The 47,537-nt window shown below is 71.9% G+C and carries 32 protein-coding genes (1 of these 32 only partly in view); 14 read left to right on the top strand and 18 right to left on the bottom strand.

The features are described from left to right. Window positions 1–287: 287 nt before the first annotated feature. The 4 genes from AB0D29_RS30010 to AB0D29_RS29995 all read right to left on the bottom strand — a co-directional run bounded on the left by AB0D29_RS30010 (window position 288) and on the right by AB0D29_RS29995 (window position 6,249). Window positions 288–1,589: a site-2 protease family protein gene (locus AB0D29_RS30010; protein WP_362858507.1), complete on the bottom strand. Its 1,302-nt coding sequence runs from the start codon at window positions 1,587–1,589 to the stop codon at window positions 288–290. Beyond that, window positions 1,586–2,839, bottom strand: a complete 1,254-nt coding sequence (gene dxr, locus AB0D29_RS30005; RefSeq protein WP_362858506.1) for a 1-deoxy-D-xylulose-5-phosphate reductoisomerase — start codon at window positions 2,837–2,839, stop codon at window positions 1,586–1,588. Before dxr ends, AB0D29_RS30010 begins: the two co-directional genes overlap by 4 nt. Before the next feature lie 21 nt (window positions 2,840–2,860). After that, window positions 2,861–4,183 (bottom strand): hypothetical protein, encoded by a 1,323-nt coding sequence (locus tag AB0D29_RS30000; protein ID WP_362858504.1) that lies wholly within the window; start codon window positions 4,181–4,183, stop codon window positions 2,861–2,863. 89 nt (window positions 4,184–4,272) lie between these two features. Further along, on the bottom strand, window positions 4,273–6,249 hold the full coding sequence (locus AB0D29_RS29995; RefSeq protein WP_362858503.1) for an acyl-CoA dehydrogenase family protein: 1,977 nt from the start codon (window positions 6,247–6,249) through the stop codon (window positions 4,273–4,275). A 336-nt stretch (window positions 6,250–6,585) separates the two neighbouring features. On the opposite strand from AB0D29_RS29995, the gene AB0D29_RS29990 reads away from it, so the two are divergent. The 3 genes from AB0D29_RS29990 to AB0D29_RS29980 all read left to right on the top strand — a co-directional run bounded on the left by AB0D29_RS29990 (window position 6,586) and on the right by AB0D29_RS29980 (window position 16,306). Further along, window positions 6,586–9,957, top strand: coding sequence for a helicase-related protein (locus AB0D29_RS29990; RefSeq protein ID WP_362858502.1), 3,372 nt, complete (start codon window positions 6,586–6,588; stop codon window positions 9,955–9,957). Window positions 9,958–10,034: 77 nt separating this feature from the next. After that, window positions 10,035–12,896: a DUF1156 domain-containing protein gene (locus AB0D29_RS29985; protein WP_362858501.1), complete on the top strand. Its 2,862-nt coding sequence runs from the start codon at window positions 10,035–10,037 to the stop codon at window positions 12,894–12,896. Further along, the gene (locus tag AB0D29_RS29980) at window positions 12,896–16,306 is read left to right on the top strand and encodes a Swt1 family HEPN domain-containing protein (protein WP_362858499.1); all 3,411 of its coding nucleotides are present in this window, start codon (window positions 12,896–12,898) and stop codon (window positions 16,304–16,306) included. The genes AB0D29_RS29985 and AB0D29_RS29980 overlap by 1 nt, the downstream gene beginning before the upstream one ends. A 73-nt stretch (window positions 16,307–16,379) precedes the next feature. On the opposite strand, the gene AB0D29_RS29975 is transcribed toward AB0D29_RS29980, so the two are convergent. From AB0D29_RS29975 to AB0D29_RS29965, 3 genes are all read right to left on the bottom strand, one after another. Beyond that, window positions 16,380–17,825 carry an aldehyde dehydrogenase family protein gene (locus tag AB0D29_RS29975; RefSeq protein ID WP_362858498.1) on the bottom strand — a complete coding sequence of 482 codons (1,446 nt, stop codon included), beginning with the start codon at window positions 17,823–17,825 and terminating at the stop codon, window positions 16,380–16,382. 197 nt (window positions 17,826–18,022) lie between these two features. Then, on the bottom strand, window positions 18,023–19,603 hold the full coding sequence (locus AB0D29_RS29970) for a PucR family transcriptional regulator (protein WP_362858497.1): 1,581 nt from the start codon (window positions 19,601–19,603) through the stop codon (window positions 18,023–18,025). A gap of 196 nt (window positions 19,604–19,799) precedes the next feature. Continuing rightward, the gene (locus tag AB0D29_RS29965; protein ID WP_362858495.1) at window positions 19,800–22,166 is read right to left on the bottom strand and encodes an ATP/GTP-binding protein; all 2,367 of its coding nucleotides are present in this window, start codon (window positions 22,164–22,166) and stop codon (window positions 19,800–19,802) included. Between the two features lie 237 nt (window positions 22,167–22,403). Between AB0D29_RS29965 and gabT the strand changes: the two genes are divergently transcribed. The 4 genes from gabT (at window position 22,404) to AB0D29_RS29945 (ending at window position 28,392) form a co-directional block, all read left to right on the top strand. Next, window positions 22,404–23,750: a 4-aminobutyrate--2-oxoglutarate transaminase gene (gene gabT / locus AB0D29_RS29960; RefSeq protein WP_362858494.1), complete on the top strand. Its 1,347-nt coding sequence runs from the start codon at window positions 22,404–22,406 to the stop codon at window positions 23,748–23,750. A 166-nt stretch (window positions 23,751–23,916) separates the two neighbouring features. Beyond that, the gene (locus AB0D29_RS29955) at window positions 23,917–24,771 is read left to right on the top strand and encodes a phosphatase PAP2 family protein (protein WP_362858493.1); all 855 of its coding nucleotides are present in this window, start codon (window positions 23,917–23,919) and stop codon (window positions 24,769–24,771) included. After that, the gene (locus AB0D29_RS29950; RefSeq protein WP_362858491.1) at window positions 24,705–27,131 is read left to right on the top strand and encodes an AAA family ATPase; all 2,427 of its coding nucleotides are present in this window, start codon (window positions 24,705–24,707) and stop codon (window positions 27,129–27,131) included. Before AB0D29_RS29955 ends, AB0D29_RS29950 begins: the two co-directional genes overlap by 67 nt. Then, window positions 27,112–28,392, top strand: coding sequence for a hypothetical protein (locus tag AB0D29_RS29945; RefSeq protein ID WP_362858490.1), 1,281 nt, complete (start codon window positions 27,112–27,114; stop codon window positions 28,390–28,392). Before AB0D29_RS29950 ends, AB0D29_RS29945 begins: the two co-directional genes overlap by 20 nt. On the opposite strand, the gene AB0D29_RS29940 is transcribed toward AB0D29_RS29945, so the two are convergent. From AB0D29_RS29940 to AB0D29_RS29905, 8 genes are all read right to left on the bottom strand, one after another. Continuing rightward, entirely contained in the window at window positions 28,377–30,179 is a 1,803-nt protein-coding gene (locus tag AB0D29_RS29940) for a glycosyl hydrolase family 18 protein (RefSeq protein ID WP_362858489.1), read from the bottom strand. The genes AB0D29_RS29945 and AB0D29_RS29940 overlap by 16 nt on opposite strands. 85 nt (window positions 30,180–30,264) lie before the next feature. Beyond that, window positions 30,265–30,753, bottom strand: a complete 489-nt coding sequence (locus AB0D29_RS29935) for a hypothetical protein (RefSeq protein WP_362858487.1) — start codon at window positions 30,751–30,753, stop codon at window positions 30,265–30,267. Between the two features lie 173 nt (window positions 30,754–30,926). Continuing rightward, a complete protein-coding gene (locus tag AB0D29_RS29930; protein WP_362858486.1) occupies window positions 30,927–32,345 on the bottom strand; it encodes an FAD-dependent oxidoreductase in 1,419 nt (472 codons plus the stop codon). 23 nt (window positions 32,346–32,368) lie between these two features. Beyond that, complete coding sequence (locus AB0D29_RS29925; protein ID WP_351288836.1) at window positions 32,369–33,175, bottom strand: ABC transporter permease; 807 nt, start codon at window positions 33,173–33,175, stop codon at window positions 32,369–32,371. After that, window positions 33,175–34,104 carry an ABC transporter permease gene (locus AB0D29_RS29920; protein WP_362858484.1) on the bottom strand — a complete coding sequence of 310 codons (930 nt, stop codon included), beginning with the start codon at window positions 34,102–34,104 and terminating at the stop codon, window positions 33,175–33,177. Before AB0D29_RS29920 ends, AB0D29_RS29925 begins: the two co-directional genes overlap by 1 nt. Then, the gene (locus AB0D29_RS29915; protein ID WP_362858482.1) at window positions 34,101–35,249 is read right to left on the bottom strand and encodes an ABC transporter ATP-binding protein; all 1,149 of its coding nucleotides are present in this window, start codon (window positions 35,247–35,249) and stop codon (window positions 34,101–34,103) included. Before AB0D29_RS29915 ends, AB0D29_RS29920 begins: the two co-directional genes overlap by 4 nt. A 64-nt stretch (window positions 35,250–35,313) precedes the next feature. Continuing rightward, window positions 35,314–36,564, bottom strand: coding sequence for a spermidine/putrescine ABC transporter substrate-binding protein (locus AB0D29_RS29910; protein ID WP_362858481.1), 1,251 nt, complete (start codon window positions 36,562–36,564; stop codon window positions 35,314–35,316). A gap of 47 nt (window positions 36,565–36,611) precedes the next feature. Next, window positions 36,612–38,126: a gamma-aminobutyraldehyde dehydrogenase gene (locus AB0D29_RS29905; RefSeq protein ID WP_362858513.1), complete on the bottom strand. Its 1,515-nt coding sequence runs from the start codon at window positions 38,124–38,126 to the stop codon at window positions 36,612–36,614. Between the two features lie 194 nt (window positions 38,127–38,320). On the opposite strand from AB0D29_RS29905, the gene AB0D29_RS29900 reads away from it, so the two are divergent. Together AB0D29_RS29900 and AB0D29_RS29895 are read left to right on the top strand one after the other, a co-directional pair. Then, window positions 38,321–38,875 (top strand): NADAR family protein, encoded by a 555-nt coding sequence (locus AB0D29_RS29900; RefSeq protein WP_362858479.1) that lies wholly within the window; start codon window positions 38,321–38,323, stop codon window positions 38,873–38,875. A gap of 476 nt (window positions 38,876–39,351) precedes the next feature. Next, window positions 39,352–40,959 (top strand): TROVE domain-containing protein, encoded by a 1,608-nt coding sequence (locus AB0D29_RS29895; RefSeq protein ID WP_362858477.1) that lies wholly within the window; start codon window positions 39,352–39,354, stop codon window positions 40,957–40,959. A gap of 85 nt (window positions 40,960–41,044) precedes the next feature. On the opposite strand, the gene AB0D29_RS29890 is transcribed toward AB0D29_RS29895, so the two are convergent. Next, window positions 41,045–41,749: a DUF4190 domain-containing protein gene (locus AB0D29_RS29890; RefSeq protein WP_362858476.1), complete on the bottom strand. Its 705-nt coding sequence runs from the start codon at window positions 41,747–41,749 to the stop codon at window positions 41,045–41,047. Window positions 41,750–41,859: 110 nt separating this feature from the next. Here AB0D29_RS29890 and AB0D29_RS29885 point away from each other — a divergent pair, with 110 nt between their 5' ends. The 5 genes from AB0D29_RS29885 (at window position 41,860) to AB0D29_RS29865 (ending at window position 46,782) form a co-directional block, all read left to right on the top strand. Further along, window positions 41,860–42,885, top strand: a complete 1,026-nt coding sequence (locus AB0D29_RS29885) for an adenosine deaminase (RefSeq protein ID WP_362858475.1) — start codon at window positions 41,860–41,862, stop codon at window positions 42,883–42,885. Between the two features lie 36 nt (window positions 42,886–42,921). After that, window positions 42,922–43,611 (top strand): glycerophosphodiester phosphodiesterase, encoded by a 690-nt coding sequence (locus AB0D29_RS29880; protein ID WP_362858474.1) that lies wholly within the window; start codon window positions 42,922–42,924, stop codon window positions 43,609–43,611. Next, window positions 43,611–44,774, top strand: a complete 1,164-nt coding sequence (locus AB0D29_RS29875; protein WP_362858472.1) for a histidine kinase — start codon at window positions 43,611–43,613, stop codon at window positions 44,772–44,774. The genes AB0D29_RS29880 and AB0D29_RS29875 overlap by 1 nt, the downstream gene beginning before the upstream one ends. Further along, the gene (locus tag AB0D29_RS29870; protein ID WP_362858471.1) at window positions 44,771–45,439 is read left to right on the top strand and encodes a response regulator transcription factor; all 669 of its coding nucleotides are present in this window, start codon (window positions 44,771–44,773) and stop codon (window positions 45,437–45,439) included. The genes AB0D29_RS29875 and AB0D29_RS29870 overlap by 4 nt, the downstream gene beginning before the upstream one ends. Window positions 45,440–45,588: 149 nt before the next feature. Further along, entirely contained in the window at window positions 45,589–46,782 is a 1,194-nt protein-coding gene (locus AB0D29_RS29865; RefSeq protein WP_362858469.1) for a serine hydrolase domain-containing protein, read from the top strand. Between the two features lie 18 nt (window positions 46,783–46,800). Here AB0D29_RS29865 and AB0D29_RS29860 read toward each other — a convergent pair whose 3' ends face one another. After that, a complete protein-coding gene (locus tag AB0D29_RS29860; protein ID WP_362858468.1) occupies window positions 46,801–47,265 on the bottom strand; it encodes a hypothetical protein in 465 nt (154 codons plus the stop codon). A 77-nt stretch (window positions 47,266–47,342) separates the two neighbouring features. Further along, window positions 47,343–47,537, bottom strand: the 3' end of a protein-coding gene (locus tag AB0D29_RS29855; RefSeq protein WP_362858467.1) for a spermidine/putrescine ABC transporter substrate-binding protein. Its footprint extends 984 nt past the window's final position; the window shows 195 of its 1,179 coding nt (coding positions 985–1,179); its start codon lies off the right edge, out of view; it ends in the stop codon at window positions 47,343–47,345.

Raw genomic sequence — 47,537 nt, 5'->3', positions numbered from 1 at the left:
ATCTGTGCGTCGCCACCGACGGCGACCTTGCCGACCTGGATCTTGCGGCTGACCCTGCGGTCGGCAAGCTTCGTCGGCACGGCCGGCATTCCGAGAGAGATGGCAGTCATCTGCGGTGCAACCCCAAGGTGTGGATCAAGGTCCCGAATTCGGCGGGCTCCAGGCTTCGAGATTACGCCAACCCCGGGGCGCTCCGTGCATCCGAGGGGGGTGCGCCACCCGAACGTAGGGAGCCGGGCACGATGTGTGCCCGGCTCCCGTGGATGCGGGGTAGGGCCCCGCGCCGACTAGGTGATCTTGATGGGGTTCACCACGTCCGCGACCATCACCAGCAGGGTGAAGCAGATGAACAGACCGGCGACCACGTACGCGACGGGCATCAGCTTCGCCACGTCGAAGGGGCCGGGGTCGGGGCGCCGGAAGACCCGAGCGACGTTCCGCCGCACCGACTCCCACAGGGCGCCGGCGATGTGCCCGCCGTCGAGCGGGAGCAGGGGCAGCATGTTGAAGAGGAACAGCGAGAGGTTGAAGCCGGCCAGCAGGTTGAGGAAGAACACCAGCTGGTGCTGGGCGGGGATGTCGAGGGTGAAGATCTCACCGCTGACCCGCGCCGCGCCGACGACGCCCATCGGACTGTCCTGCTTGCGCTCGGCCCCGTTGAAGGCCGCGTTCCACAGGTCCGGGACCTTGGACGGCAGCTGGACCAGCGACTGCACGCCGGCCTCCATCATCTCGCCCATGCGGTCGACGGACTGGCCGAAGGACTGCGGGACGTAGCCGGAGGCGGGGGCGAAGCCGAGGAAGCCGGCGGTGACGTACTCGTCCTTGACGTACCGGCCGCTGCCGTCGGTCTTGGCGACCTTGTTCTCGATCAGGTTCGCCGTGAGGTCCACGCGCTCCCCGGCCCGCTCCACCGTGATCGTGGCGGGGCCGACGGTGGCGCGGATGTCCTTCTGCAGGGCGGACCAGTCCCGGACCGCGCGGCCGTCGAAGGCGACGATCTTGTCGCCGGCCTTCAGGCCCGCGGCCTTGGCGGGGGCGGCCGGGTCTCCCGGGGCGCACTTGTCGCGCTTCTCGCTCTGCTGGATGACGCAGTCCGAGACGGTGGCGACCGAGGTGGTCTGGGTGTTCAGCCCGAAGGCCATCAGCGTGGTGAGGAAGATCGCCACGGCGAGGATCAGGTTCATGAAGGGGCCGGCGAACATCACGATCACGCGCTTCCACGGCTTGCGCGTGTAGAAGAGCCGGCTCTCGTCCCCGGGCTGGAGCTCCTCGTACGCGGCCGAGCGCGCGTCCTCGATCATCGACCGGAACGGCGAGGTGGAGCGGGCGGTGACCCTGCCGTCCTCGCCGGGCGGGAACATCCCGATCATGCGGATGTAGCCGCCCATGGGGATGGCCTTGATCCCGTACTCGGTCTCGCCCTTGCGCCGCGACCAGATGGTCGGGCCGAAGCCCACCATGTACTGCGGCACGCGGATGCCGAAGAGCTTGGCCGTGGACAGGTGCCCCAGCTCGTGCCACGCGATGGAGACCAGCAGGCCGACCGCGAAGACCACGACCCCGAGCACCGTCATCAGTAGTGTCATGCGCGCGCCTCCACGGCGGCCCGCGCCGCCATCTCCCGCGCCCGGGCCCTGGCCCAGGCCTCAGCTTCAAGGACGTCCTGGACGGTCAGGGAAGTTCCCGACTCCGGTGTCCCGTGCTCATCGACCACGGCAGAGACGGTATCCATGATTGCTGTGAACGGCAGCCGACCGGCCAGGAACGCCTCCACGCACTCCTCGTTGGCCGCGTTGAACACGGCCGGGGCGGTGCCGCCGAGGGTGCCCACGTGCCGGGCCAGGCCCACGGCGGGGAAGGCCTCGGTGTCCAGGGGGAAGAACTCCCAGGTGGAGGCCTTGGTCCAGTCGAAGGCCGGGGCCGCGTCCGGGATCCGCTGGGGCCAGCCGAGGCCGATCGCGATGGGGCCGTGCATGTCCGGCGGGGTCGCCTGGGCGAGCGTGGAGCCGTCCGTGAACTCCACCATCGAGTGCACGTAGGACTGCGGATGGACCACGACCTCGATGCGGTCGAAGGGGATGTCGTAGAGCAGGTGCGCCTCGATGACCTCCAGCCCCTTGTTGACCAGGGTCGCCGAGTTGATGGTGATCACCGGGCCCATGGCCCAGGTGGGGTGCGCGAGGGCGTCCTTGACGGTGACCGAGGCCAGCTCGGCGCGGGTGCGGCCGCGGAAGGGCCCGCCGGAGGCGGTGACCACGAGCTTGCGCACGTCGGCCCGGGTGCCGGCGGCGAGCGCCTGGAAGAGCGCCGCGTGCTCGGAGTCCACCGGGATGATCTGGCCGGGCTTCGCGAGGGCCTTGACCAGCGGGCCGCCGACGATCAGCGACTCCTTGTTGGCCAGGGCCAGGGTGCGGCCCGCGCGCAGGGCGGCGAGGGTCGGCGCGAGGCCGATGGAACCGGTGACGCCGTTGAGGACGGTGTGGCACTCGGAGGCGGCGAGCTCGGTCGCGGCGTCCGGTCCGGCCAGGATCTCGGGCAGCGGCTCGGACGGACCGTACTGGGCGCTCAGCGCCTCTTTCAGGGCCGGTACGACGTCCTCGCGGGCGACGGCCACCGTCTTGACCCGCAGCAGCCGGGCCTGCTCGGCCAGCAGCCCGACCCGTCCGCCGGCGGCGGACAGTGCGGTGACCCGGAACCGGTCCGGGTTGCGCAGGGCGAGGTCGATGGCCTGCGTGCCGATGGATCCGGTCGACCCGAGGATGACGATGTCCCGGAGGCCGGCCGCGGGGTCGAAGAGGAGGTGCGGATCGGCGAGGGGGGCTGGGCGGTCGCTCATGCCCCCCATTGTTGCCGGAAGTCAGGAGCGGCCGGACACGGAGCCCCCTTCCGTGACGCGGAGCAGCAGGTGCGGGAGGGTTCCGGCGAAGTCCGGGAGGGTGCGGGCCACGCGCCACCAGGCGTCCGGGTCCTCGCCGAGGGCCGCGGCGAACAGCCGGTCGGCCTCGGCGTGGGCGGCGAGGACGGCCTCGGGGTGGTCGTGGCGGTCGGGGTGGTCCACGTCGCCGAGCCAGTGGTCCTCGTCGAGGGCCCAGCAGGCCGGCAGCTTGTGCCGGATCACGTCGATGCCGGTGAGCAGGCCGCGGTCGAGGCAGTCGCGCACCCAGCGGATGTCCTCCTGGACGCTGTCCATCGGGACGGCGAGGCTCGCCAGGGCCAGCTCGCGCTCCACCTCGCCGGGCGGCTCGGCGGCCGCCGGGGCCAGGTGGCGCACCGCCCGGGTGAGTTCGGGGTCCGGCTCCCGCGCGTCGGCCGGCTCGGGCAGGGCCCGGTCGGTCACGGCGGCCACGAGCTCGGGCAGCGGACCCGGATGGCCGGGGGCGTGCCGGAGCAGCTCCGCCCACAGGCGCGGGTCGTCCCCCAGCGGGCGCAGGGCCCGCATCACGGCCGTCTGCATGCCGGCCTGTTCGGGCAGGGTCCAGCGCAGGGAGCGCAGGGCGGGGAGGTGGCCGAGGAGCAGGGTGTGGCGTGCGGGGGCGACGTGGGCGACGAGTTCCTCGTGCGTGACGCGGCCCATCCGCACGGCGCGTACGGCGGGCCGGTGCCAGGAGCGCTCGTCCGCCGCCCCGGTGGCGAGCAGCCCGTGCACGGTCTCCAGCGGCAGGTCCCCGACGAGCAGCAGGGCCTCGACGGAGCCGGCGGGCAGCGGCCGGCGGCGGTGTTCGGCGAGCAGGAGTTCCGGGTCGGGCCGGTGGCGGAGCGCCAGGATGTCCAGCGGGACCCCGGGCCCGCGCCGGCCGTGCCGGCGCAGCAGGCCGATCAGTTCGGCCGCGGTGAGCGGCTCCTCGCCGGGGTCCCGGCCGAGCTCGGCGCGGAGCACCGGCAGGAGTTCCGGTGGGGTCCGGCGGCGGGCGTAGCGGGCGGGTCCGGGCAGGCCGGGCAGCGGCCGGCCGACGACGCGGGGGTTGCGGGCGATGTAGGTCCGGTCGGTCGCGCGGCCGTGGCGCAGCAGCAGGGTGACGGTCGAGGCCGCCAGCCATTCGTCCCGGCACAGGTACTTGAGGGCGGGCTCGTCGAGCCGGCCGATCATGTCGGTGACGACGTGGTCCGGTGCGTGGCGCAGCAGGTGCGCCACGCACCAGGCCAGCCGTCGGCTGGTGCGGTCTTCCTCGGCCGTCGGCATCGTTCGTCCGCCTCGTGCTGTGCTCGTACGCGTACCAGTACTCGTACTCATCCTCGTACGTCTGTCCGACGTCCGGCGATGATCGCAGGTCAGCGGATGGGGCGGTGCACGTTTTTCTGAGTCGACGGTCCGGGTGCGGCGTCCGCGATCCAGGGGCCGTCGCCGGAGGGGTCGAGGACGCCCTCCTCCAGCCAGGCGTAGGTGCCGGACAGGACTCCCGCGACCACCTTGCGGTCGAGGTCGTCGGTGTTGGCCCAGAGCCGGCCGAAGAGTTCTTCTACGCGCAGCCGGGACTGCTCGCAGAAGGCGTCGGCCAGCTGGTACGCCTCGCGGCCGTGCTCGCCGGTGGCGCGCAGGTGCTCGGCGCGGACGCAGGCCGCGCTCATCGCGAAGAGCTCGGCGCCGATGTCGACGATCCGGCCGAGGAAGCCCTGCTTGGTCTCCATGCGGCCCTGCCAGCGGGACATGGCGTAGAAGGTGGACCGGGCGAGTTTGCGGGCGCTGCGTTCCACGTAGCGCAGGTGGGTGGCGAGGTCGGGGTGGCCGCCGGGGTGGAAGGCCCGGTAGGTGCCGGGGACCTGGCCGGGGCCGGTGGCGAGCTTGGGCAGCCAGCGGGCGTAGAACCCGGCGGCGCGGGCGCCCGCCTTCGCCTTGTCGCCGAGTGCCTTGTCGGGGTCGATGAGGTCGCCGGCCACCGAGAGGTGGGCGTCGACGGCCTCGCGGGCGATCAGCAGGTGCATGATCTCCGTCGAGCCCTCGAAGATCCGGTTGATGCGCAGGTCGCGGAGCATCTGCTCGGCGGGGACGGCGCGCTCGCCGCGGGCGGCCAGCGACTCGGCGGTCTCGAAGCCGCGCCCGCCGCGGATCTGGACCAGTTCGTCGGCCATCAGGCAGGCCATCTCGGAACCGTAGAGCTTGGCGAGGGCGGCTTCGATGCGGATGTCGTTGCGGTCCTCGTCGGCCATCTGGGAGGCGAGGTCCACGACCGCTTCGAGGGCGAAGGTGGTGGCGGCGATGAAGGAGATCTTGGCGCCGACCGCCTCGTGCTTCGCGACGGGCCGGCCCCACTGCTCGCGCACCCCGGACCATTCGCGGGCGATCTTCAGGCACCACTTGCCGGCGCCGACGCACATGGCGGGCAGGGACAGCCGGCCGGTGTTGAGGGTGGTCAGGGCGATCTTGAGGCCGGCGCCCTCGGCGCCGATGCGCTGGGCGGCCGGTACCCGTACGCCGTGGAAGCGGGTGACGCCGTTCTCCAGGCCTCGCAGGCCCATGAAGGCGTTGCGGTGCTCGACGGTGATGCCCGGGGAGTCGGCCTCCACCACGAAGGCGGTGATCCCGCCGCGGTGGTTCTCCGACTTCGGGACGCGGGCCATCACGACGAGGAGGTCCGCGACGACCCCGTTCGTGGTCCACAGCTTCACCCCGTCGAGGACGTACGCGTCCTCCCCGTCCGGGACCGCGGTGGTGGCCAGCCGCGCCGGGTCGGAGCCGACGTCCGGCTCGGTGAGCAGGAAGGCGCTGATGGCGGTGGTGGCGCAGCGCGGCAGGTAGGCGTCCTTCTGCTCCTGCGTGCCGAACATCTTCAGCGGCTGCGGTACGCCGATCGACTGGTGGGCGGAGAGCAGGGCGCCGATGGCCGGGCTGACCGAGCCGACGAGGGCGAGCGCCTTGTTGTAGTAGACCTGGGTGAGACCGAGCCCCCCGTACTTGGGGTCGATCTTCATGCCGAGGGCGCCGAGCTCCTTGAGCCCGCGCACGGTCTCGTCGGGGATCCTCGCCTCGCGCTCGATGCGGGCCCCGTCGATCTCGGTCTCGCAGAAGGCCCGCAGCCGGGCGAGGAAGGCCTCGCCGCGCCGGACGTCCTCGTCGGCGGGCAGCGGGTGGGGATGGATCAGGTCGAGCCGGAACCGTCCGAGGAAGAGTTCCTTGGCGAAACTGGGTTTGCGCCAGTCCTGTTCCCGGGCCGCTTCCGCGACCTGCCGCGCCTCGCGCTCGGTCACCTTGGGCTGCGTGCCGCCGGGCTGTACGGGCTGTGCTGGCTGTGCGGGCTGTGTTGCGGACATGAGGGGACTCACCTCGCCGCCGGAGTCGGGGTTCATCGGATTACCAGCCGGTGCTACCTGTGAGTCGTACCCAATGTCGGCGGGATGGAAAAGGGGAACGGCCGGAGCCCCCGCACACCGGCGTCCCGACCACCCCCCTGACCTGCGATTTCACGCCGATCTCCGCGGACACGGCGACGCCCGCGCCGGCATCTTCACTCATCTGTCCGAACCTCCCCGGACGGGGCGAGCGGCCGACCGGCGACTTTCATGATCGAACAGGGCGGACGATCACCTCCTCCTCGATACGATGAAAGCGCCGGGGCAGCTCGGCGCCCGGCCGAAGAGAAGGGCTCCATGCGCGCCGATGATGTCCAGCCCGACATCCGCCCGACCGGGCTGTCGTCGGGTACGGTCACCGCCTCGCTCCGGCCGGAGGCACCGCGATCGCGGTGGTCGTTCGACGCCGACCCCGCCCGGTTCCGGCTGGCCGCCGAGGCGCTGCGGATGCGGCACGCGGGCCTGTCGGAACCCATGCCGGCGGTGGAGAGCAGCGACATCGACCCCCTGCCCCACCAGATCCGTGCCGTCTACGGCTCCATGCTGAGCCGGCCCGGCTCCCTGCGCTTCCTGCTCGCGGACGACCCCGGAGCCGGAAAGACGATCATGGCCGGCCTGTACCTCAAGGAACTGCTGCTCCGCGGGGACGTGCAGCGCTGCCTGATCGTCGCGCCCGGCGGCCTGGTCGAGCAGTGGCAGACCGAACTGGCGGAGAAGTTCGGGATCGAGATGACCGTCCTGAGCCGCGACCTCGCCGAGGCCGACGGCGACGGCGACCCGTTCCGTCACCACCCGATGCTGATCGCGCGCATGGACCAGCTGGCCCGCAACGACGAGTGGCAGGCGCTGCTCGCCGGGTCGGAGTGGGACCTCATCGTCGTGGACGAGGCCCACCGCATGAGCGCCTCCTGGTTCGGCGGCGAACTCAAGCGCACCCGCCGCTACGAACTGGGCCGGCTGCTCGGCGGGATCACCCGGCACTTCCTGCTCATGACGGCGACCCCGCACTCCGGATCGGAGGCCGACTTCCAGACCTTCCTCGCCCTGCTGGACCCCGACCGCTACGACGGCCAGTACCGCCAGGGCGTGCACTCCACCGACACCACCGGACTGATGCGCCGGATGGTCAAGGAGGACCTCCTCACCTTCGAGGGCAAGCCGCTCTTCCCCGAGCGGGTGGCGCAGACCGTCGCGTACACCCTCTCCCCGCAGGAGATGCTCCTGTACGAAGAGGTCACCGCGTACGTGCGGACGGAGATGAACAGGGCCGAGCAGGCCGACGGCAGGCGGCGTACGGTCGGCTTCGCGCTCACCGTCCTGCAGCGGCGCCTGGCGTCCAGTCCCGAGGCGATCCACCAGTCGATCCGACGCCGCATCGCCCGCCTGCGCACCCACCGCGAGCAGACCCTGGCGGGCCCGTTCGTTCCCCCGCCCGGGGCACTGTCGTTCGACCCGGACGACTTCGACCCCGACGAGCTGGGCTCCGCCGAGCTGGAGCAGCTGGAGAACGAGGTCCTGGACTCCGCCACCGCCGCGCGCACCGCGGCCGAGCTGGACGCCGAGCTCGCGGTCCTGGCCCGCCTGGAGGAGATCGCCCTGCGGGTGCGGTCCTCGGGCGAGGACCGCAAGTGGCAGGAGCTGCGCTCCCTCGTGCTGAAGGCGCGTGAGGACGGTCTGAACGGGGCCGGGCGGGCCCCGCTCAAGCTCATCGTCTTCACCGAGCACCGCGACACCCTCGACTACCTCGCGGGCCGCATCACCACCCTGCTCGGCGACGACGACGCCGTGCGCACGATCCACGGCGGGACCGCGCGGCAGGCGCGCCGGGAGATCCGCACCGAGTTCACCCACGACCCGCACTGCCACGTCCTGATCGCCACCGATGCCGCCGGCGAGGGCCTGAACCTCCAGGCCGCCCACCTGATGGTCAACTACGACCTCCCCTGGAACCCCAACCGGATCGAGCAGCGCTTCGGACGCATCCACCGCATCGGCCAGCGGGAGGTCTGCCGGCTGTGGAACCTCGTGGCCGCCGGGACCAGGGAGGGCCAGGTCTTCCAGCGGCTGCTGACCAAGATCGAGCAGCAGCGGCGCGCCTACGGCGGCAAGGTCTTCGACGTCCTGGGAGAGAACGCCTTCGCGGACGAGCCCCTGCGCGACCTGCTCATGCGGGCCGTCCGCTACGGCGAGCGGCCCGAGGTCCGGGCCCACCTGGACCAGGTCATCGACAAGTCCGTCTCCGACGGCCTCCGGGAACTGATCAGGGAACGCGCCCTGGCCACCCCCGAGATCGGGCTGGAGGAGCTGGCCGGGCTGCGGCGGCGGATGGACGAGGCCCGGGCCCGGCGCATGCAGCCGCACTTCGTGCAGGCCTTCGTCATGGAGTCCCTGCGCGCCCTGGGCGGGCATGCCTCCCGGCGGGAGAAGGACCGGTTCGAGCTGACCCGAGTACCCGCCGTCCTGCGCGAAGGCGGGCGTACGGTCAGCCCGCGCTACGCGCGCGTCACCTTCGATCCGTCGGCCGTGGTGCTGGCCGGCCGCCCGGACGCCGAGCTCATAGCCCCCGGTCATCCGCTGATGGACGCGCTCGTCAACGAGGTCCTGGCCCGGTACGGCGACACCCTGACCCGCGGGACCACCTTCCTGGACCGGACCGCCACCACTGCCCGGCTCGTGTTCACCCTGCTGGAAGAGCTCTCGGACGGGCACGGCACCGCGATCGGCAGGAGGTTCGCGTACGTCTGCGTACAGCCGGACGGAACCGCGCAGCCGGCCGGCCCCGCCCCGTACCTCGACCTGTCCCTGCCCACGGGCCCGGACCCCGGGCAGCACACCGCGCCGGCCCGGGCCGTCGCCGCCGAGCTGTCCTCGGCGTGGCTCGCCGAAGGGGTGGAGAAGATCGCCCGGGACTGGGCGGTCGAGCACGGTCTGCCCGAGCACCGCGCGGACGTCGTCGCCCGCGTCATCCCGGCCGTCGAGCGCACGCGCAAGCTCGTGCGCCGGCGGCTGATGGCCCAGATGAACTACTGGGACGGCGAGTCGATCAAGCTCGCGGAGGCGCAGGCGGCCGGCAGGAGGATCCGCGTCTCGCCGGCCACCGCCCGCGAGCGCGCCCTGTCGCTGGAGGCCCGGCTCGAGCGCCGCGAAGCCGACCTCGACCTCGAGGCCCAGGTCAACGTGCACCTGCCGCAGATCGTCAGCGCCGCGCTCGTCCTGCCCGCCTCGGTCCTCCCCGGCCCCGCCGGCGCACCTCCGGCTCCCGACGGCTTCGCCTCGGACACCGCCGTCACCGAGCGCCGGGCCGTCGACGCCGTACTGGCCGCCGAGCGCCGGCTCGGCCGGGTGCCCGAGGAGATGCCGCACTCCAACAAGGGCTTCGACATCCGGTCCCTCATGCCCGACGGCCACCTGCTCTTCATCGAGGTGAAGGGCCGGGTGCTGGGCGCCGACACCTTCACGGTCACCACCAGCGAGGTCGGCTGCGCCAAGAACGCCGAGCCCCGCTACCGGCTCGCGCTGGTCGCCGTCGACCCCGACACCCCCGACGGATCCAACGACCAGGTCCGCTACGTGCTCGACCCCTTCGCCGACCTCGTCCTCGACAAGTACGTCGACGACCTGCGCCGCAAGTGGAAGGCCGAATGGGAACGCGGTGTGGAGCCCCTCTGACGCACAGCAGCCCCCTTCCCTCCGCTCGAAGGCCACCCGAGGCACGGTTCGAGCGCCTCGGAAACTAAATTGAGTAGGTGAACACCGCAGTGCAGCCCGGAACGCCGTCAGGTTCTGTCCCCCGACGCAAGCTCATCGAGGTCTCCCTCCCGCTGGAGGACATCAACGCCGAGTCGGCCCGAGAGAAGTCGATCCGCCACGGACACCCGTCCACGCTGCACCTGTGGTGGGCCCGCCGTCCCCTGGCGGCCGCACGGGCGGTGCTGTTCGCCCAGCTCGTCGACGACCCCTCCTCGCATCCCGAGCTGTTCCCCACCGAGGAGGAGCAGAAGAGGGAGCGCGAGCGCCTGCACGGCATCATCCGACGGCTGGTGGTCTGGGAGAACATCAGCGACGAGGGCCTGTACCGGGAAGCCCACGAGGAGATCCTCAAGAGCACCGGAGGGAACCCGCCGGCCGTCCTGGACCCCTTCGCGGGCGGCGGGACGATCCCGTTGGAGGCGCAGCGCCTGGGCCTGGCGGCGCACGCCAGCGACCTCAACCCGGTGCCGGTGCTGATCAACAAGACCCTGATCGAAACCCCGCCGAAGTTCGCGGGACGGCCCCCCGTCTTCCCGGGCGTGGAGGAGAGCCGCATGGGCCCCTGGCCCCGCGCCACGGGCCTGGGGGAGGACGTACGCCGCTACGGCGCGTGGATGCGGGACCGGGCCCAGGAGCGCCTGGGGCACCTGTACCCCACCGCTCGGGTGCCGGTTGCGGGACGCGACGGCGAGCCCACGGGGAAGACCGCCGAGGCCACCGTCATCGCGTGGATCTGGGCCCGTACGGTGGCCTGCCCGAACCCGGCGTGCGGCATCCGCATGCCGCTGGTGCGTTCCTGGTGGCTGGGCAAGAAGAAGGGCAAGGAGGCGTACGTCGTCCCGACGGTGGTGGACGACGCGTCGGCGCCCGGCGGGCGGCGGGTGGCGTTCGGTATCGGTCACGACCCGAAGCAGGCCCCCACGAAGACGCACGACGGGACCATGACGAGCAGCAGGGGCGCCACCTGCGTCGCCTGCGAGGGATTCGTCGAGCTGACGGCCATCCGGTCCGAGGGAGCCGCCGGCCGGATCGGCGTACAGCTGCTCGCCGTGGTCGCGGAGGGCAACCGCCGCCGCATCTACCTGGCCCCGGACGAGGAGCACGCACGGGCGGCCGAGGTCCCGCGGCCGGACGACGCGCCCATGGGGTCCATCGCGACGAACCCGCGCTGGTTCTCGCCGCCCCAGTACGGCCTGACCGAGTTCTCCGACCTGTTCACCGACCGTCAGCTCACCACGCTGATGACCTTCACCGACCTCATCGGCGAGGCCCGCGAGCAGGTGCTCGCCGACGCCCTCGCCGCGGGTCTGCCCGCAGGAGAGCGGCTGGCGCAGGGCGGTACGGGGGCCGAGGCGTACGCGGACGCGGTCGCCACGTACCTCGGCCAGGCGGTGAGCCGCCTGTCCTCCACCAACTCGTCGCTGTGCCGCTGGAACTCCGCGCCCTCGAAGGAGAGCGTCTCCGACACGTTCTCCCGGCACGCACTGCCCATGCTCTGGGACTTCGCCGAGGGGAACACGTTCTGCAAGGGACCGTGTGACATCGAGTGGAGCGCGACCTGGGTGTCCCGGGCCCTGGACATGCTTCCCGCGTCCACGCACGGCACGGTCACCCAGGCGGACGCGGCCGGCCGTGACTACACGGGCCTCCTCGTGTCGACGGACCCTCCCTACTACGACAACATCGGGTACTCCGACCTGTCGGACTTCTTCTACGTCTGGCTGCGCCGGTCCCTGCGCGGCATCCACCCGGACCTGTTCCAGACGATGCTCGTTCCCAAGGCGGAGGAGCTCGTCGCGAACCCGTACCGGCACGGGAGCAAGGAGAACGCGGAGGAGTTCTTCGAGAACGGGTTCCAGCACGTCTTCGCGCACGCCCGGGAGACTGCCTCGCCCGACTACCCCATCACCGTCTTCTACGCCTTCAAGCAGGCCGAGCTGGAGAAGGAGGGCGTCGCCTCCACCGGGTGGTCCACCTTCCTGGAGGGCATGGTCCGCAACGGCTGGACCATCACCGCGACGTGGCCCGTCCGTTCGGAGCGCGGCGGCCGGATGATCTCGGTGGGCACCAACGCCCTCGCCTCCTCGATCGTGCTGGCCCTGCGGCCCCGCGAGACGACCGCCCCCGCGACGGACCGCACGGGGTTCCTGGCGGCGCTGCACGCCGAGCTGGACGAGGCGCTGCCCCGGATCCGCGAGGGCGCCATCGCGCCCGCGGACCTGCGGCAGACGATCCTCGGCCCCGGCATGGCCGTGTTCTCCCGGTTCTCCCGGGTGCTGGAGGACGACGGCTCCACGATGTCGGTGAAGACCGCGCTGGCGCTGATCAACCAGACCTTCGACTCGCTGCAGAACGAGCACGACGCCGAGCTGGACGCCGACACCCGTTTCTGCCTGGACTGGTTCCGTTCCTACGGCTGGGACACGCGCCCGTACGGTGACGCCGAGTCGCTGGCCGTACCGCTGGGCCTGTCGGTGGACGGGATCGCCCGCGGCGGAACCCTCACCTCCGGCGCCGGGAAGGTCGCCCTGGTCAAACCGCAGGACCTGGACCCGCGGTGGGTGCCGGCCCACGACGACCGGCTGTCGCTGTGGGAGGTCACCTGCCACCTGGCGCGCGCGTACGCGACCGAGGGGCGCGAGGACGCCGCCCGGCTGATGTCCGAGGTGAAGGGCAGGGTGGACCTGGACGAGGTCAACCGTCTGGCCACCCGCCTGTACGAACTGATGGAGTCCCAGGACTCCTCGACCGCCGGCCTGTTCAACGGGCTCGGCGGCGCGTGGGCGGACGTCTCCGCGACGTCGACCACGATCCGCCCGGCCGCTGTGGCCGAGATGCTCTTTGGGGAGGAGATCTGATGGCGCTGACGAACAACGAGAAGGTACTGCGCAGCTTCGACCAGCTGCTGGAGGGCATGCGTCCGTGGGTCGACACGCGCATGTCCGCCCAGGCTCCGGCCGGGAAGGACTGGATCGAGCTGATCTCGGCCGAGGACACGGCCAAGTTCGGTGCGGCCAAGACGTACTCGCGGGAGGACGTGCGGTTCCTGCTGCGCGTCGTCACCGAGCGCTGGAAGGTCTTCGAGAAGGACCTCTCCCGCCCGCAGTCCGCACTCGCCTCCGAGCTGCGGGAGACCGCGAACGCGGCGCACCACGGTCAGAAGTTCTCCTCGGACGACACCTACCGTGCGCTGGACACGATCGAGCGTCTGCTGACGGTGATCGGCGCCGCTGACGAGGCCGACGCGGTGGCGAAGATGCGCATGGAGCACCAGCGGGAGGTCTTCGAGAAGCAGACCCGCAACCGGCTGATGCGCGAGGCGCAGGCGGTCAGGGTGGCCGGCATGCTGGCCGGTACGGCGATCAAGCCGTGGCGCGAGGTCATCCGGCCGCACGCCGACGTGATCCGCGGGCAGTTCTCCGCCGCCGAGTTCGCCGCCGACCTGTACGCGGTGGCCCATGGCCACACGGCGGCGCCCGAGTACCTGGACCCGGCCGAGTTCTTCTCCCGCACCTACCTCACCAGCGGTCTGTCCGACCTGCTGACCCGGGCGCTCAAGCGCCTCTCCGGGGACGCCGGGGCGAGCCCGGTGGTGAACCTGCAGACCCAGTTCGGTGGCGGCAAGACGCACTCGATGCTGGCCCTGTACCACCTGTTCTCCGAGGGACTGGCCACGAGCGCGCTGTCCCAGGGCGTGCAGGACGTCGTGCACGCCGCCCTGCCCGCGGCCGAGGACGACCCGCTGCGGTCCCTGGACGTGCGGCGGGTCACCCTGGTGGGCACGAAGCTCTCCCCGAGCCAGCCGATCGTCAAGGACGACGGCACCCGGGTCCGCACGATCTGGGGGGAGCTGGCCTGGCAGCTCGGCGGGCGCGCGGCGTACGACCGCATCGCGATGGCCGATGCCACCGGCACCGATCCGGGTGACGCCCTGGACGCCGTCGTGCGCGACGTCGTCGCCGACGGCAAGAGCGTGCTGATCCTCATCGACGAGTGGGTGGCCTACGCCCGCCAGCTGGTGGGGCGCGACGACCTGCCCGGCGGATCCTTCGCCACGCAGCACACCTTCGCCCAGCACCTGACCGAGATGGCCAAGTCCGTTCCGGGCGTCATGCTCGTGGTCTCCATCCCCGCCTCCGACTCCCTGGACAACGGCGGAGGCGGCTCGGCGCTGGAGGTGGGCGGCCCCAACGGGCACGTCGCCCTGGAGACCCTGCAGCACACCATCGGCCGCAACGCCGACGACTGGCGCCCGGCGAACAACATCGAGTCCTTCGAGATCGTGCGCCGGCGCCTGTTCGAAGAACCGGATGCCGTGGCCCTCGCGGACATCTCCGCCGTGGCCAAGCAGTACGTGAAGTACTACCAGGAGAACACCGGGTTCTTCCCGCGCGAGACGACCACCGGCGAGTACGAGCAGCGCATCCGCGCGGCGTACCCGATCCATCCCGAGCTGTTCGACCGGCTCTACGAGGACTGGTCGACGCTGCCGAAGTTCCAGCGCACCCGCGGTGTGCTGCGTCTGATGAGCGTGGTCATCAACGCGTTGTGGGCGGCCAACGACACCACACCGCTCATCACGCCGGGCGCTGTGCCCGTCCACGACACCCAGGTCTTCAGCGAGATCACCAAGTACCTCGACGACAACTGGAAGCCGGTGGTGGACAAGGACGTCGACGGCGAGGGGGCCACCCCGGTCCAGATCGACCGCGAGCGTCCCTCGTTCGGGCAGCGGGCGCTGACCCGGCGCGTGGCCCGGTCGGTGTTCATCGCGACCGTCCCGACGCTGCGTTCGGCGCACAAGGGCGTCGACATGCAGCAGCTGCGCCTGGGCACCGCGGTACCCGGCGACGTCATCAACCACATCGGTGACGCCCGCGCCCTGCTGGGCCAGCGGGCCACGTACTTCTACGAGGACGGCGACCGCTCCTGGTACGACCTGGCGGCCTCGGTCTCCCGGGTGGCGGCCGACCGGGCCGCCGGCTACGGCGAGGCCGACGTGCACGCCACGATCGTCGAACGCCTGGGCGCCATGGCCAAGGCGCCCAAGGCGTCCTTCGGCGCCGTGCACGCCGCGCCCCTCGACACCGGGGACATCCCCGACTCCGAGGTCCTCAAGCTCGTGGTGCTGCACCCGAGGTTCACCTGGGGCAAGGACGCCTCCACCGCCGCGGACTTCGCCGAGCGCCTCCTGAGGGAGGCCGGCAACGGGCAGCGGCAGCGGCGCAACATGCTGGTCATGGTCGCCGCCGACCGCGAGACCTACCCCGAGCTCGACGGGGTGGTGCGCGAGTACCGGGCCTGGCAGTCCATCGCCGACGAGGCCGAGGAGCTCGAACTCAGCGCCCAGCAGCGCAAGCAGTCCGTCACCCGGGCCCGCCAGCTGGACGCGGCCGTCGACGACCGCGTCCGCGCGGCCTTCACCGCGGCGCTGGTCCCGACCGAGGTGCCCGGCCAGAAGCCGACCATCTCCTTCACCCGTGTCGCCAAGGACGGCGGGCCGCTGGCCGAGCGCGTCACCGCGGCGCTCAAGGCCAAGGGGTGGATCACCCCCGTGCTGGGGGCCACGCTCGTGCGCATGGCCCTCGACGGCGCCCTGGCCAACGCCTGGGGCAAGGGGCACGTGCGGTTCGGCGACCTGTGGTCCTGGTACACGCAGTACCCGTACCTGAAGCGCCTGCCCAACCGGCAGGTGCTCGAACAGGCCGTGCTGAGCGCCGCCGACGTCCTGCTGTGGCAGCAGGACGCGTTCGCCCTCGCCGACGGCTACGACGAGAGCGCCGACGAGTACCGCAACCTGTGGATCCACGGTGACGAGCCCGAACCCGGTTTCGTCACCGACGACACGCTCCTCGTCCAACCGGGACGCGCGGTGACCCAGCGTGCCCGGGTCGTCGCCACCCCGCCGGCCGAGCCGGTCCTCCCGGCGGAGGGCGCCGGCCACGGCGGGACGGGCACCCCGCAGCCGGGCACCGTCACCCCGCGCCCGGCGGGCGCCGGCCCCCAGCCCCCGATGCCGGCGGCCAGGAAGGCCGCGCGGAGGTTCTGGGGCGTCAAGACCCTCAACCCGAACCGCCCGGCCGCGGACTTCGCCAACATCCAGCAGGAGGTGCTCGCGCACCTCGAAGCCGCCGACGGCGTACGGCTGGAGGTCCGCATCGAGATCACCGCGACCACCGCCGACGGGTTCACGGAGCAGCAGGTGCGCACCGTCCGCGAGAACGCCGTCCAGCTGAAGTTCGAGGACAGCGGCTTCGAGGAGAACTGACACCGGACACGAAAAAGACGGCCGGAGCCCCCGCACAGTGGGCTCCGGCCGTCGGCCTTGTGGCCGTACGAGATCAGATGTCGAGGCCGGTGAGGACCAGGACCCGCTCGTACGTGTAGTCGTCCATCGCGTAGCGGACGCCCTCGCGGCCCACACCGGACTGCTTGACGCCGCCGTACGGCATCTGGTCGGCGCGGTAGGACGGCGCGTCGCCGACGACCACGCCGCCGACCTCGAGCTCGCGGTGGGCGCGGAACGCCGTCTGGATGTTCCGGGTGAAGACGCCGGTCTGCAGACCGAACTTCGAGTCGTTCACCGCGGCGAAGGCCTCGTCGGTGTTCTCGACCCGCTGGAGGGTCAGGACCGGGCCGAAGACCTCCTCGGTGGCCAGCTTGACGCCGTCGGGCACGTTCGCGATCACGGTGGGCTCGTACGAGGCACCCTCGCGCTTGCCACCGGTGAGCAGCTTGGCTCCGGCGGACACGGCCTCGTCGACCCAGGACTCGACACGCTGGGCGGCGGCCTCGGAGACGAGGGGGCCGACGTCGGTGGCGGAGTCGGACGGGTCGCCCGTGACCTGTGCCTGGACCTTCGCGACGACCTTCTCGACGAGGCTGTCGTAGACGGAGGCGTCGGCGATCACGCGCTGCACGGAGATGCAGGACTGGCCGGCCTGGTAGTTCGAGAAGGTCGCGATGCGGGTCGCGGCCCAGTCGAGGTCGGCCTCGGAGGACCAGTCGTCCAGGACCACGGCCGCGGCGTTGCCGCCGAGCTCCAGCGTGCAGTGCTTGTGGGGCACCGACTGCTGGATGGCGTAACCGACGGTGTCGGAGCCGGTGAAGGAGATGACGGGCAGGCGCTCGTCCTTGACCAGGGCGGGCATCTTGTCGTTCGCGACCGGCAGGACCGACCAGGAACCGGCCGGGAGGTCGGTCTCGGCGAGCAGCTCGCCCAGGATCAGCCCGGAGAGCGGGGTGGCCGGGGCCGGCTTGAGGATGATCGGCGCGCCGACGGCGATGGCCGGGGCCACCTTGTGGGCGCACAGGTTCAGCGGGAAGTTGAACGGCGCGATGCCGAGGACCGGACCCTTGACGAAGCGGCGGGTCAGCGCGAGCCGGCCGACGCCGCCGGCGTCGGTGTCGAGGCGCTGGGCCTCTCCGCCGTTGAAGCGGCGGGCCTCTTCGGCGGCGAAGCGGAACACGGACACCGCACGGCCGACCTCACCGCGGGCCCACTTGATGGGCTTGCCGTTCTCGGCGGAGATCAGCTGGGCGATCTCCTCGGTGCGCTCGGCGAGCCGCTTGGACACGTGGTCCAGGGCGGCGGCCCGTACGTGGGCGGGGGTCACGGAGAATTCCGCCGTCACGGCGTACGCCGCGGCCACGGCCTCTTCGACCTGCTCGTCGGTGGGCACGCTGACGGTGCCGACGATCCGGCCGTCCCACGGAGAGTGGACGTCGAAGCTGTCCTCGCCGGTGGCCTGGCGGCCGGCGAGCCAGAAGGCGTGGGTGGAAGTCATGCGAATCCCGGCCCTTCGGATGTGTGCGGTGGGCTTGTCCCCTCCACCGTAGGACTCCGCCGGCGTTTCGGCGTTTGTCCCTGATGGAGCGGCGGGTCGTCGGGCTTCGCCGCTTTGTCACTGTCGCCCCGCCGGGACCGGCTCCCGCCCGGCCGGCCTGAAGGCGCGTCGGGGCTACCGGGCTGCCGGGCTGCCGGCTACGACGGGGCCGAGGTGGCCTTGAGGGCGAGCCAGAGCTCCATGCGGACGTCCGGGTCCTCCAGGGAGCGGCCGAGGATCTCCTCGACCCGCTTCATCCGGTACCGCAGGGTGTGCCGGTGCACGCCGAGGTCGGCGGCGGCCGCGTCCCACTGGCCGTGGCGCGAGAGCCACGCCTGCAGCGAGGCCACCAGGTCGCCGCGGCCGGTCGCGTCGTGCTCCCGCAGCGCGCGCAGGGTGCCGTCCGCGAAGGCCCGTACGGCGTCGTCGGCCAGCAGCGGCAGGACCGAGCCCGCCGCCATGTCCTCGTGCTCCACCATCGGCCGCCCTCGCCGGCGGGCCACGGCGAGCGCCTGGTCGGCCTGCTTGAGGGCCGCCGCCACGCCGTCCGGACCGGCCGGGGCGGACAGGCCGACCACCAGTTCGTCCGGCTCGGGCCCGGCCGCGTCCAGGCCGCGCCGGGACTCCAGTGCCTCCGCGTGGTCCACGCACGCCTGTACGGCCGGACCCGCGTCGGAGGCCAGCACCATCAGCCGCCCCGGTTCCGGGACCACGAGCAGCGCCTCCCCCGTGCGGGCGGCCGCCGACTCCACGGCGTCGGCGAGCAGGGCCAGGCCCTCCGGCTGCGCCGTCCCGGGCAGCGCCGGCTCGGCGACGATCAGCCGGAACGGTGCCTCCAGCAGGTTCCCGTACAGGTCCCCGGCCACCGACCGCGCGTGCTCCGCCTCGCCCGCCAGCAGCATCCGCAGCACCGCCGCGCCCAGCCGGGACTCGGCGTCGTGCAGCGAGCGCGACCGCTCGGTGGTGAGGGTCAGCAGTGCGACCGCGGAGTGGACGGCGTACCGCTCGGCGGTGCCCAGCGGGGCCCCGGTGCCGACGGCGAGCGCGCCGCGCGCCCGCCGGCCCGTGCCCAGGGACTGGAGTTCGACGCGGTCCTCGGAGCCGCCGACCACCGCACTGGCGGGCGCCGGCCGCTCGCGCAGCCGCTCCACGTCGGGGGTCAGCCGGGCGGCGCGGCGCGCGGCCCAGTCGGGGGCGGCCGCGACGACGGCGCCCGAGGTGTCGTACAGCGCCGCCCAGCCGTGCACGTGCGCCGCCAGCTTCGCCAGCAGTTCGGCGGGCCCGTCGGCGGAGAGGGCGGCCCGGGTCAGCTCGCGCTGTGCCTCGAAACCGGCGGTCACGGCCCGGTACTGGTCCGCGGCGAGGGCCGCGGAGACGGCCTTGCTGATCGCCAGGAAGGGGGTCCGGCGCGGCACCTCCAGCAGCGGCATGTCCTCGGTGCGGGCCGCCTCGACCAGCGCCTCGGGAATGTCCTCGTAGTTCACGCCGATCGCGAAGCCGATGCCGACGACCCCGGCCGCGGCGAGCCGGCGTACGTAGCGGCGCATCTCCTCCGGGTCCTCCGCGTCCAGCTTCATCGCGGTGATCAGGAGCAGCTCGCCGCCCTCCATGTACGGGACGGGGTCGGCGAGCTCGCTGACGTGGGCCCAGCGCACGGGGGTGTCCAGGCGGCCCTCCCCCGCCCGGACACCGAGCTTGAGCGCCGAGTGCTGGACGAGTGAGGCGAGGGTGAGCGGCATCGGTTACCAGGGGCCTTAGCGGGAGGGGGCGGCGGGCACGGGGCGCTGGGGGCGGGAGCGGAGGAGCGGAGCGGAAGCGGAGGAGCAGAAGGGAAGAGCAGAGCAGCAGAGGAACAGAGCAGCCGCGGGCACTTTTCGCCTTAACGTATGAACGGCTCCCCTCGATTCTGCCACCCCGTACGGGTCGGGGCGCGGGTCAGGCCGCCGGGCCGACCCCGCCCTCAGCCAGTCGGACCAGCAGCGGAGCCGCCCGTTCCCCGCGCACCGAGGTCAGCGACAGCACCGCGTGCCCGGGCGGCACGGCGTGCGCCAGGTCCGAGGCGGACCACCGCTCCCGCTCCACCTGCCGGACGGTCACCGCGTCGGTGGTGACCGCCTTGCCGGTGACGAGCTTGCGGAAGGCGTGCATGGCGCGGGTCAGCGGCTGGTCGGCGAAGACGGTGCGGTGGGTGACGTCGCGGGTCTCCACCCACTCGGTGCCCCAGGCCTCGGCGAAGCGCTTGCCGTCCCAGGTGGTGACCCCGGAGAAGGCCACGCGGCAGCCGACCGCCCCGAGCAGCGGCGTCCGCAGCGCCTCGGGTACGTCGTCCAGCGTGCGCAGCGTGAGCAGTACGCCGGCGTGCGCCGAGCGCAGCCGCTGGACGCCCCGCACGGTCTCCGCGGTCAGGGTCTGCGAGGCGTCGTCGAGGGCGAGGAAGGCGAAGAGGGAGCGGTCGGTGCGGGCGGCCGCCGCGGCGTTGAACTGGGCGAGCAGCAGCCGGGCCAGGATCCGGGAGGCGTCGGCGTGCCCGCGTTCGGGCAGGTCGACGCGGACGCGCAGCGGGTGTTCCAGGGCGCGCAGCGAGAACGGCTGCCCCTGCCCGGTGGTGTCGAAGAACCCGGCGAAGGCGGGCCGGTCCAGCAGGGCCACCCGGTCGGCGAGGGCCGGTCCGGGGTCACTGTGGGCCCCGTGCTGGCGGGTCCGGGCGTCGAGCTCGCGCAGCATCGCGTGCTGACCGGCGAGGTCGCGGCGCAGGGCGTCGAAGGCGGCGGGCGCTTGGTCGAGGAGCTCGCGCAGCTCGGGAACGGCGGGGAAGCGGCCGTACGCCGCCCGGAACGGGCCGAGGAGCTGGGCCAGGGCGGTCGCGGCCCGGCGCACGTCGATCCCGGGGACGTCCCCGACGAAGGCGTCGGCGAGCAGGGTGGCGGCCTCGTCGGGGTCGGTGGCGCCGCCGTAGAGGTCGAGGTCGTAGACGGAGGCGGGGTCGCCGATGCGGACCACGACGTCGTAGCCGGTGTCCGGCCCGAGCGGGGCTCCGGCCGCGCCGACGGCGACGACGGCGGCCTGGCCGGCGAGCGCCTGCAGCATGAGGGACTCGACGACGGGCCGCACCAGGCGCTGGGTCTTGCCGCTGCCGGAGGGGCCGACGGCGAGGAGCGAGGTGCCGAGCACGTCGGGGTCGAGGGCGAATCCGGTGCCGCGGCGGGCGTACGGGTTGCGCGCGCCGTCCTCGACGGTGCCGAGCAGCACCTGCCGGGCCAGCAGATCGTGCCGGGCGGCGCGCACGGGCAGGTCCCGCGCGCCGGACGGGTGCACGCAGGCCCCGGCGCCCTTGTCGCGCACGGCCTCGGCGAAGGCCCGCATCCGGGAGGGGTCGACCCGCACGGAATCCCAGGCCCGCCGGATCCGCGCGTAGTCCACGTCGTTCATCCGCCCGGCCCCGGCCTCCCCCTCCAGCCTCTCGGCCACCTCCCCCAACCCAACCCCCCGCAACTCCGGCCACCGCGCGGGGTCCTCAGCCGGTTCCTCGGCCGAGGACGGCCCGGTGCGGTCCGGGGCCGGTCCAGCCGTCGAAGGGGCCGGGCGGAGGCGGCGCACCAACCGGAGCGCGCCGCCGAGCCAGGCGAAGGCCAGGAGTACGGCCACGTCGATCGTGGTCTTCGCCGCGTTGTCGAGCTCGAGGTTGGCCGCCGGGTCGGAGGTGTACGGCAGGAACGCGAAGACCAGCTGGCGGATCGGCAGCTGGTGGTTGTCGACGAGCAGGAGGGTGACGTAGGCGAGGGGGAGGACCGCGAGGGCCTGAACCCAGGGGCCGCGCGCGACGACCAGGCGGTTCCAGGCGGTCCGCCAGCTCCCGAGTCGGCCGAAGCCGTAGAGGAGTGCCGAGACGAAGAGCAGCTCGTAGATCGGCTTGGCCCGCATCCCGCCCGTCCCCATGACGGGCTCGCCGTTCGCGGAGTACCAGCTGTCGGGGGTGAAGAGGTTCAGCGGAGCGTCCCAGAACGGGATGTAGGTGTTGCGCATGAGGGACCAGACGAGGACGCAGGCCAGGAAGGAGATGACGGCGCCACTGGCCAGGGCCCGGTCCGGGGTCTGCGCGGCCTCCACAGCCGCGCGCGGGGTGTGACCGTACCTCCAGACGCCCGGCTCGGCGGCCGGGCGGGCCGTACGCAGCCAGTCGGCGAGAGTCGGTCCCCTGCCGGGGGCATGGCTGGGCTTCGGAGGGTGCGTCGGGGCGCCGGCAGGTCTCGGTACGTGACCTGCGCGGGTCGCCTGTCCCTCGTACGCACCGTCGGTGTCCATGAACCCCTGCCCCCTGCCCGTGCCCTGCGCTGCGGCGCTCAATCTAGTGCCCGGCAGGGGCCTTGGACCCGCACCTGGCCATGATCCACAAGATGCGCGGCACATCCTTCCTATGGCCGTCGCGGACAAGGACACGCGGAGATCACTACCGAACGGAGCATGCAGGACCCCCTCCCCCGGGCCTAGCCTGCGGACAAAGACACAAGTGCGTCCGAAAACACCCCCCAGGAGCCCTCTATGACCGCTGTCCCGCAGGAGCGCAAGATCGTCACCGCGATCCCCGGCCCCAAGTCGCAGGAGCTGCAGGCCCGCCGCCTCCAGACGGTGGCCGGCGGCGTGGGCTCCGTCCTGCCCGTCTTCACGGCCCGCGCGGGCGGCGGCATCATCGAGGACGTCGACGGCAACCGCCTGATCGACTTCGGCTCCGGCATCGCCGTGACCTCGGTCGGCGCCTCCGCCGAGGCCGTCGTGCGCCGCGCCTCCGCGCAGCTCGCCGACTTCACCCACACCTGTTTCATGGTCACCCCGTACGAGGGCTACGTCGAGGTCTGCGAGGCCCTCGCCGAGCTGACCCCCGGCGACCACGCGAAGAAGTCGGCCCTGTTCAACTCCGGCGCCGAGGCCGTCGAGAACGCCGTCAAGATCGCCCGCTCGTACACCAAGCGCCAGGCCGTAGTCGTCTTCGACCACGGCTACCACGGCCGCACCAACCTGACGATGGCGCTGACGGCGAAGAACATGCCGTACAAGCAGGGCTTCGGTCCGTTCGCCCCCGAGGTCTACCGCGTCCCGGTCGCCTACGGATACCGCTGGCCCACCGGCGCCGAGAACTGCGGCCCCGAGGCCGCCGCCCAGGCGATCGACCAGATCACCAAGCAGATCGGCGCCGAGAACGTCGCCGCGATCATCATCGAGCCGGTCCTCGGCGAGGGCGGCTTCATCGAGCCGGCCAAGGGCTTCCTGCCCGCGATCGTGAAGTTCGCCAACGAGAACGGCATCGTCTTCGTCGCCGACGAGATCCAGTCCGGCTTCTGCCGCACCGGCCAGTGGTTCGCGTGCGAGGACGAGGGCATCGTCCCGGACCTGATCACCACCGCCAAGGGCATCGCGGGCGGTCTGCCGCTCGCCGCCGTGACCGGCCGCGCCGAGATCATGGACGCCGCCCACGCGGGCGGCCTGGGCGGCACCTACGGCGGCAACCCGGTGGCGTGCGCCGGTGCGCTCGGCTCCATCGAGACCATGAAGGAGCTCGACCTCAACGCCGCGGCGAAGAAGATCGAGTCCGTCATGAAGGCCCGCCTGACGGCCATGCAGGAGAAGTACGACATCATCGGCGACATCCGCGGCCGCGGCGCCATGATCGCGATCGAGCTCGTGAAGGACCCGGTCTCCAAGACCCCGTTCCCGGAGGCGGCCGGCGCGCTCGCCAAGGCCTGCCACGCGGAGGGCCTGCTCGTCCTCACCTGCGGCACCTACGGCAACGTGCTCCGCTTCCTCCCGCCGATCGTCATCGGCGAGGACCTGCTGAACGAGGGCCTGGACCTCATCGAGGCCGCGTTCGCCGCCATCGGCACGGACGTCTGAGCGGACGTCCGAGCGGACGTCTGAGCGGACGGCTAGAACGTCCGAGCGCAGCGCCCCCTCCCTACCGGCGGTAACGGGCGGACGCTGTGAAGAAGCTGTGGGGGGCCGATGGCGGGAACGCGATCCTGCTGTCGGTCCCCCTTTCGCTGCCGTACGGTTTCTGCAGATGAGTGAGACACCCCGCTCACGGGAAACCGAGGGCGACACCAGTACCGGGCTTCCCCAGCACCGTATTGGGCATGCGTTCGCGCACACTCCTCACCGATCGGACAGCCGTTCGCCCCAAACCCCCCGGGGCGTGCGGCAACCCGGTCCGGGCGGCCGTCCCGGAACCACCCCCCCTGTTCCGGGACGGCCGGCCACTCCTCTCCTGACCGCCGCGCTCTGCGGCCTCCTCTTCTCCCTGATCACCTGGCAGGTGCTGGTCTCCGGCCCGCTGCTGACGCCGGATCACGAGCTGAGCCGCGCCCTGGTGCACACGGTCCCGGACTCCGTCACCGAACGCCTCTCGGACCTCGGCAACATCCCGGTCGCCGTGCCCGTCCTCGCCCTCGCCATGGCCTACGCCGTCCGGCGCGGCCGGCGCCTCGCCGCCGCAGCCGCGGGCCTGGCCATGGCCCTGGTCCCGGCCCTGGTCATCCCGTTCAAGGAGTGGACCGCCCGGCCGGGCCCCCTGGAACCCTGGGCCGCCGGCTACTTCCCCTCGGGCCACACCGCGACCGCGGCCGTCGCCTACATCGGCGCGGCCCTGCTGGTCCGCCCGTACACCCGCCGCCCCTGGCCGACGGCCGCCGCCCTCGCCCTCACGGCCGCCACGGCCGCCGGGCTGATCCTGCGCGGCTGGCACTGGCCCCTGGACGTGGCGGCCAGCCTCCTGATGTGCACACCCCTGCTGCTCGGCGTGGCCTGGGCGGGGGCGTACGGTCGTTCCGGTCGTCAACCGAGGGGGATCCGGTGGGGGAAGAGCAGTCGCAGCCGCGGAAGTACGCGCTCACGGTCGGGGGCCGACCGCACGAAGTGACCCTGTCGGACGGCAGGATCCTGCTCCCGGTCCACGGCCGCAAGATCCATCACGATCCGGCGTGCGGCCACCTGACGGATTCCGCCGAACTGAAGACCTTCCCCGATGATCCCGAGGGCCTGCTCTGGTGGCGGTTGCTCGACGCGGTCGACCCGGCCGCGTTCGCGCGCGGGATCGGTCTGGTCAACTCCCAGAACCAGCCGCTCGACGGCCTCTGCTCCTGCGTCCTGCGCCCGGTGAGCGCCGCCCGCGCGGATCTGCTGCCCTACTGCCCCGTCGAGTGGGCGGCCGAGGTGTTCGACGCCGAGCGCCACCGCGCCGCCGCCGAGGCCGCGGAGCGGGAGGCCGAGCTCATCCGCGGCCGGTTCCCGTTCGCCGACTGGGAGCAGCTGCCCCTGGAGCGCTACGCGCTCGGGCAGGGCAGCGGGAACGACACGTACTCGTACGTGATCGAGTACGGCAGCGCCCGGCTCGGCAGCATCACCGGCGGCTCCGCCATGAAGCACCTCGTCTACCGCCGTACCGACGGCTCCTGGTGGCACGACTCCCGCTACAAGGACGCCGGCGAGGCCTGGACGGCCGTGCGCGCCGGCATCGTGGAGGCCGTCCGCGCCGCCCGCGACGGCCGCGTCGGCGACATCGACTCCATGGCCGCCGTCCGGGCCGGCAACACCGTGATCGCCAAGACCCTGCACGTCTACGCCGGAGGGTCCGTGCTGCCCCTCTACGCGGACAACCTCGCCCGCCACTTCGTGGCGCTGCTGGCCGACGGCCCGGTACCGCAGATGCGCCCGTTCGAGCGGAAGTCCCATCTCAAGGAGCTGTTCGAGCGCACCGGCGTCTCCTCCGGCTGGTCGCCGGATCTCGCCGCCCGCTTCCTCCTGTGGTGGGCGCCGCCGCTGAGCGCGCCCCGGACCGTACGGATCGACGCCGCGGCGCAGGTGTGGCCGGACTGGCCGGCGCACGGCCACATCGCCGTCGCGACGGACGGGGACGACGTGGGCGACCTGCACCGGTTCGCCGACCGTGAGGAGTTCGCCGAGGCCTGCGCCGGCCGCCCGGGCCTGACGGACCTGTGGGAGTTGCTCGTCCTGCGCCCCGGCGACCGCGTCGTGGCGACCTCCGGGAACACCCGGGTCCTCGGTGTCGGCCGGGTCACCGACGACGGGTACCACTGGGACCCCGACGGCAGCGAGCCCCGCCACACCGTCTCGGTGCAGTGGGACGAGTCGTACGCGACGACCCTGGAGCCGCCCGTGACCTGGCGGCCGGGGTTCCTGGCGGAGGTCAAGCCGGCGGTGTGGGAGAGGATCGCGAAGGCCCGCTCGAAGAGCCTGGCCGCCGCCGGCCAGGAGGAGGCGCCCGCCGAGCCGGTGGCGGACGGCACCCCGCTCGACCCGGTTCTCCGGCGCATCGGGGACGCCCTCGACCGGCGCGGGCAGGCGGTCCTCTACGGGCCGCCCGGTACCGGCAAGACGTACGAGGCCCTGCGCTACGCCGTCCGCCGCGTCGGCGAGCTCGCGGACGACCTCCCCGGGGTCCATCCGTACGCCGAACCCGGCGAGGAGGCCTTCCGGGCGACGCACCGGGCGCTCGTCGAGGCGGACCGGCTCACCATGGTCACCTTCCACCCCAACTACGGCTACGAGGACTTCATCGAGGGCCTGCGCCCCGTGAAGGGGGCGGCGGGCCTCTCGCTGGAGGTGCGGGACGGCGTGTTCAAGCGGGTGTGCGCGCGGGCCGAGCGGGATCCCGGCCACACCTATCTGGTCCTCGTCGACGAGCTCAACCGCGGCAACCTGCCCAAGATCTTCGGTGAGCTGATCACCCTGCTGGAGAAGGACAAGCGGGGGTACACCGTCACGCTCCCGCTCAGCGGCGATCACTTCTCCGTACCGCCCAACGTCCAGCTGCTGGGGACGATGAACACGGCCGACCGTTCGATCCGGATGCTCGACTCGGCGATCCGCCGCCGTTTCGCCTTCCTGGAGCTGCTGCCGAACACGGAACCGTTGACCGACGCCGTGGTGGGACAGCTCGACCTGAAGGTCTTCCTCACCGAGCTCAACGCCCGTATCCGCGCCGGCCTCGACCGCGAGAAGCAGATCGGCCAGGCCTTCCTGCTGCCCGGCGGGGAGCCCGTCAGCACCCCCGAGGAGCTGGCGGCCGTGATCCGCGACGAGATCCTGCCGCTGCTCCAGGAGTACGCCTACGACGACTACGGCCTGCTGGCGGGCTTCCTCGGCACCGCCGTGATCGATCCCGTGGCGCACACGCCCCGGGATCTCGACGACGAGAAGCTCGTGTCCGCCCTGTACGAGGAACTCCAGGTCAAGGCCCATGCGACTCAGCCTGAATGAGTACGGCTCCCGACTGTTCCCCGAGGCCCGCCTCACTCCGGCGGACCGGCTGCTGCTCGCCGACGGCGCACTCGACGGCATGCTGCGCGTCCGGGAGCCCGCCGGGGGCGGGATCGAGGTGGAGGCCACCTCCCACGTCGGGGTGGTGCGGCTGGAGGCGTGCGAGATCCGGGTCCTGCCCAAGTACCTCGGGAGCGGCCTCGACGTCCTGCGGATGCTGGACTACGCCCGGGGCGGGACCGGGCGCCTCCTGCCGTCCGACCAGGATCTGACGGCGGGCGACCCGGACCTCCGCGACCTCGTGGCGCTCATGGTCACCGAGCACGGCGAGGGGCTGCTGCGCCGGGGCGTCCGGCGGGACTACCTCACCCGGGAGGACGACCTGCCCGCCGTACGCGGCCGGCTGCTGGCGGACCGCCAGCTCCTGCGGCACCACGGCCGCCTCGACCGCCTCGCCTGCCGCTTCGACGAGCACGACGCGGACATCCCCGACAACCGGCTGTGCTCGGCCGCCCTGGAGCGGGCCGCCCGCACCGCCCGGCTCCCCCGGGTACGGGCCCGCGCGCGGCGGGCCGCCGCGCAGTTCGCGCCGCTGGCGCCCACGCCGCTCGGGGACCTGCGGACGCTCGTCGCCGGACTGGAGTACCACCGGCACAACGCCCACTACCGGGCCGCCCACCAATGGGCCGAGCTGCTGCTCTCCGGGGGCGGCGTCGAAGGGCTCTTCGCCTCGGGGCCGCTGTCGTCCCGGGCGTTCCTCGTGGACATGAACAGCCTCTTCGAGGAGTTCGTGACCCGGCTGCTCACCGAGGGCGCCGCGGCCGGCGGGCTCGGCCTGCGCGTCGACGCTCAGTCCCGGCACCGGCGGGTGCTCTTCGACGAGAGGACGCGCACCCCCTACAGCGAGGTGCGGCCCGACGTCCTGGTCCTCGGCGATCGGGACGGGAAGCCCTTCCGGCTGCCGGTCGACGCGAAGTACAAGCTCTACGACGGCAAGAAGCTGTCGACCGGCGACCTGTACCAGGCGTTCCTCTACGCGCACGCGATCGGGAGCCCCGCCTCGTGCGTCCTGGTCCACCCCGGCGGGCCGGGGGCCGTCGGGGCGCGGGTCGCCGTACGCGGCTGGGACGGCGCCACCTCGGCACGGGTGCGGGCCGTGTCCCTGGACCTGCGCGACGCGCTCGCGGTGCTGGGCGGGCCGGAGCCGTCGGCGGCTCCGGCCCGGTTGTGGCGGGAGGTGCTGGGTCAGCCGCCGAAGTAGGCGTCGAAGTTCCGGCTGAACTCCCAGCCGCCGAAGCGGTCCCAGTTGATCGACCAGGTCATCAGGCCGCGCAGGGCGGGCCAGGTGCCGTGGGTCTGGTAGCTCCCGCAGTCCGTCTTCTTGGTCAGGCAGTTCAGGGCCTTGTTCACCTCGGCGGGCGGGGTGTGGCCGTTGCCCGCGTTCGTCGTGGCCGGGAGGCCGATCGCGACCTGGTCCGGGCGCAGGGCCGGGAAGACGCGGGCGGTGTTGCCGGCGACCGGGAAGCCGGTGAGCAGCATGTCGGTCATGGCGACGTGGAAGTCGGCTCCGCCCATGGAGTGGTACTGGTTGTCGAGGCCCATGATCGGGCCCGAGTTGTAGTCCTGAACGTGGAGCAGGGTGAGGTCGTCGCGCAGGGCGTGGATGACCGGGAGGTACGCGCCGGCGCGCGGGTCCTGGCCGCCCCAGGGGCCGGAGCCGTAGTACTGGTAGCCCAGCTGGACGAAGAAGGTCTCGGGGGCCATGGTCAGGACGAAGCCCTGGCCGTACTTGGCCTTCAGGGTCTTCACGGCCGAGATCAGGTTCACGACCACCGGCGTGGTGGGGGCCCGGAAGTCGGTGTCCCCGGTGGCGAGGGAGAGGGAGTGGCCCTCGAAGTCGATGTCGAGCCCGTCGAGCCCGTACTCGTCGATGATCTTGCTGACGGAGGAGACGAAGGTGTCGCGGGCGGCGGTGGTCGCCAGCTGTACCTGGCCGTTCTGGCCGCCGATGGAGATGAGCACCTTCTTGCCGGCGGCCTGCTTGGCCTTGATCGCGGCCTTGAACTCCGCCTCCGATTCCACGTTCGGGCACTCGGTGACCGGGCAGAGCCGGAAGCGGACGTCACCGGAGGTCACCGAGGTCGGTTCGCCGAAGGCGAGGTTGATGACGTCCCAGGAGGCGGGCACGTCAGCCATCCGTACGTAGCCGGAGCCGTTGGCGAAGCTCGCGTGCAGGTAGCCGACCAGCGCGTGCGCGGGCAGACCTCCCCCGCCGCCACCGCCGCCCGTCGTGGTCGCGGAGGCGGGGGCGCTCTGCGCGGACGCGCCCGCCGCGTTCACCGCGCTGACCCGGAAGGTGTACGTGGTGGACGCGGCGAGGCCGGTCACGGCCGCCGGGGCGGAGGCGACGGAGAACGGCGCGGCGCCGTCCCGGTGGACGGTGTACGAGGTGGCTCCGGGCACCGCCGGCCAGTTCAGGGAGACCGAGCTCGACGAGGTGGCGGTGGCCGTCAGGCCGGTGGGGGCGGCCGGGGGCTGGGGCTGGCCGGGGCCGCCGGGGTCGGGGCCGATCAGGGTGAGGTCGTCGGTGAGGTGGGCGGGCTGGCCGTACCAGCCGTGGGTGTAGACCGTCACCGAGGTCGTCGACGGGCCGGTGCGGAAGGTGGTGGTGAGCTGCTTCCACGCGCCCGGGGTCTGCGTCCAAGTCGACACGTCGGTGGCGCCGGTGCCGCTCGCGCCGAGGTAGACGTACGCGCCCTGCACCCAGGCGGCCAGCGTGTACGAGGAGTCGGGCTTGACGGTGACGCTCTGCGAGCAGCGGGCGTTGTCCTGTCCGGCCGGGGTGGCCCGGAGTGCGGAACCTCCGCTGTGGACGGGTGTGGTGACGACGGCTCCGCTGCCCGCCGAGCAGCTCCAGCCGTCGAGACCGGCCTCGAAGCCGCCGTTGCGTACGAGATCGGCGTCGGCCGCCGCGGCGGGCGGTCCCGCGGCGAGGAATCCGGCCGCGGCCAGGGCGGCGGCCGTGAGGAGGGACCAGGTTCTGCGCACAACTGCCTCCGGGGCATGGGGGGATGGAGTCAGGCTGTGGAAACGGGAACAGCGGCGCCCAAGATGGTCCAGACCAATGCCCTTGTCAAGACGTCCGGCCCTCCCCCTCCCCGGCCGGTGCCAGGGCGGACGCCGCGACCGTCGCCGCCGCCTCGTGCATCGCGAGCTCCAGCACGACCGGGTCGGTGAGGGTCCCCTCCCCGTCCGGGAGCACCGCCCAGCGCACCCCGCCGGTGGCCCGGCCGGGGTACGGAACGACGATCCAGGTCCCGCGCCCGGCCCCGCGCACCCCCGTGCCGATCCAGCGGGACGCGGTGCCCGCGGGCACGAAGAAGCCCGTCCGGGAGTCGCCGAAGTCGGCGAGGACCGGGCCGGGCCGGTCGATGATGAGCCGCAGTACGTCGAGGGTGATCTGCCCCAGGTCCCCGGGCAGGATGAGCACGTCCCACAGCCGGCCGGCGGGCAGCAGGGCGACCCCGAGGGGGTTGCGCTCCCACTCCCACCGGCAGGCATCGGGGTCCGGCGCCACCGATACCAGCCATTCCACTGCCGTCTTGGCCCCCGGGAACGTCATCGCCCGGCCTCCGTTCGTCTCGTGCGCGGTGAAGGGTTCTCACCGGGAGAGAGCGGGGCCGGGCGCGACTATGACGCGGGTTTCGTTACTCCATGGTAGTGAATCGGGTCACACGGTGACCGGCGGGTGTGCGCCGGGGCGCGTGCGCCCGGCCGCGTGCGTGATGCGTGCGTTCAGCTGTCGAAGCCGAGGCCGAAGCGGTCCAGCGTCCGGAGCCACAGGTTGCGGTGCCCGCCGCGGCGGTCGGCGCGGGCCAGTGACCACTTCGTGAGGGTGATCCCGGTCCAGGCGAAGGGCTCGGGCGGGAACGGCATCGGCTTGGACTTCACCATCTCCAGCCGCGTGCGCTCGGTGGAGAGCCCGTCCAGCAGGTCCAGCATCACCTCCGCGCCGAAGCGGGTGGCGCCCACCCCGAGCCCGGTGTAGCCGGCCGCGTAGGCCACCTTCCCGGAGTGCGCCGTGCCGAAGAAGGCGGAGAAGCGCGAGCAGGTGTCGATGGCGCCGCCCCAGGCGTGGCTGAACTTCAGATCCTCCAGCTGCGGGAAGGCGGTGAAGAAGTGCTCCGCGAGCTTGAGGTACGTCTCGGGGCGGTGGTCGTACTCGGAGTCGAGCCTGCCCCGGTAGGGGTAGATCGCGTCGTACCCGCCCCACAGGATCCGGTGGTCCTTGGTGATCCGGAAGTAGTGGAACTGGTTGGCGCTGTCGCCGAGCCCCTGCCGGTTCTTCCAGCCGATCGCGGCGAGCTGGGCCTCGTCCAGCGGCTCGCTCATCAGCGCGTAGTCGTAGACCGGAACCGTGAAGGGGCGGATCCGCTTGACCAGCGAGGGGAAGATGTTGGTGCCCAGGGCGACCCGGCGGGCGAGGATCGTGCCGTAGGGGGTCTGGACGGCCATCCCGGTCCCGACCGCGGACATCTTCAGGCCGCGGGTGTTCTCGTAGATCCGCACCCCGAGGTCGAGGCAGGCCTGCTTGAGACCCCAGGCCAGCTTCGCCGGATTGAGCATGGCGACGCCGTCGCGGTCCCAGAGGCCCGCGAGGAAGGTCGGCGAGTCGACCTCGGCCCGCAGTGCGTCGGCGTCCAGCCACTCGGAGCCGCCGGCCAGACCGAGGCGCTGCGCCTCCTCGTGGAGTTCGCGCAGCTCCTCCACCTGGTGGGGTTCGGTGGCGACGTCGATCTCGCCGGTCCGCTCGAAGTCGCAATCGATCCCGTAGCGGGCGACGGCCTCCTCGATGGCGTCGAGGTTGCGGGCGCCCAGCTCCTCCAGCTTGGCCAGCTCGTCGGGCCAGCGGGCGATCCCGTTGCCGAGTCCGTGGGTGAGGGAGGCGGCGCAGAAACCGCCGTTGCGCCCGGAGGCGGCCCAGCCCGCCTCCTTGCTCTCGATCAGTACGACGTCCCGCTCGGGGTCGCGCTCCTTGGCGATCAGCGCGGTCCACAGCCCGCTGTAGCCGCCGCCGATGACCAGCAGGTCACAGCGCTCGTCCGAGGTCAGCGCCGGCTGCGGCGCGGGCTTGCCGGGGTCGTCCAGCCAGTACGAGACCGGCTTCGCTTCGGAAAGGGATTTCGCAACACTACGCATGGCGACTGGGGCCATGGCTTCCAACTCCCTACAGGGGTCTACTTCGGTTGTGCCTTCTTGCGGCGGTTGCCGACCATCTGGCCGACGAGGACCACCAGCACCGCGATGACGAACATCGCCGTGCCGATGACGTTGATCTGCACAGGCGTACCGCGCTGGGCCGATCCCCACACGAACATGGGGAAGGTGACGGTGTTGCCCGAGTTGAAATTGGTGATGATGAAGTCGTCGAACGACAGCGCGAAGGAGAGCAGCGCGCCCGCCGCGATACCGGGAGCCGCGATCGGCAGCGTGACCCGTACGAAGGTCTGCACCGGGCCCGCGTAGAGGTCCCGGGCGGCCTCCTCCAGCCGCGGGTCCATGGACAGGACACGCGCCTTGACGGCGGCGACGACGAAGCTGAGGCAGAACATGATGTGGGCGATCAGGATCGTCCAGAAGCCCAGCTGGATGCCCATGTTGAGGAAGAGCGCGAGCAGCGAGGCCGCCATCACGATCTCGGGCATGGCCATGGGCAGGAAGATCAGCGAGTTGACCGCGGCGCGCCCCCGGAACCGGTAGCGGACCATCGCGAAGGCTATGGCGGTGCCCAGGGCGGTCGCGGCGAGGGTGGACCACAGGGCGATCTGGAGCGACAGCGAGAGCGAGCCGCACATGTCGGCGACCCCGCAGGGGTCCTTCCACGCGTCGAGCGAGAACTCCTGCCAGGCGTAGTTGAACCGCCCGGTGGGGTTGTTGAAGGAGAAGACGGTGACGACGACGTTCGGCAGGATCATGTACGCGAGCGTGCCGAGGCCCGCGATGACGACCAGATTGCGCCGCAGCCACGTGAGGGGATTGCGCATCAGACCAGGTCCTCCGTCCCCGCTCGGCGGATGTAGATGGTGACCATGATCAGCACGATGGCCATGAGGATGAAGGACAGCGCGGCCGCCGTCGGGTAGTCGAGGATCCGCAGGTACTGCGACTGGATGACGCTGCCGATCATCCGGGTGTCCGTGGAGCCGAGCAGTTCGGCGTTGACGTAGTCGCCGCTCGCCGGGATGAAGGTCAGCAGGGTCCCGGAGACCACGCCCGGCATGGAGAGCGGGAAGGTCACCTTCCGGAACACCGTGGCGGGGTGGGCGTACAGGTCCCCGGCCGCCTCGTGGAGGCGGGTGTCGATGCGCTCCAGCGAGGAGTACAGCGGCAGGATCATGAAGGGGAGGAAGTTGTACGCCAGACCGCAGACGACCGCGAGCGGCGTGGCCAGCACCCGGTCCCCCTCGGTCATGCCGAGCCAGCTGGTGACGTCGAGGAAGCCGATGTCGTTGAGGACGGCGACCACCGGGCCGCCGTCGGCCAGGATCGTCTTCCAGGCCAGCGTGCGGATCAGGAAGCTGGTGAAGAAGGGGGCGATGACCAGGACCAGCAGGAGGTTGCGCCAGCGGCCCGCCTTGAAGGCGATCAGGTAGGCCAGCGGGTACCCGAGCAGCAGGCACAGCGCGGTCGCGGTGCCGGCGTACAGCAGGGAGCGCAGGAACTGCGGGTAGTACTCGGTGAGCGCGTCCCAGTACGTCTGGACGTGCCAGGTGACCTGGAAGCCCTCTTCGAGGGAGCCGGTCTGCACCGAGGTGGAGGCCTGGTAGATCATCGGCAGCACGAAGAAGACGAGCAGCCACAGGATGCCCGGGAGCAGCAGCCAGTACGGGATCAGCCGCTTGCGCACGGACGGCTTGTGGACCGGTGGCTCGACCGGCGCGGGCGCCTGGGGCGGCGCCGCTGTGGTGGTCATGCGCTCTCCTCCACCGTCTCGATGCCGGCGTCGATGTCCTGGGCGGCGTCCAGACCGAAGGTGTGCTCCGGGTTCCAGTGCAGGATCACCTCGGCCCCCGGGACCAGGCGGCCGTCGCGCTCGATGTTCTGGGCGTACACCTCCAGCTCGGGGCAGACCTGGCTGTCGATGACGTACTGGGTGGAGACGCCGATGAAGGACGAGGCCGCGATCCGGCCGGCGATCTTGTTGCGGCCGGCCGCGATGGTGTCCTCGTCGTCGGCGTGGACCAGGGATATCTTCTCCGGGCGCACTCCGACCAGGAGCTTTCCGCCCGTGGTGGGCGTGGTGGCACAGCGCGCGGCGGGCAGCCGGAGCTTGCTGCCGGAGGCGGAGACCACGACGTCGGAGCCGGCCGACTCCACGTTCGCCTCGATGAGGTTCGAGGTGCCGAGGAAGTTGGCGACGAAGGTGGTGCCCGGGTTCTCGTACAGCTCGGCGGGGGCGCCCAGCTGCTCGACGCGGCCGCCGTTCATCACGGCGACCGTGTCGGCCATGGTCATGGCCTCCTCCTGGTCGTGCGTGACGTGCACGAAGGTGATGCCGACCTCGGTCTGGATCCGCTTGAGCTCCAGCTGCATCTGGCGGCGCAGCTTGAGGTCGAGGGCGCCGAGCGGCTCGTCGAGGAGCAGCACCTGCGGGTGGTTGATCAGGGCGCGGGCGACCGCGACGCGCTGCTGCTGGCCGCCGGAGAGCTGGTGCGGCTTGCGCTGGGCGAACTGACCGAGCTGGACGAGGTCCAGCATCTCGTCGACCTGCTTCTTGACCGACTTGATGCCGCGGCGGCGCAGTCCGAAGGCGATGTTCTCGTAGATGTTCAGGTGCGGGAACAGCGCGTAGCTCTGGAAGACCGTGTTGACCGGGCGCTTGTACGGCGGCAGGTCGGTGACCTCCCGGTCGCCGAGGTGGACCGTGCCGGTGGAGGGCTCCTCCAGGCCGGCGATCATGCGCAGGGTGGTGGTCTTCCCGCAGCCGGAGGCGCCGAGCAGGGCGAAGAAGGAGCCCTGGGGGATGGTGAGATCCAGCGGGTGCACGGCGGTGAAGGTGCCGTAGTGCTTGCTGATCCCGGAGAGGCGGACGTCGCCGCCCGCGGTCTTGTCAGTCATGGAGAGGTCCCGGGGGTGGGTGGGCGGAGCGGGCAAGGGAGGGTTCGCGGCGGGGCGCGTACGGCTACGCGCCGATGAGCTTGGCGAACTTCTCTTCGTACGCGGTCTCTTCCTCGCTGGTGAGGGAGCGGAAGGCGCGGGCCTTGGCGGCCATCGCCTTGTCCGGGACGATCAGGGGGTTGTCCGCGAGTTCGGGATCGATCTTGGCCAGCTCGTCCTTGACGCCCTCGACCGGGCAGACGTAGCTGATGAAGGCGGCCAGCTGGGCGGCGACCGCGGGCTCGTAGTAGTAGTCGATGAGCTTCTCCGCGTTGGCCTTGTGCCGGGCCTGGGCGGGGACCAGGAGGTTGTCGCTGGAGGTGATGTATCCGGGGGCCGGGATGGCGTACTTGATGTCCGGGTTGCCGGCCTGCAGCTGGATGACGTCGCCGGCCCAGGCGAGGCAGGCGGCGAGGTCGCCCTTGTCGAGGTCCGCCGTGTAGTCGTTGCCGGTGAAGCGGCGGATCTGCTTGGTGTCCACGCCCTTCTGCAGGCGGCCGATCGCCCCGTCGAAATCCGCGGTGGTGAAGTTGGCGGGGTCCTTGCCCTGGTCGAGCAGGGTCATGCCGACGCTGTCGCGCATCTCGGTGAGGAAGCCGACGCGGCCCTTGAGGGTGGGGTCGTCGAGCAGCTGGGTGACGGAGTCGACCTTCTTGCCGCCCGTCGCCTTCTCGTTGTAGGCGATGACGGTGTCGATGCCGGTCCAGGGGTAGCTGTACACCCGTCCCGGGTCCCAGTCCGGGGTGCGGAACTGCGGGATCAGGTTGGCGTAGGCGTGCGGGAGGTGCGAGGGGTCCAGCCGCTGCGCCCAGCCGAGCCGGATGATGCGGGCGGCGAGCCAGTCGGTGACGACGATCAGGTCGCGGCCGGTGTCCTGGCCGGCCGCGAGCTGCGGTCTGATCTTGCCGAAGAACTCGACGTTGTCGTTGATGTCCTCGGTGTACTTGACCTTGATCCCGGTCCGCTGGGTGAACTCCTCCAGCGTGGGACGGGACTTCTCGTCCTCGCTGGTGTCCATGTACTCGGTCCAGTTGGAGAAGTTGATCTCCTTCTCCTCGGCCGAGTGGTCGTCGGAGGCCACCGCCGCGTCCCCCGCGCGCTTGGCGGGCGGGATGCCGCACCCGGCGAGGGTGGCCAGGCCTCCGAGGGTGAGCGCTCCGACTCCGGAGGCGCGCAGCAGCGAGCGGCGGGTGAGGGCGCCGCGCCCACTGGTGAGGCTGCGCCGCATCGCGGCGAGTTGCGCCGCCGAGAGGCGGTCGGGCTCGAACTGCTCCATGCGCTGTGCCCTTTCGGGAGGTGTACCGCTGGTCGGGCGGTGGTTTCTTATCGGTCCCCGAAGATCGTGCGGTGCCAGTCCTTCGCGGCGACCGCAGTGTTGTCGTACATCACGTGCTTGACCTGCGTGTACTCCTCGAAGGAGTAGGCGGACATGTCCTTTCCGAAGCCGCTGGCCTTGTAGCCCCCGTGGGGCATCTCGCTGATGATCGGGATGTGGTCGTTGATCCAGACGCAGCCCGCCTGGATCTCACGGGTGGCGCGGTTCGCCCGGTAGAGGTCGCGGCTCCAGGCGGAGGCGGCGAGTCCGTACGGGGTGTCGTTGGCCAGCGCGATGCCCTCGTCGTCGCTGTCGAAGGGCAGGACCACGAGGACCGGGCCGAAGATCTCGGACTGGACCACCTCGCTGTCCTGGGCGGCGCCGGAGATGAGGGTGGGCCGGTAGTACGCGCCGTCGGCCAGCTCGCCCGCCGGGATCTCGCCGCCGGTGACGACGGTGGCGTAGCCGCGGGCCCGCTCGACGAAGCCGGCGACCCGGTCGCGCTGGGCGTGCGAGACCAGCGGGCCGAGGTCGGTGGTGGGCGCGAAGGGGTCGCCGAGGCGGACGGTCTCCATCAGCTCGGCCACCCGGGCGACGAAGGCGTCGTGGAGGGGGCGCTGCACGTAGGCGCGGGTGGCGGCGGTGCAGTCCTGGCCGGTGTTGATGAGGGAGGCGGCGACGGCGCCGTGCGCGGCGGCCTCCAGGTCGGCGTCGTCGAAGACGAGGAAGGGGGCCTTGCCGCCGAGCTCCAGGTGGAGCCGCTTGACGGTGGCGGTGGCGATCTCCGCGACCCGCTTGCCGACGGCGGTGGAGCCGGTGAAGGAGGTCATCACCACGTCGGGGTGGCCGACCAGGTGCTCGCCGGCCACGCGGCCGGCGCCGGTGACGATGTTGATCACGCCGTCGGGCAGGCCCGCCTCCTTGGCCGCCTGCGCGAACATCAGGGAGGTCAGCGGGGTGAGCTCGGCGGGCTTGAGGACGATCGTGTTGCCCGCGGCGATCGCCGGGAGGATCTTCCAGGCGGCCATCTGGAGCGGATAGTTCCAGGGCGCGATGGAGCCGACGACCCCGATGGCCTCGCGGCGTACGTAGGAGGTGTGGTCGCCCGAGTACTCGCCGGCGGCCTGCCCCTGCAGGTGGCGGGCGGCTCCCGCGAAGAAGGCGGTGTTGTCGATGGTCCCCGGGACGTCGAACTCCGTGGACAGCTTGATCGGCTTGCCGCACTGCAGGGACTCGGCGTACGCGAAGTCCTCGGCCTGCTCGGCCAGCACGGCGGCCAGCCGGTGCAGGGCGTCCGAACGCTCGCCGGGGGTGGCGCCGGACCATGCCGGGAAGGCACGCTTGGCAGCGGCGACCGCCGCGTCGACGTCCGCGGTACTCGCCAGTTCGTAGGTGAGGACCTCGTCGCCGGTCGCCGGATCGACCACCGTGTGTGACTGTCCGGAGGTGCCGGGCCTCAGCTGCCCGTCGATGTACTGCGCGCCGTCTGCGAAGCGGTCCTTGACCTGGAAGCGGTTGCCCATCACGCTCTCACGCTCTCCGTAGCTACAGTTCGAGCTACAGCTCGAATTGAGTGCCGATCCTGACAGAGGTGGTGCCCTCGGCCAAGTGATTCCGTTGTTGCCTTTTGATTACGCGACGGAATCGGTCGACCATGTGTCGAGGCACACCGAAAATCCCGTACGAAGTGTCAGTGGCGACTGCCAGACTCGCGTGCATGGAGATGATCGAGAACCTGATCAAGCAGGTCAGCCACGGTGAACGGGTGAAGTACCTGCCGTTCTGGGGGCACCGGCCGCTGCCCGACGGCAGGCTCGGTCCGAGCTGCCTGAGCCAGTGGTGGCCGTCCGCTTTCACTGTCGGTGACGTCCGTTATGCCACGGCCGAGCACTGGATGATGGCCGGCAAGGCCCGGCTCTTCGGGGACGCCGAGGGGGAGCGGGCCGCGCTGGCGGCGAAGAGCCCGGCGGAGGCGAAGAAGGCCGGGCGGCTCGTGCGCGGCTTCGACAACGCGATATGGGAGCGGGAGCGCTTCGCCCTGGTGGTGGAGGGCAGCGTGCACAAGTTCGCCTCCGACCCGGCGCTGCGCTCGTACCTGCTGGGCACCGGGAGCCGCGTGCTGGTGGAGGCGAGCCCGATGGACCGGATCTGGGGCATCGGACTGGCCGCCGACGACGAGCGCGCCCTGGATCCGGCGCGCTGGCGCGGGCTGAACCTGCTGGGCTTCGCCCTGATGGAGGCCCGGGAGCGGCTGCGCGGGGACGGCGCGTGACGGTCACGGTGTCCGCTCCGTAATTGCGTGGTGGATCGCGGCCCCGCCGCCTAACGTGATCCTTGTCCAGGTGCGAAGGCGAGACCTACTTCGACTCATAATCGGGCGGTCGCGGGTTCGAGTCCCGTCACCGGCATCATGCCGGTGTAGCTCAGCAGGCAGAGCACCTTGTGGTTTCGCCGACCTTGTTCTCTGGACACCTACGTCACGCACCTCCCGGTGCGCAGGCTGCGGCTCCTTCTTTTGCAGAGAACTCCAGGCCGCCGCCACCTTGATCTCGGGAGGCCGCGTGCGGGATGCCCGGTGCGCAGGCGACGGCTACTTCCGGATCAGGAGGTGGCGGGTTCGAATCCCGCCCGGCTCAGGCCGGTAGCTCAGCTGGACAGAGCACCTGACTTTGTCCGTCGCCGACCTCTGATCTCGGGCATCCCGCACGTCACGCCTCCCCGCTTCCTTTGAATTCGGGGGGATTCACCATGGCTCGTTTCAACCTGCGCGCGTCCAAGTCCGCGCCCACGCCGCCCGCTTCGTCCACGTCGCCGACGTCGCCCGTGCGCTCGGCCGGCCGTGCCCGCACCGGCCAGGGCGGCCCCGGACACCTGCGCGATCCCCGCTCCGAGCTGTTCCTGCTCGCCGTCGCCAACTTCGTGACGCAGCGCACCGCGTACGAGAGCGGCGAGGCCCGCGACGACCGGTTCGCCGCGCTCGTGCGCACCCTCGCCGTCGAGGATCCCGCGTGGACGGCCGGCCTGCTGGGCTGGCTCCGCGGCGACGCGAACATGCGCACCGCCTCCCTCGTCGGCGCCGCCGAGTACGTCAAGGCCCGGCTCGACGCGGGCGCCACCGACGGGCCTTCGAACCGTCAGGTCGTGGATCGCGTACTGCGGCGCGCGGACGAGCCCGGTGAGCTGCTGGCCTACTGGACGGCGACGTACGGCCGGGCCGTGCCCAAGCCCGTCAAGCGCGGCATCGCCGACGCCGTGCGCCGGCTCTACTCCGGCACCTCGCTGCTGAAGTACGACACGGATTCCAAGGCCTACCGCTTCGGTGACGTCCTCAACCTCGTGCACGCCTCGCCCGACCCGGCCAAGCCCTGGCAGGGCGAGCTGTTCCGCTACGCCCTCGACCGCCGGCACAACCCGGACGGCGCGCAGGTCCCGGCCGGCAACCGCACCCTCACCGCGCACCGGGCGCTGATGGAGCTGCCCGTCTCCGAGCGGCGTGGTGTGGTCCTCGCCCCGGACGGCGCGGAGCGGCTCGCGGAGGCGGGCATGACCTGGGAGGCGCTGGCCGGCTGGCTGCAGGGGCCGATGGACGCGGCCGCCTGGGAGGCGGTCATCCCGTCGATGGGTGCGATGGCGCTGCTGCGCAACCTGCGCAACTTCGACCAGGCCGGGGTCTCGGACGCGGTGGCCGCGCAGGTCGCGGCGAGGATCTCCGACCCGGAAGTCGTCGCCCGGTCCCGGCAGTTCCCCTTCCGCTACCTTGCCGCTCATCAGCACGCCCCCTCGCTGCGCTGGGCGTACCCGCTGGAGCGGGCGCTCGGCCACTCGTTGGCCAACGTACCGGCGCTGCCCGGCCGGACGCTGGTCCTCGTCGACCGGTCCGGGTCGATGTGGTCCCCGCTCTCGGACCGCTCGAAGCTCAACCGGGCGGATGCGGCGGCCGTGTTCGGCGCGGCGGTGGCCCTGCGGGCCGAGCACGCCGACCTGGTCCAGTTCGGCACGACGAGCAAGGCCGTCCGGTACGGCCGGGGCGAGTCCGTGCTGAAGGTGCTGGAGCGCTTCGGGGACCTCGGCGGCACCTACACGGCCCAGGCCGTGCGGGAGCACTACCGGGGCCACGACCGGGTGCTGATCGTCACCGACGAGCAGGCCGCCTCGTACGGCCACGGCGGCGATCCGACGGCGGAGGTGCCGGCCGCGGTTCCGGTCTACACCTGGAACCTGGCCGGCTACCGGGTCGGGCACGCGCCGTCCGGCGGCGGGAACCGGCACACCTTCGGCGGGCTCACCGACGCGGCCTTCCGGATGGTGCCCCTGATCGAGGACGGCCGGAACGCGGACTGGCCCTGGGCCTCCTGAGCCGGTTCCGCGTCTCGGGGGCCGGGTCTCCGGGCCCGGGTCTCCGGGCCCGGGTCTCCGGGCCCCGAGGCACCGGGCCCCCTGGTCAGACCTTCTCGTGGACCTGGGAGTTGTCGTACGGGCTGTCGTACGGGGAATCGTCGATCGGCCCCAGGTCCATGAAACTGGCGAACACGGCCAGGAGTATCAGCACGCCCAGCAGAATGCCCACCGCGCCCAGGATGATGCCCGCGAGCGCCATCCCGCCGTTGTCGGCCTCGCCGCGGTTCGCCTTGCCCTTGCCGAGGGCGCCGAAGACGACCGCGGCGATCCCGATGGCCACGCCCGCGAAGCTCAGGAAGCAGCCGAGGACCGAGATGATGCCGAGGACGAGCGCGGCGATGCCGAAGCCGTTGCTGGGCTGCGTCCCGTACGGCGCGTAGGAGCCGGGGTACCCCTGCGGGCCGCCCGGGTATCCCTGCGGGCCCGGGTAGCCCTGGTACCCGCCGGGGCCGGGGTAGCCCGCGTCGCCCGGGTATCCGTAACCGGGCTGGACCGGATATCCGTACCCCGCGGACGCGGGGCCGGCCGGCGGCGCGGCCGGGGCGGGCGCCGGCTCCGGCGTCGGAGCGGTCGGCGGCAGCTGGTCTCCCGGCATTCCGGCGAGCGTCGGCTGGTCGTGCACGGACGGCGGGCCCGACACGCCGGGCGTGCCGTTGGTGTCCTGCGTGCCCTGCGGCTTGCCCAGCTCCACCGCGGGCCGCTCCGGCGGCGCCCACGGGTCACGCGGCTCGGGACTGCTGTCGTTCATACGGCGCCCCCCTCTCGTACAGCCATGCTAAGCGCTGCCACCGACAGTCACGGGCCTGCCTACGATGAATCCCGACCTGCCCGCAACCGCGTCCTCCCGGAGGCAACCCCATGACCGACCTGCACCCCTTCATCGCGGGGCTGCCCAAGGCCGAACTCCACGTCCACCACGTCGGCTCGGCATCCCCGCGCATCGTGGCCGAGCTCGCCTCCCGGCACCCCGACTCGAAGGTCCCCACGGACCCCGAGGCCCTCGCCGACTACTTCACCTTCACCGACTTCGCCCACTTCATCGAGGTCTACCTGTCGGTCGTCGACCTGGTCCGCACCCCGGACGACGTACGCACCCTCACCTTCGAAGTCGCCCGTGACATGGCCCGGCAGAACATCCGCTACGCCGAGCTGACCATCACGCCGTACTCCTCCACCCGCCGCGGCATCGACGAGCGGGCCTTCATGGAGGCCATCGAGGACGCCCGCAAGGCCGCCGAGGCCGAACTCGGCGTCATCCTGCGCTGGTGCTTCGACATCCCCGGCGAGGCAGGCCTCGAAGCCGCCGCCGAGACCGCCCGGCTCGCCGTCGACCTGCGCCCCGAGGGCCTGGTCTCCTTCGGCCTGGGCGGGCCCGAGATCGGCGTCCCGCGCCCGCAGTTCAAGCCGTACTTCGACGCGGCGCGCGCCGCCGGCCTGCACAGCGTGCCGCACGCGGGCGAGACCACCGGTCCGGAGACCATCTGGGACGCCATCCGCGAGCTGGGCGCCGTGCGCATCGGCCACGGCACCAGCTCCACCCAGGACCCGGAGCTCCTCGCGTACCTCGCCGAGCACCGCATCGCGCTGGAGGTCTGCCCGACCTCCAACATCGCCACCCGCGCGGTCACCGACCTCGACCAGCACCCCGTCAAGGAGATGGTCGCGGCGGGCGTCCTCGTCACCATCAACAGCGACGACCCGCCGATGTTCGGATCCGACCTCAACAACGAGTACGCGGTGGCCGCCCGTCTCCTGGACCTCGACGAGCGCGGTCTCGCTCAGCTCGCGAAGAACGCCGTCGAGGCCTCCTTCCTGGACCCGGCCGGCAAGGCGCGGATCATCGCGGAGATCGACGCGTACACCGCCGAATGGCTGGCGCGCTGACGTCCAATTGACGTCCGCGGCACGGAGAATGGGGACATGCGCACCCTGACTGCCGTCGGCCACCGCGGCGATCCCTACCGTGTCCGTGAGAACACCCTGCCCTCGATCCGCTCCGCCTTCGCCCGCGGGGCGGACGCGGTCGAGATCGACGTACGGCTGACCCGTGACGGGGTGCCGGTCCTGCTCCACGACGACACGCTCCAGCGGCTGTGGGGTCATGACGTGCGCCTCGGCGACGTCACGGCCCCACAGCTCAAGGAGCTGACGGAGGGCGCCGTTCCCACGCTGCGCGACGCCCTGATGGCCGCGGGGGCGGGGCGGCTGATGCTCGACCTCCCGGGTGCCACGTCCGAGTCGGTACGCACGGTGGTGGGCCTCGTCCGCGAGTGCGGCGCGCGCGAGCGGACCTACTACTGCGCGGGACCCGACTCGATGCTGGCGGTCCGCGCCGCCGATCCGGGCGCGGAGATCGCGCTGACCTGGACCACGCTGTCGCCGCCGCGGCGGGTGCTGATCGACGCCGTGGCGCCGCGCTGGCTCAACTACCGCTTCGGGCTGGTGAGCCGGGAGCTGACGGACGCGCTCCACCGGGACGGCCTGCTGGTATCGGCTTGGACCGCGGACACCAAGTACGCGATGAAGCGGCTGGTCAAGGCGGGGGTCGACGCGGTCACCACGAACCGGGTGGACGTTCTCGCGCGCGTTCGGGCCGAGTCCGGACGGTGATGCGCGAGCTTGCCGAGCGGGTCCGTCGGGCGGATCCGCGCTGGCAGGACGCGGGGCTGATGCTGCTGGTGCAGGTGGCGACGACGATCCCGTTCGTCGTGCCGCGGGACCCGGGCGAATCGCCGGCCGACTGGCCGGCGTACCTGCTGACCACGCTGATCAACGTGCCGCTGGTCTGGCGCCGGCGGGCTCCGGTGTGGGTGATGTTCGGCGTGTTGGCGGCGGGATCGGTGTACCGGCTCTCGCTGGACGGCCCCGGGCAGCCCCTTCCGTACGCGGCGCTGATCTCCGTCTACACGATCGCGCTGATCTGTGCGCCGCGGGTGCGGCTCGTGATGTGGGTGATCGTGACGGTGGCCATCGTGGGCTCCGTGGCGCTCAACACCACGACGGCCAGGGAGTTGCTGTTCTCGCTGTTCGTCTTCGGGGCGGCGATCGCGCTGGGCCGGCTGCAGGCGACCCGGCAGGCGTACACGGCAGCCGTCGAGGACCGGGCGGCGCAGCTGGAGCGGGCGAACCGGATCGAGGCGGAGCAGGCGGCGGCGCGCGAACGGACCCGGATCGCACGGGAGATGCACGACATCCTCTCGCACGCCGTCAGCATCATGATCGTGCAGGCGGAGGCCGGGCCGGTGGCGGTGCGCAGGGCGCCGGAGCGGGCGGAGGCGGCCTTCGAGGCGATCGCCGAGACCGGGCGGGACGCGATGGCGCAGCTGCGCACGATGCTGGGGGTGCTCCGTACGGACGAGGCGGCTCCGCGTGCGCCGCAGCCCGGGATCGGGGCGCTGCCGACGCTCCTGGACCGGGTGCGGGCCGGCGGGATCCGGGTGTCGTACGAGCGGTCGGGCGAGGTGCGCGAGCTCGCGGCCGCGCTGGAGGCGACGGTGCACCGGGTGGTGCAGGAGGCGCTGACGAACGTGGTGAAGCACGCCGGCGCCTCGGTGGTGGAGGTCCGGCTGGAGTACGGGGAGCGGACGCTCACCGTTGCGGTGACGGACGACGGCCGGGGGCCCGGGCCGGGCTCGGGCGGGCACGGTCTGATCGGGATCCGGGAGCGGGCGGCGGCGCACGGCGGGACGGCGCGGACGGGTCCGGGGCCGGACGGGCGCGGGTTCTCGGTGCGGGTCGTCCTTGTAACCTCGCCGCTGGAGGTGGGGAGTTGACGATCCGTGTGGTGGTGGCCGACGACCAGGAGCTGGTGCGGAGCGGGTTCGCGATGATCCTGGACGTCCAGGAGGACATCGAGGTCGTGGCGGAGGTGGGGGACGGCGCGGCGGCGGTGGAGGCGGTGGCCCGGCTCGCGCCGGACGTCGCGCTGCTGGACGTCCGGATGCCGGTGCTGGACGGGATCGAGGCGTGCCGGACGATCTCGGCGCGCAGCGCCTGCCGGACGGTGATGCTGACGACCTTCGATTCGGACGAGTACGTGTACGAGGCGCTGCACGCGGGGGCGAGCGGGTTCCTGCTGAAGGACGTGCGGCGGGACGATCTGGTGCACGCGGTACGGGTGGTGGCGGCGGGCGAGTCCCTGCTGGCGCCTTCGGTGGCGCGGCGGCTGATCGAGGAGTACACGGCGGCGACGGCGCGGCGCTCCCTTCCGGCGGACCGGCTGGAGGTGCTGACGGCGCGGGAGCGGGAGACGCTGCTGCACCTGGGGCGGGGGCTGTCGAACGCGGAGATCGCGGCGGCGCTGGTGGTGAGCGAGCACACGGTGAAGTCGCACGTGGGGAACGTGCTGGCGAAGCTGGGGCTGCGGGACCGGATCCAGGCGGTGATCTGCGCGTACGAGACGGGCCTGATCGCGGCGGGTGCTCCCTCTGGGGAGTGAGGGGACGGCGTGTCGCCTCCCCCGCGCCGGGTAGTTGTCGTACCGGTGAAGACCCCTCCCGGGGGTGATCCGCAACTACCCCTCTGACCTGGAGCATTGAGGTCATCGGGGCAGACGGTCCCGGTGACTCACTGGGGGAGCACACCACCATGAACGCACGAACGCGCACGCTGATCGCCGCCGCTCTGGTCCTGGGGATCGCGTCCGGTCCGGCCGTCGCCCAGGCCGCCCCGGCGTCGGCGCCGATCTCCTCTGCGAGGGTCGCCCCGGAGATCGCGACGCCGCCGGACGCGGCCGCGCTGGAGAAGGCGATCGCGGGGCTGGGGCCGGAGCACAGGGACGCGACCGCCGCGCTGGTCCGCGTGGGCGGCAGGAGCGGCAGCTGGCAGGGGAGTTCCGGTGTCGCCGATGTACGTACGGGCCGCGGGGCCCTGGAGCAGGGCCGGTTCCGGGCGGGGTCGGTGACCAAGACCTTCACCTCGGCGGTGGTGCTCCAGCTGGCTGCCGAGGGCTCGGTGGATCTGGACCGTCCGGTGCAGGAGTACCTGCCGGGTCTGCTGCCGGCGACGTTCAAGCCGGTCAGCGTCCGGCAGTTGCTCACCTACACGAGCGGCATCCAGCCGGCCGACGGCCCCGGCGATTCCTTCTCGGATGCGTACGCCCACCGGTTCGACGTGGGCGATCCGCACGCCCTGATCGCCAACGCGGTCGCGAAGGGGCCCGAGTTCGACCCCGGGACCAGGCAGCACTACCTCAACATCGACTACACGATCCTGGGCGTACTGATCGAGAAGGTGACGGGCACCTCGTACGAGAAGGCCCTGACCACCCGGATATTCAAGCCCCTCGGCCTGCGTCACACCTCGCTGCCGAGTCCTGCGCAGACACGCATACCGGGTCCGCACAACCGCGGCTACCAGGCGGTGCCGCGGGCCGACGGCGGCCGGACGCTGGTCGATGTGACCGAGTGGGGTTCCTCCCGGGAGTGGGCCGCCGGCGACCTCATATCGACGACGGCCGACCTGGAGCGCTTCACCACGGCCCTGTTCGCCGGGCGGCTCGTGCCGAAGGCCCAGCTGGAGGAGATGTTCACGGTGCCGGCGGTGGTGGACTTCACCACCGGGGCCCCTGCCGAACTGACGGCCGGGATGAAGCGGTTCGTCCTGCCCGACGGCACGGTGGCCTGGGGTAAGACGGGCGGCCGGCACGGCTACAACACCGCGATCGGCGGGACCCGCGACCTGTCCCGCACGCTCGTGTACTCGGTGAACTCCACCGACGCCAAGGGCCAGGACATGAACAAGGTGGCCTTCGACATCGTGATGGCGGCCTTCGCGAAGTAGGAGCCCGGCTGGGCCCGGCTAGGCGGGCATCGCCTCAAGGCGCTTGATCATGCGGCGGAGCACCAGCAGGGGGATGACCCCGAAGACGCCGAACGACATGTCGATGACGCTCCACCAGATGGGGATGCCCCGGATCGGGCCGCAGATCAGGGCCAGGGGTATCACTCCGGCGCAGGCGATCATGCCGGCTTCGACGATCCAGATGTTGCGTACGGGGTCGCGGTGGACCCCGTAGAAGAAGACGGCGATGACGAGGTGGGCGAAGGCGAGCCAGTCGGTTCCGTAGAGGAGGAAGGGGTAGTCGGCATCGGCCCGGTCCAGGCCCTCGCCCACCCGCCGCACCCAGTCGTTGTCCACGAGGGAGTTGAGCCAGTGGAGTTCGGTGACCAGGGGGAAGGCGGTGAGGCCGCTGAGCACCAGGCAGATGAGGAACAGGGTCAACCAGGCACGGATCCGCCGCTGAAGGGCGCTTCTCTCGCTCATGAGAGTAAGCCTACGGAGGTTTCTGAACACGTTCAGCCAAATTGCTGAACGCGTTCAGTTCTGTGGCCGGACCGTGATCAAAGCCCGACGATCGCGTTCCAGCGCCTCGCGAGGGAGCGGCGCTCCGCCGAGGAGATGTCGCGGGACACCACGAGCCGCTTGCGCATGTCGTCGTCCGGGAAGATCAGCGGGTTCTCGGCCAGTTCGGCGGTCTCTTTGTCGTCGGAGCCGGCCAGGACCTCCCGGGCGGCCGGGACCGGGCAGACGTAGTT

This window comes from Streptomyces sp. NPDC048424 (genome assembly GCF_040651555.1).
Lineage (GTDB): Bacteria > Actinomycetota > Actinomycetes > Streptomycetales > Streptomycetaceae > Streptomyces.
The sequence above is the reverse complement of the archived record's forward strand: the minus strand, read 5'-3'. Positions and strand labels throughout refer to the sequence as shown.

Coding starts and splice junctions, on each gene's coding strand:
- AB0D29_RS30010 (WP_362858507.1), bottom strand. CDS start 1,589: ATGACACTACTGATGACGGTGCTCGGGGTCGTGGTCTTCGCGGTCGGC.
- dxr (WP_362858506.1), bottom strand. CDS start 2,839: ATGAGCGACCGCCCAGCCCCCCTCGCCGATCCGCACCTCCTCTTCGAC.
- AB0D29_RS30000 (WP_362858504.1), bottom strand. CDS start 4,183: ATGCCGACGGCCGAGGAAGACCGCACCAGCCGACGGCTGGCCTGGTGC.
- AB0D29_RS29995 (WP_362858503.1), bottom strand. CDS start 6,249: ATGTCCGCAACACAGCCCGCACAGCCAGCACAGCCCGTACAGCCCGGC.
- AB0D29_RS29990 (WP_362858502.1), top strand. CDS start 6,586: ATGCGCGCCGATGATGTCCAGCCCGACATCCGCCCGACCGGGCTGTCG.
- AB0D29_RS29980 (WP_362858499.1), top strand. CDS start 12,896: ATGGCGCTGACGAACAACGAGAAGGTACTGCGCAGCTTCGACCAGCTG.
- AB0D29_RS29975 (WP_362858498.1), bottom strand. CDS start 17,825: ATGACTTCCACCCACGCCTTCTGGCTCGCCGGCCGCCAGGCCACCGGC.
- AB0D29_RS29970 (WP_362858497.1), bottom strand. CDS start 19,603: ATGCCGCTCACCCTCGCCTCACTCGTCCAGCACTCGGCGCTCAAGCTC.
- AB0D29_RS29965 (WP_362858495.1), bottom strand. CDS start 22,166: ATGGACACCGACGGTGCGTACGAGGGACAGGCGACCCGCGCAGGTCAC.
- gabT (WP_362858494.1), top strand. CDS start 22,404: ATGACCGCTGTCCCGCAGGAGCGCAAGATCGTCACCGCGATCCCCGGC.
- AB0D29_RS29955 (WP_362858493.1), top strand. CDS start 23,917: ATGAGTGAGACACCCCGCTCACGGGAAACCGAGGGCGACACCAGTACC.
- AB0D29_RS29945 (WP_362858490.1), top strand. CDS start 27,112: ATGCGACTCAGCCTGAATGAGTACGGCTCCCGACTGTTCCCCGAGGCC.
- AB0D29_RS29935 (WP_362858487.1), bottom strand. CDS start 30,753: ATGACGTTCCCGGGGGCCAAGACGGCAGTGGAATGGCTGGTATCGGTG.
- AB0D29_RS29930 (WP_362858486.1), bottom strand. CDS start 32,345: ATGGCCCCAGTCGCCATGCGTAGTGTTGCGAAATCCCTTTCCGAAGCG.
- AB0D29_RS29925 (WP_351288836.1), bottom strand. CDS start 33,175: ATGCGCAATCCCCTCACGTGGCTGCGGCGCAATCTGGTCGTCATCGCG.
- AB0D29_RS29920 (WP_362858484.1), bottom strand. CDS start 34,104: ATGACCACCACAGCGGCGCCGCCCCAGGCGCCCGCGCCGGTCGAGCCA.
- AB0D29_RS29915 (WP_362858482.1), bottom strand. CDS start 35,249: ATGACTGACAAGACCGCGGGCGGCGACGTCCGCCTCTCCGGGATCAGC.
- AB0D29_RS29910 (WP_362858481.1), bottom strand. CDS start 36,564: ATGGAGCAGTTCGAGCCCGACCGCCTCTCGGCGGCGCAACTCGCCGCG.
- AB0D29_RS29905 (WP_362858513.1), bottom strand. CDS start 38,126: ATGGGCAACCGCTTCCAGGTCAAGGACCGCTTCGCAGACGGCGCGCAG.
- AB0D29_RS29900 (WP_362858479.1), top strand. CDS start 38,321: ATGGAGATGATCGAGAACCTGATCAAGCAGGTCAGCCACGGTGAACGG.
- AB0D29_RS29895 (WP_362858477.1), top strand. CDS start 39,352: ATGGCTCGTTTCAACCTGCGCGCGTCCAAGTCCGCGCCCACGCCGCCC.
- AB0D29_RS29890 (WP_362858476.1), bottom strand. CDS start 41,749: ATGAACGACAGCAGTCCCGAGCCGCGTGACCCGTGGGCGCCGCCGGAG.
- AB0D29_RS29885 (WP_362858475.1), top strand. CDS start 41,860: ATGACCGACCTGCACCCCTTCATCGCGGGGCTGCCCAAGGCCGAACTC.
- AB0D29_RS29880 (WP_362858474.1), top strand. CDS start 42,922: ATGCGCACCCTGACTGCCGTCGGCCACCGCGGCGATCCCTACCGTGTC.
- AB0D29_RS29875 (WP_362858472.1), top strand. CDS start 43,611: ATGCGCGAGCTTGCCGAGCGGGTCCGTCGGGCGGATCCGCGCTGGCAG.
- AB0D29_RS29865 (WP_362858469.1), top strand. CDS start 45,589: ATGAACGCACGAACGCGCACGCTGATCGCCGCCGCTCTGGTCCTGGGG.
- AB0D29_RS29860 (WP_362858468.1), bottom strand. CDS start 47,265: ATGAGCGAGAGAAGCGCCCTTCAGCGGCGGATCCGTGCCTGGTTGACC.